The organism is Phytoactinopolyspora mesophila, assembly GCF_010122465.1.
Lineage (GTDB): Bacteria > Actinomycetota > Actinomycetes > Jiangellales > Jiangellaceae > Phytoactinopolyspora > Phytoactinopolyspora mesophila.
Genome location: NZ_WLZY01000006.1, coordinates 287,601 through 338,408, shown reverse-complemented (window position 1 = coordinate 338,408; position 50,808 = coordinate 287,601). Strand labels below are relative to the sequence as shown.

Below are 50,808 nucleotides of genomic sequence, written 5' to 3'. Positions count from 1 at the left end.
AGCATCCACGTCCGCGTCAACATCAGCATCCACGTCCGCGTCAACATCAGCATCCACGTCCGCGTCAACATCAGCATCCACGTCCGCGTCAACATCAGCATCCACGTCCGCGTCAACATCAGCATCCACGTCCGCGTCAACATCAGCATCCACGTCCGCGTCAACATCAGCATCGACATCCGCGTCCTCGTCCTCCTCCTGGAGGACGTTCACGCCTACCTCGGACCAGGCGACGTCGATCGATGCAACGCCGCCTGCCGCGGGCAGCAATTCGAGCTGGAATGCCGCGACACCGAAGGGCCCTCCGGAGTCAAGGTTCTGGGGGGCGAGGTCCAGCAACGGCAGGTCACGCAGAAGCTGGGTCGATACCGAGTTCATCGGCTGGTCAGGCTGGTAGTTGAGTGTGATCGCTAGCAGATCGGCCAACAGCTCACCGATCGGGGTGAGCACGTCGGTGAGGTCGTCGACCAGGTCCGCGAACGTGTCACCGAGGTTGGTGAGTATGCCGGTTCCGGTGTTGAGAACCAGGTTACCGATGGTCGGCAGCAGATCCTCGATCGCACTCACGAGCGTCGGGCACAGCAAGAGAATCGCGGTGCCAGAGCAGTTGTTGTCGACGACCGCATCGCCGGAGAGGAACTCCTCGACAGTACCGCTGGCCTCGATGTCCAGTGTCTCCGTGATGAACAAGACTTCCGCGCTGGCGAACAGCGACAAGTCGATCTGGACGGCGCCGAGGGCGTCGGTCAGAACATCGACCAAGTCTTCGGCGAAACCGTCGAACAGGTTGCCGATGTTCTCTGCCAAGCCGTCGATCACCGCGTTGCTCAGCAGCTGCGTGTTCGGCGGCTGCCCGTTGAGACCGCCTTCGAGCAGCTCATTGAGGTCGATGATGAGCGTGCCCTCGAGCAAGTTCAGCTCGACACCGGTGCCTTCGCCGAGTGGTGTGCTCAGGAATTCGTTCAGAGCTTCCTGGAACGCCGTCTCAACGGACACATCGATATCAATGTCCACGCCGAGCAGATTCAAGATCGGGTTCAGAGCGTCCAGACCCGCAAGCAGATCGGCGATGGCGCCGTCCGGCCCAGCAAGGCCGTTGATGGCGTCGTCGAGTGTCCCGACCGCTTCTTCGAGCGCGTCGACGAAGTCGCCGATGGCCGGAATGGTCAGAATCAGATGCCCGCCGGCGATCTCGTAATCGCGGGTGAGGTCGAACTCGCCGTCGGTGCTGTCAGGCGCCTCGAGGTGGGCCTCGGAGGAGATCGCGCCAAGCTCGAGTTCGATGTCTGCGATCAGATCGGTGAGGGCGTCGCCCAGCACGTCTGACAGGTTGAAGGTGGCGTTGCCCGGGAAGCCGTCGTCTACACCGGTTCCCACGCCACCGTTGTCGGCGACGGCACCAGTTGCGGCTCGCGAGGTAGCGTTCGGCTCCGCAGCCGCCCACTGGTTCACCGCGCCAAGCTCGATGACGTCACTCAGTGGCAACTGGATGCCACCCGGGATGGTGATGTTGATCGTGTCGAGGACGGTGAGATCGAGCGGGTTGGCATCGAATACCGTCTCGTCCAGACCATCGTTGATCGCCTCAACGCCGCCGAGCTCGGCGATCGTATCGAGATCGACGTCGAAGATCTCGCCGGACAGGAAGCGCGCGGCACCACGCGAATAGTCCCCGTCCTGAGCGGCCGCGGGCGTCAACGACGTCCCGACGGCGAATACGGGGACGATGGCACCGGCGACCAGGGTTCTGGTCAGCCTCCGCCTCCGCGCCTGTAGTACTGCCATGTGTTCTCCCCAAAAGATCAGCAGGCTCCCCCTCGCCGCGATTTCCAGCGAGAAAGTGCATTGACGAAATTCAAAGCCAGACAGTACCGGTAAAACCGCCGCGTAATCAGGAAAACGCGATACCCGCCCCGTAGGGATACGCACGGAACTGCTGATCAGCTATCAGAAAGACGACGAGCAGTCACGTATGCCTCATTAAGGAGCGAAACGGTACGCTTCCCCTTGCATAATTCACGTATATTGGGACATTACGGGCCCGTTCGGCGACCAGTGCCACCCTCAGAGATCGCCAAGTGTTACCAATTCTTTACCATTAAATTCCCGCGCCGGAAGGGCGGCAATCCCGTCGGTGAGACAAATGTCCGTTTATGTAGACGTATCAAATCGGTGCAGATCATGACTGACTGTTTATTTGATCATGAATCAATATGTCATGATCATTTACGTACACGGGCCTTGAGGACGCGTGCGGGCGCTCCCCCAGCAACCACCCGAGCGGGCACCACACCTCGAACCACTGCATGAGCCGCAATGACGCTTCCCTGCCCGACAACTGATCCGCGCAACACGGTCGCTTTGACGCCCAGCCAGCAATCAGGCCCGATTCGGACTGGGGACTTCACGATTCCCTGATCCTTGATCGGCGTTTCAAGATCGTCGGTGCGGTGGTCGAAGTCGGCTATGTATATCCAGTCGGCGACGAGCGTGCTAGCACCGATCTCGACATCGAGGTAACAGTTGACCGTCGTGTGCTGGCCGAACACCGTCTTGTCCCCCACCCGAAGTGTCCCCTCATGGGCACGCAACTGAGTACCGTCGCCGATGTGAACCCACCGGCCCAGTATCACTCGCCCATGGCCTCGCCGCGCTTGCACGCTGGCACCGCGGCCGAGGAAAACCAGGCCCTCGGTGACCACGTCCGGTTGAAATAGGCGCAACCGCAGAAGACGCGCATACCGAATCAAGTACCCCGGGGTCCATGCCCGGTGGCGGATGACCCAGCGCACGCCCGCCCAGGTCAGGTAGCGAGCTTGGCGCGGATCTCGTTGTCGGCGGAACACAGCACGACGGTAGCCCACTTGCTGCCGCAGCAGAGTTCAAGAGCGGACCGACAGGCCCGCGCCGGGGAATCAGCGCGGGCCTGCAGGCACACCGGAGGGCATCGGCAATCACTCCGGCGAGAACGAGTCAGCCTCGGATCACCCGTTCGGCATCAGCATCCACGTCCGCGTCCGCATCCACGTCAGCATCCACATCCGCGTCCACGTCAGCATCCACGTCGCCGTCGTCGCCCGCGACGTTCACGCCCACCTCAGACTCCGCCAGAACGACCGCGCCGCCGTCTATAGCTGAGAGTTCGATGCGCAGCGCGGCCACGCTGTGCGGTCCATCCACCCCAGCCGTCCTGAAGCCCAGCAGCGGGATTTCGCGGACAAGGCGATTCAAGACGGTGCCCTCAGGCTGGCCCGCTTGGACATTGAGCTGCACCGAGACCAGGTCACCGACGACGGCGACAACCTCCAGGAGGATGTCTGGGAGCGGCTCCAGCGCCACCTCGATCGTCTCGCCGACCGTAGCGAGTACTCCGGACTCGCCGAAGATCAAGTCATCGACCAGGCCGCCGACCACGTCGACCACGGCATCGACCAGCTCGCCGAGCAAGGGGCTCACTACACCGACGACCACACCGGTGCTCTCGTCGACGAACTCGGCGTCGCCATTGATGAGCGCGTCCAAGGATGTCGACATACTCAAGTCGAGCACGTCCGTTACCAAGAGCGCACTGACCTCGGCGAAGATGCTGATATCAAGCTCGACCTCGCCGAGGCTCTCTGAGATCGAGTCAACGATCTCCTCTGCCAGACCGTCGAGCAGTTCGGTGAGCTTGCCCGCGAGGGTGTCCGTCAACGCCGGACCGAGTAGCTCGGTATTGGGCGCCTGATCGCTGAGTCCACCCTCGAGGAGCTGATCGAGGTCGACGGCGAGCGCGGAGTCAGCGAGATTCAGCTCGACGCCCGTCCCCTCACCGATCGGCGTGCTGAGAATGTCGTCAACCAACTCATCGAGGCTGACGTCGAGATCGACGTCGATATCTGGCCCGGTGACCGTCACGGCCGGCAGACCCTCGAGCGCGTCCAGCAATCCGTCAAGAGCATCGAGGCTTTCCAGCAGCTCGGCAATCTGCGATTCAAGCTCGTCGAGGACTTCGGCCACATTCTCGACGGCAGCAGTGATCTCTCCGGAGACATCGGCAACGGCCGGCACACCGAGCAGAAGATGTCCGCCGGCAATTTCGTAGTCCGTGGTCAGCTCGAATTCCGTCCCCCCGGAATCCGGCGCAATGAGGTGGGCCTCGGAGGATATGGCGCCCAGTTCAAGCTCTAAGTCCTCGAGAACATCAGGAATCACGTCACCCAATATCTCGGCGAGATCAAGCCGGAGATCAGCGGGATATTCACCGTCAACGCCGGATCCGACCCCCTCACCGTCCGCGACCGCCCCCGCTGCCGCAGACGATGTGCCGTGCGGCTCAGCCGTGGCCCATTGGTTCGCCACCCCCAGTTCGATGACGTCGCCCAGCGGCACCTCGGCACCGCCGAGGTCAACGAGCAGCTCGTCGAGCGCCGCGAATTCAAGCGGCGTAGCCTCGGTGACCGGCTCTTCGTTGAGCAGATTCTCCACGGCCACGCCGCTGAGTTCGTCAACGGCGTCCAAGTCGACACCGAGTATCTCGCCGGACACGAAACGTGACGCCGCCCGCGATTCATCTTCGCCAGCAGCTGCCACGGGCTGCAACGCCACGCCCACCGCGAAGACCGGCACAACGACCGTCGCCACTGCCACACGCACGGCTCTTCTTCTCAGAGATTTGGTTCCCGCCATAACGCCCTCTCCTCGACTCATTGCACATTGCCGAAGGTATTCGATCTTGTGCAATTGTTGGCACGTGACTAAGAACTTAACTATTAGTCATTGTCATGGCAATAGCTCTTTTATAATTCTTGATATCAGGTCCGTTCTGTCCAGAACGTGAGTTATGCCCGCGCGTGTGGAGAAGATCGACATCACGGAACGGCCGACCTGAGCCGAGTGTCATGTGGCAAGATACGCCACTGGCCTTCTGGAACCCGCACGGCTTCTTAGGAAATTCAGCTTGAGCCGGCCTGAGTCCGGCGGCACGCGCAACCCCTGACTCAAGTGGTTGGCGGCCTGATCCCGGTAACCGAGACGTTGTAGAAGAGCTCGTCCGGAACCACGTGGCTCAACATCCGGTCCAAGGCCGACAACCGTCGCCAGCCGGCGTAGGCGAAGTTCGCCCAGGCCCATCCGAGCCGCTCCGGATTGATCGCGTATTCCAGAGTCCGTGCAGGCCAGCCGAACCAGGCGGCCGTCAGCTCCTCGGTGACCGTGCGCACCTCACCGGCTCCGGCCCGCCGGACCGTCGCCGCGAGCTGCCGGGGCTGGAATGTGTGCAGGTCAACGACCGCTTCGAGCGCCGCCGCCCTAGATGACTCGTCCAGGTCTTCCTGGGGCCGCGCCCACTTGTTCGCCAGCAGGGGTGTGCGGGTGAGACGCGTCGCCGTCCACCAGGTGGCACGAGACAGCGTTCGCGCGATCCGATCGCCGTATGTGGTCGGCTCCCCACAGATCACGATGCGACCGCCTGGACGTAGCACCCGGAGCATTTCGCGGAATGCCAGCTCCACATTGGGGATGTGGTGGATCACCGCGTGGCCGAGGACCAGGTCGAACGCGGCGTCGTCGTAGGGCAGTTGCTCTGCGTCAGCCACCCGGCCGCCAATCTCGAAGCCGATTCGCGCGGCGTTGAGCTTGGCTGCTCGCACCATGCCGGGCGAGATGTCCGTCACGTGGACCTCGTCGATCACACCAGCCTGGCGCAGGTTGAGCGCGAAGAAGCCGGTTCCGGCTCCGATCTCCAGAGCCGTCCCGTACGGCCATCCGGCCGTTCCAGCTACCGCCGCGAAGCGGTCACGCGCGTAGGAAATGCAGCGCTCATCGAACGAAATCGACCACTTCTCATCGTAGCTGTCCGCCTCCCAGTCGTGGTATAGCACCTGAGCCAGCTTTGTGTCTTGCCACGCACGTTCGACGTCGTCGACCGAAGCTCCCGATTCGCTCATCCCCGGACAGCTTAGTGGTCTCGGCGATTCGGCTGCTCGCGGCACCCGCATCACGCCATTAGGCGACGACGGCAGTTGCTGGCAAAATGCACCGGTGACCGATGCAACTAGCCCGCGGCCGAGCCAGACCATCCCATGGCCGGGCCATTGGAGCCCGCTCGGCGCCACTTACGCCGATGGCGCCACGAACTTCGCGATCTGGGCGCCGGACGCCGAACAAGTCGAGCTGTGCTTCTTCGACGACGATGACAACGAGACCCGGATCCCGTTGCTGAACCGGACCTTCGACGTGTGGCACGGCCGCTTCCCCGGGGTTGGGCCAGGCCAGCACTACGGCTACCGAGTCCACGGGCCGTGGGACCCGGCCACAGGGCGACGGTTCAATCCGGCCAAGCTGCTGGTGGACCCCTATGCCCGGGCAATCGACGGCGAGTTCGTCAATGGCGACGGCCACAGCGATCCGAACGAGCGTGACGATCGCGACTCCGCTCCTTGGGTGCCTCGCTCGGTCGTGGTCGGCGATGACGCATTCGATTGGGGCGACGACGCGCCGCCACAGGTACCGTGGGAGAACTCCGTCATCTACGAGCTTCATGTGCGCGGTTACACGATGCGGCACCCGGATGTGCCGGAGGAACTGCGCGGCACGTACGCAGGCCTGGCTCACCCGGCCGTCATCGACCACCTGGTCGAGCTCGGCGTGACCGCCGTCGAGCTGCTGCCGATCCAGCAGTTTGTCAGTGAGCCGCATCTGCTGCGCCAAGGCAGCGCCAACTACTGGGGTTACAACACGCTCGGCTTCTTCGCACCGCACGCCGACTACAGCGTGAGTGGTGCCCGCGGTGAGCAGGTGGCCGAGTTCAAGGCGATGGTCAAAGCGTTGCATGCTGCTGGGCTCGAGGTGATCCTCGACGTGGTTTACAACCACACCGCCGAGCAGGGGGCCGGGGGGCCGACTTTGTGCTTCCGCGGAATCGACAACCGCGCCTACTACCACCTCGATCCCGACGACCCGTCGAAGTACAGCGACTACACCGGTACCGGCAATACCTTCAAGGTGAGCCACCCCCACGCGCTACGCCTCGTCATGGACTCGCTGCGGTACTGGGTCACCGAGATGCACGTCGACGGCTTCCGCTTCGATCTGGCGTCGGCGTTGGCCCGATCCATGCACGATGTGGACATGCTCGGTTCGTTCATGACCGTCATCGAACAAGACCCTGTGCTCCGTGAGGTCAAGCTCATCGCCGAGCCCTGGGACATCGGCCCGGGCGGCTATCAGGTCGGCGAGTTCCCCCACCTGTGGACCGAGTGGAATGACAAGTTCCGCAACACCGTGCGTGACCATTGGCGTGGTCTCGCTGGGGGTGTCCACGATCTGGCGTTCAGACTGGCGGGCTCTTCTGATCTCTACGCCGACGACGGCCGTCGCCCCTACGCCTCTATCAACTTCGTCACCGCCCACGACGGATTCACTTTGCGTGACCTCGTCTCGTACAACGAGAAGCACAACGACGCCAACGGCGAGGAGAACCGCGACGGCACCGACGACAACCGCTCGTGGAATCACGGCCGCGAGGGAATCGAGGCCGACGCCGACCCCGCCATCCGAGAGCTGCGGCGACGCCAGCTTCGCAACTTCATGACCACGCTGCTGTTGTCCACCGGCGTACCGATGCTGGCAGCGGGCGACGAGATGGGCCGCACGCAGTGGGGCAACAACAACGCCTACTGTCTCGACAACGAGACGACATGGGTGGACTGGTCACTGCGGGAGGAGTTCGCGGATCTCAACCAGCTGGTCCAGAAGTTGCTGGCACTGCGGGCCCAGCATCCGGTGTTCCGGCAGCGGCGCTTCTTCGAAGGCCGTTCGATCATCCCCGGCGGGCGGAAAGACATCGCCTGGTTCGCCCCTACCGGCACCGAGATGGACGACGCTGCCTGGCATGACGAGACACGCCAGACCCTCGGCATGTACCTCAGCGGGGACGGCATCCGGTCCCGCGGAGCCCACGGCGAGCGGATTACCGACGACTCATTCCTGGTCTGGCTGCATTCCGGCGCCGACGACGTGCAGGTGGTCCTACCGGCCGCGCCGTGGGCAACGTCATATGACGTCGTCATCGACACCGCGGATGTGGACCCCCCGGAACGCCACGAGGCGGGAGCCACCGTCACGCTCACGGGCCGCAGCTGCCTGGTGCTGCGCGCAACAACCTGAATCATCCTGGGCCCTGGTTCGTTGAGGGATAGGTGTAGCTATAGCAGCACCTATCCCTCAACCATGCCGGCGTGTCACGGCCGTGGTTATCCACAGATTGGCTGCCGGGGCTGAAAGACACTGGGCTGGTGCGGCAGGTTGTCGTCATGGCCCATGAACGCGCGCTGGCGCTAGCCCGCGTCCAAGACGGATTACTCACCCGCACGCAGGCGCTCGCGACGGGGATGTCCACAGGTGCGATCCGGCACGCTCTGCGGCCTGGAGGCCCTTGGCAACGGGTGGCCGGCGGGGTGTACGCAACCTTCGCCGGCCCACTGGCTGAGGTGCATCGGCTACGTGCGGCCCTGCTCGTATGCGGTGAACCAAGTATGATCACCGGCTCGTGGGGTTGCTGGATGCAAGGCTTGCGGTACGGCCCGCCGCGCAGCCCTGAAATAGACGTGCTCGTGCCTGCGCATGTCGATCGGGGCGCGGCGGCGTTCGTCCGGCCGATACGCACCACTCGCATGCCAGATCCAACGTTCTGGCGCGCTGAGGCCGTAGATCCCGACCACTTCGTCCCGAGCTGGGAGGTGCTGGACGAAATGGCACCAACAACCCATCCGGGACGGCTCCCAATGGCCCCCACGGCCCGTATCGCGATCGACACTCTCACCCGTACCGACCAGTTGCCTACGGACTGGCGGCCAGACTGCGCGCAGCCCGGCGGATGCCCACGGTGCTGGCGCGGCGAATCTCACCGGACGTCAGCGGTGCGAAACGCCCGCGCTTTGATGTGTGAGGTAGTGCAGCGTGGACACGCCGACGTGGCGGAGTTGCGCCGTGAGGTCGAAACGGGGCCACGCCGAGGCAGCGCATTGCCCCGCCGCGTGCTGGCCGAGATAGCGGCCGGATGCCGTTCGGCCCCCGAATGTGAGTTGCGGGATCTGATGCGTACCAGCAGCGTGCTGCCTGAGGCGCGGTTCAACCAGCCGTTGCCGGGCGCGCGGGGAATCTTCCCGGACGCATGCCTTCCGGAGGCGCGGCTGGTACTTGAAGTCGACTCGACATCATTTCACGGATTCGGCGACGCTCCGGCAAGGACGGAGCAGCGGCGTGCGCGTCTCGCCGCCCTTGGCTGGCGGGTGCTGCCGATCTCGCCGGCTCGTCTTCGTCAGGATCCGCGGGGCGTCCTGCGCGAGATCGAGTTTGCGTATCTGGCGGGCGTTCAAGGGCCGGGCGCGGTCCGTGGTTGAGGGATAGGTGTAGCTATAGCAGCACCTATCCCTCAACCATCCGCGGACGGGAGCCCAGCTTCACTCCGCCAGCGCGGCCAACCCCAGTTCGGCACCGCCGGCCAGCAGTTCGTGGCGCGGAACCACCCGGATCGTGTACCCGAAGGCGCCCTTCTGCTCGAGCATGACGTCGCCCTCGAAGCGATGCCGTCCCAGCTCGTAGCTCTCCGTGACGCCGAGCGAGGTCACCTCCGGCTCACGCAACTGGTCGGACTCGTCGACCCGGCCGTGCACCACCTGAACGTCGACATCTTCCGGGCTGAGCGAGCCGAGAGATACGAAGACCCGCAAGCTCAGCCGCTCCCCCATCTCGAAGACCTCGGCAGCGCCGCTGTCGACGTGCTCGATCGCCACGTCGGACCAACCCGCGCGGACCCGCTGTTTCCACTCAGCCAGCTTCATCGCGCCGTCGTAGTCGGCGTTCAGCCGCCGTCCGGCATGCGCGGCAGGACGGTACAGCACGTCGACGTATTCCCGGACCATGCGGGTGGCCTGAACCTTGGGCCCGAGCGAAGTCAGGGTGTGCCGCATCAGCTCGACCCAGCGCTTCGGCACGCCATTCTCGTCGACATCGTAGAAACGCGGCGCGACCTCTTGCTCGATCAGGTCGTACAGAGCCGCGGCCTCCAGGTCGTCGCGATGGTCGGTGTCCGCGACGCCCTCAGCCGAGGGGATAGCCCACCCGTTCTCGCCGTCGAACCACTCGTCCCACCAGCCATCTCGGATCGACAAGTTCAGGGCACCGTTGAGCGCGGCCTTCATCCCGGACGTGCCGCATGCCTCGTAGGGCCGCAGCGGGTTGTTCAGCCACACGTCGCAGCCCGGATAGAGCGGGAACGCCATGGCCATGTCGTAGTTGGGAAGGAAGACGATGCGGTGCCTGACCTCGGGATCGTCGGCAAACCGGACCATCTCCTGGATGAGACGTTTGCCGCCGTCGTCGGCCGGGTGCGCCTTACCAGCGATCACGATCTGGACGGGGCGCTTCGGATGCAGCAGCAGCGCCTTGAGCCGCTCCGGGTCGCGCAACATCAGCGTGAGCCGCTTGTAGGACGGAACTCGCCGGGCGAAGCCGATCGTGAGCACATCGGGGTCGAGCGCGTCGTCGATCCAGCCGAGTTCGGCCTCACTCGCACCGCGTTGCCGCCACGATGTCTGCAGCCGCCGCCGGGCATCGGCGACCAGCCGCTCGCGGAGGATCCGCTTGGTGGTCCAGATCCGCTCGTTCGAGATCGCGGCTACCGCGGCAGCCCAGTCCTCCGGGCCACCTTCCTCGCCGTTGAGGTCTCCGAGGCTCATGACCTCCGGCGGCACCCACGTGGGCGAGTGGACGCCGTTCGTGATCGAGGCGATAGGCACCTCGTTCTCGTCGAAGGCCGGCCACAGGCCGGCGAACATGCCCCGGCTCACCTTGCCGTGCAGCCTGCTGACGCCGTTGGCGCGCTGCGCCAGCCGCAACCCCATGACGGCCATGTTGAACACGCTGGGATCGCCGCCGTCGTAGTCCTCCGACCCGAGGGCAAGGATCCTCTCGACCGGAACACCGGAGCTGGCGTTGTCGCCGCCGAAGTACTGCTGGACCAGATCCCGTGGGAAACGATCAATACCGGCCGGCACCGGCGTGTGTGTGGTGAAGACCGTCCCGGATCGGGTGGCCTCCAACGCCGCCTCGAAGCCGATGCCATTGTCCTCGGTCAGCTCCCGGATGCGCTCAAGACCCAGAAAGCCGGCGTGGCCTTCGTTGGTGTGGAAGACCTCAGGCGCAGGGGCTCCGGTGATCCGGCTGTGCGCCCGGACGGCACGCACGCCACCGATGCCCAGCAGCATTTCCTGCAGAAGGCGATGCTCCCCGGTACCCCCGTAGAGCCGGTCGGTCACCTCGCGCTCGGCAGGGCTGTTCTCCTCGACGTTGGAGTCCAACAGCAACAGCGGTAGCCGACCGACCTGAGCCACCCAGATCGCCGCGGCCAGCGTTCGCCCGCCCGGCAGCCCGATCCGCACGCGTGCCGGTGAGCCATCGGGCTCGCGGAGCAGCGTCAGGGGGAGGTTGTCCGGGTCGACCAGCGGATAGCGCTCCTGCTGCCACCCTTCCCGCGACAGCGACTGAACGAAGTATCCGTGCCGGTAGAGCAAGCCCACGCCGACGATCGGGACGCCGAGGTCACTGGCGGCCTTGAGGTGGTCGCCGGCCAGGATGCCCAGACCGCCGGAGTACTGAGGCAGCACATGGGTCACGCCGAACTCCGGCGAGAAGTAGGCGATGGCCGACGGTGCGTCCCCGTCTGTCTGCTGGTACCAGCGCGGTTCGGAGAGGTATCGCTGCAGATCGTCGTGGGCGGCCCGGATCCGCCCGAGGAACACCTGGTCTTCGGCGAGTTCCACCAGCCGGCCGTTGGGTATCTCGCCGAGAAGCCGCACCGGATCGTGGTGTACTCGCTCCCACACAACCGGGTCGACCGAAGCGAAAAGCTCCTGGGTAGGCGGATGCCAAGACCAACGAAGGTTGGTCACTAGTTCGCCCAGTGGGGCCAACGGTTCGGGGAGAACCGTTCGGACTGTCAGGCGTCGTATCGCTCGCACGACGGGACACGGTATCCCCCTTTGGGGCTTGTGTGCACATGGGGGCCGACACGCGAGAACAAAGATCTCCGATGGCCCAGGTCCATAGGCCAGAATTCACTTCCGTGAAACATGGCCCTGCCGGCGCAACATCATCCCCAAACTGGGTAGCGTTGACACTGATGACTGGACGCATCCCGATCCTCGAGGTCGCCCCCGTAATCGAGTGCGGGCGATATCCCGCAAAAGCGGTCGCCGGTGAGACATTCGCCGTATCGGCGACCGTTTTTCGCGAAGGCCACGACGCCGTGGCCGCTACCGCTGTCTTGCGCGATCCCAAGGGGAAAGCGCGGCAGGTAGTGCACATGGCCCGCAGCGGGCCGCCGCATCTCGACCGCTGGACGGCGGAGCTCAGTCCGGACGCCCCGGGCGACTGGTCGTTCACCGTTGAGGGATGGGCGGATCCGTTCGCCACGTGGCGGCACGCCGCCGAGATCAAAATCGAGGCCGGTATCGACGTGGAGCTCATGCTCACCGAGGGTGCGCTTCTACTCGAGCGCGCGGCGACGTCCCTGCCACGTGGTCGCACCGAGGCTCGCCGCCAACTACGCACGGCCGCTCGCGCGGTGCGCGACGGTGCCCGCCCGGCAGAGGTCCGGCTGGCCGCGGCGCTCGATCCAGCTGTCGAGGCGATCTTGACGGCGGATCCGCTTCGTGACCTGGTGACCGAGGCCGGACCCTATCCGCTGCTCGTGGAGCGCGAGCGAGCACTATACGGCTCCTGGTACGAGTTCTTTCCGCGTTCGGAAGGCGCGGTGCGCCACGAGGACGGCTCCTGGACCTCGGGCACGTTCGCCGAAGCAGCGAAGCGGCTGCCGGCGATTGCCGCCATGGGTTTCGACGTCGTCTACCTGCCTCCTATCCATCCGATCGGCCAGACATTTCGCAAGGGCCCGAACAACACCCTGACCGCGGGCCCCCACGACCCAGGTGTGCCCTGGGCCATTGGCTCGGCCGAAGGCGGGCACGACGCCGTTCACCCGGACCTGGGGGACCTGGAAGACTTCCGGGATTTCGTTCGTGCCGCGCGTGAGCACAACCTCGAGGTGGCGCTCGACCTCGCGCTGCAGGCATCGCCGGACCACCCGTGGGTCACGTCTCATCCTGAGTGGTTCACCCGTCGTGCCGATGGCACCATCGCCTACGCCGAGAACCCGCCGAAGAAGTACCAAGACATCTATCCGCTCAACTTCGACAACGACCCCGAGGGCATCTATGCCGAGGTGCGCCGGGTGGTGCGGCACTGGATGGCGCAGGGCGTGCGTATCTTCCGGGTCGACAACCCGCACACGAAACCGGTGAGCTTCTGGCATCGTCTGCTCGCCGACATCCGGCGCAGCGATCCCGACGTGATCTTCCTGGCCGAGGCGTTCACCCGCCACGACATGATGCACACTCTCGCCAAGGTCGGTTTCCAGCAGTCCTACACGTACTTCACCTGGAAGAATGCGAAGGACGAACTCGCCGAGTACATGGCCGAGCTCCGCGACGCCGGACACTACATGCGGCCCAACCTGTTCGTGAACACCCCGGATATCCTGCACGCGTACCTCCAGTACGGCGGCCCCGCGGCGTTCAAGGTCCGGGCCACGCTGGCGGCGATGCTCGCTCCGACGTGGGGTGTGTACGCCGGATTCGAGCTTTTCGAGCATGTAGCGGTACGGCCGGGCAGCGAGGAATACTTGAACTCCGAGAAGTACCAATTCAGGCCACGCGACTGGGCGGCCTATGAGCCCGGTGGCCAGCTCGAGGGACAGTCTCTGGCGCCGTACCTGACCCGCCTGAACGAGATCCGCCGGGCGCATCCGGCTTTACGCAGGCTACGCAACCTGCGTTTTCACGACATAGACAACCCAGACATGATCTGCTTTTCGAAACGACAGCCCGTCCGGGCCGAAACCGATGCAGAAGAGGACACCGTGGTAACCGTCGTCAACCTCGACCCGCATAGCCCCCGCGAGGCCACGGTATCGCTGGACATGCCCGAGCTCGGGCTCGACTGGCACGAGACATTCGCCGCTCATGACGAGCTCACTGGCAACACTTACAACTGGGGACGGCACAACTATGTCCGCCTCGACCCAGCCATCGAGTCCGCCCACGTTCTCACCGTCCGGCGGTGGCAGCCATGACCGAAGCCCTGCACGACGAGACCAGCGCCCTGCCCGCCCGCGGCACCGATCCCGAGTGGTTCCGGCGCGCCGTCTTCTACGAGGTCCTGGTCCGATCCTTCAAAGACTCCAATGGCGACGGCGTCGGCGACCTACGCGGCTTGATGGAGAAGCTCGACTATCTCGAGTGGCTCGGTGTCGACTGCCTCTGGCTGCCGCCCTTCTTCCCGTCTCCGCTGCGTGACGGCGGGTACGACGTATCGGACTACAAGAACGTTCTTCCCGAGTTCGGGACCCTCGACGATTTCGTCGGCTTCATCGACCACGCACATCAGCGCGGCATGCGAGTCATCATCGACTTCGTCATGAACCACACCAGCGATCAGCACCCGTGGTTCCAGGCCTCCCGGCATGAGCCGGACGGCGAGTACGGCGACTTCTATGTGTGGGCCGACGACGACACAGGGTATTCCGATGCCCGCATCATCTTCGTCGACACCGAGCCGTCGAACTGGACCTTCGACCCGGTTCGCAAGCAGTACTACTGGCACCGGTTCTTCAGTCACCAGCCGGACCTGAACTTCGAGAACCCGGCCGTGCGCGAGGCGATTCTCGACGCGCTCCGGTTCTGGCTCAACCTCGGCGTGGACGGCTTCCGGCTCGACGCCGTGCCTTACTTGTACGAGAAAGAAGGCACCAACTGCGAGAACCTGCCCGAGACACATTCGTTCCTCAAGCAGATCCGCAAGGTCGTCGACGACGAGTACCCCGACACCGTGCTGTTGAGCGAGGCGAATCAGTGGCCCACCGATGTCGTCGAGTATTTCGGCGACCCGAGCGTCGGCGGGGACGAGTGCCACATGAACTTCCACTTCCCGGTGATGCCGCGCATCTTCATGGCGGTGCGGCGCGAGTCGCGGTACCCCATCAGTGAGATCATGGCTCAGACCCCGGACATCCCGTCGGGCTGCCAGTGGGGTGTCTTCCTCCGCAACCACGACGAACTCACTCTCGAGATGGTCAGCGACGAAGATCGCGACTACATGTGGAGTGAGTACGCCAAGGATCCACGGATGAAGGCCAACATCGGAATCCGGCGGCGTCTGGCACCGTTGCTGGACAACGACACGAACCAGATCGAGCTGTTCACCGCGATGCTGTTGTCGCTGCCTGGTTCACCCGTGCTGTACTACGGAGACGAGATCGGGATGGGGGACAACATCTGGCTCGGCGACCGTGACGGCGTGCGGACTCCCATGCAGTGGACCCCGGACCGCAACGCGGGCTTTTCCACGTCCGATCCCGGGCGGCTCACTCTGCCGGTGATTATGGACGCGGTCTATGGGTACCAGGCGACCAACGTGGAAGCACACATGACCAACTCGTCGTCGCTGTTGCATTGGACCCGCCGGATGATCGAAGTCCGCAAACAGAACCCGGCGTTCGGGCTCGGGGACTTCACCGACCTCGGCGGTTCCAACCCGACCGTGCTGTCTTACGTTCGCGAGTTCGGCGACGACATCGTGCTGTGTGTCAACAACCTCTCCCGTTTTCCGCAACCGGTCGAGCTCGACCTGCGGCGTTTCGAGGGGATGCAGCCCGTCGAGTTGCTCGGCGGAGTCCGGTTCCCCACCGTCGGCGAGCTTCCTTACCTGTTGACTATCGGATCACATGGCTTCTATTGGTTCCGGCTCATGCAAGTGCCGGAGGAAGGGATGCCGTGATCAACGACGAGACACTGGCTGAAAACGCACTAGCAGACGAGGCCCTGGCCCAGGCGGTGGCCTTGCTGCCGGAATGGCTCCCGCACCAGCGCTGGCTCAGCGGCCGGTTGCCGGTCAGCCGGGTGCGCGTCGCGTCCGCGACACTCCTACGTGAAGACGAGCCCAGGGTCTGGCATCTGCTCGTCGAGGTGCATCGCAACGACCACTCCGACGTGTACCAAGTCCCTCTCGCGATCCATCGTGAGTTTCAACCTCGGCTCGAGCATGTCCAGCTCGGCCAGGTCGATGCCGGGCACGTCTACGACGCCTTGCATGACAAGATCGCCACTCAGGAGATTCTCCGGCATTTCCTCGACGGTGGCGGCACCATCGGCGATCTCACTTTTCACAGCGATGCCGGCGCGGACATCCCCATCGGCGAGTCCGCACTGGCGATGCCGGTCGAGCAGAGCAACACCTCGCTTGCCTATGGAGACGTCGCGCTGCTCAAGGTCTTTCGCAGACTCCAGCCCGGCTTGAACCCTGATGTCGAGGTACATGCGGCGCTCACCCAGGCCGGCAGCGGGTATATCGCGCCGCTGCTCGGCTGGATCGACGGGCATTGGACCGACACCGAGGGCGGCCGGCAGGAAGCGAGCCTGGCAATGCTCCAGGCGTATCTCACCACCGCATCCGACGGCTGGGCGCTGGCCGCAGCAAGCGTCCGCGATCTCTATGCCGAAGGCGATCTGCACGCCGATGAAGTGGGCGGCGACTTCGCCGCCGAGGCTCATCGTCTCGGCGAGGCAACGGCTCATGTGCACAAAGCCATGGCCGAGGTGCTGCCCACCGGCAGTTTCGGCCGGGCCGACCTGAACGCGAAAGCCGATCTGATGCTCGAACAGCTCGACCGCGCCGTCACTGTCGTGCCTGAGCTCGAGCCCTATCTGCCGGCACTTCGTCAGCAGATGGACATCCTGCGGGAGGTGGAACGCCCGGTATTCACCCAGCGGGTGCACGGCGACTACCACTTGGGCCAGGTGCTGCGCACCGTACTCGGCTGGAAGCTCGTCGACTTCGAGGGCGAACCCGCCCGGCCACTCGCCGAACGTACCGCGCTGGATTCCCCGCTACGAGACGTGGCCGGGATGCTGCGCTCGTTCGACTATGCCGCGCGTTATCTCCTCATCACCGACTACGACTACGACCATCCGGCATACGAACAGATCAGCTATCGGGCCAGCGAATGGGCCGACCGCAACCGGGACGCGTTCTGCGCGGGTTACGCCGACGGAGGCGCCCGGGATCCCCGCGAAGATGCTGTGCTGCTCAATGCCTACGAGATCGACAAGGCTGTCTACGAGGTCGTCTATGAAGCGCGATACCGTCCGTCGTGGCTGCCCATACCGCTGGCCGCCGTCGAACGTCTCGCCCACACCATTTCCAAATGATCATGTTCGGTAGGTTTTCTCGTGCCTCAACAGGTCTGCAGACATTGGGGTGCACGAGAAGACCTGTGTACGCCGGAGCTTGGAGTTCCCAGTGATCGGTGATCTTGACCTGCATCTCATCGGAGAAGGCCGTCACGAACGGCTGTGGGACGTCCTCGGCGCACATCCCGGATCGGTGGACGGCGAACAAGGTACCGAGTTCACCGTCTGGGCGCCAAACGCGCGCGAGGTGCGCGTGGCGGGCGATTTCAACCACTGGGACGGCATCACCACGCCACTTCGCCAGGTTGGTGGCGGGGTCTGGCAGGGGTTCGTTGCCGGCATCGGCGATGGCGCGCTCTACAAGTACCAGGTACTGGGCGCCGACGACGTGTGGCGAGAAAAGGCCGATCCGATGGCCCGCCGCACCGAGAGCCCGCCCGCCCAAGCCTCCGTGGTGTACGAGTCACGGCACACCTGGAACGACGCCTCCTGGATGGAGGCACGCGCCGCGTATTCCGCCCATGACCGTCCGATGTCGGTCTACGAGCTGCATCTCGGCTCCTGGCGACGCGGCCGTTCCTACCGTGATCTCGCCCATGAACTCGTCGACTACGTCACCGACCTCGGATTCACCCACGTAGAGCTCATGCCGGTGGCGGAGCATCCATACGGCGGGTCGTGGGGCTACCAAGTGACGTCCTATTTCGCCCCAACGGCGAGATTCGGCACACCGGACGATTTCAAGTACCTGGTCGACCGCCTGCACCAAGCCGGCATCGGCGTCATCGTCGACTGGGTCCCGGCGCACTTCCCGAAGGACAACTGGGCACTAGCCAACTTCGACGGCACCGCGCTGTACGAGCATCCAGACCCTCGCCGCGGCGAACACCCGGACTGGGGCACCTACGTCTTCGACTACGGACGGCCCGAGGTCCGCAATTTCCTCGTCGCCAACGCGTTGTATTGGTTGTCGGAGTTCCACGTCGACGGGCTGCGAGTCGACGCTGTGGCGTCCATGCTCTACCTCGACTACTCCCGGGGAGAGGGCGCCTGGCTGCCGAACGTCCACGGCGGCCGGGAGAACCTCGACGCCATCACCTTCCTGCAGGAGACCAACGCCACGGCCTACAAGTCCTGCCCCGGCGTCGTCACCATCGCCGAAGAATCCACCTCATGGCCGGGTGTCAGCCAGCCCACCCACGTCGGTGGCCTCGGGTTCGGGATGAAATGGAACATGGGCTGGATGCACGACTCCCTCGACTATCTGTCACACGACCCGATCCACCGGCAGTACCACCATCACCAGATGACGTTCTCGATGATGTACGCCTACAGCGAGAACTTCGTGCTCCCCCTTTCGCACGACGAAGTTGTCCACGGCAAGGGGTCGCTGTTACGCAAGATGCCCGGTGACCGTTGGCAGCAGCTGGCCAACCTGCGTGCCTTCTACGCCTACATGTGGGCGCATCCGGGCAAGCAACTGCTGTTCATGGGTGGCGAGTTCGGCCAGGAGTCGGAGTGGGCCGAATCCGGCGAACTCGACTGGTGGCTCCTCGACTCCCCCGACCATGGTGGTCTACGGCACCTCGTAGCCGACCTGAACCGGGCCTACCACGAGATGCCGGCGATGTGGTCGCTCGATGCCGACCCCGCGGGTTTCCAGTGGATCGACGCCAACGACGCCGAGGGCAACGTCTTCTCGTTCCTGCGCTACGGATCCGACGGCTCGGTGATGGCCTGCATCGCCAACTTCTCGCCCGTTCCGCATGAGTGGTACAAACTAGGGCTCCCGGTGGCCGGCGACTGGGCCGAAGTGATCAACACCGACGCCGAGGCCTACTCCGGGTCCGGGGTGGGCAACCTGGGCCGGGTCCACGCCGCGGAGGAACCGTGGCACGGCCGTCCGGCGTCAACCGTCCTGCGCCTGCCACCGTTGGGCACCGTCTGGCTCGCTCCCGCCTGACAGAGCGATGCTCTCAGCCGCTGTTCGAAGTTCAGCTATCTCCTCTGGCGTGGACAGGCGGGCAACAGCCGCGATGTCGCACATGTACTTCCGCTGCTCGGGCCAAAAGCACTCGGCGATCTTGGCTGGATCTTCCCGTAAGACCCGGTAGATCTCTTTACCCTCGGCGTAAAAGAGATCTACGAGCTTGACCGCGCCGGAGAGGTCCTTCATGACGTTGTGCGGGTTGTGGTCGAGTCCGCCCCAGAACGGAATCGACGTGGCCGCCTCAGCATTGAGGCGTTCGGCCTGACGACGGACCTCCGTGATCGGATCACCCGGCGAAGCGGCAGCCCAGCGCTGATACACCAGGTCAGCCTCGGTCGAATCAGCAAGCAGCAGAAACTCCATCACCGTGAGCCGGCCTCCGCCTTCCAACGGCATGTCGACGTCAACCCTGGGCAACAGAGGGTGCCCGGGGAGGCGGCGGCAGAGATTCACGAAGACTTCATAGGCGGGCTCGAACGGGCTTACCCTGCCTACCTGCGCCCCATCCGGCGAGCGCCACACGGTGGCCCAGTCTCCCACGCCGCACACGTTCCAGCCCTTGGCCAGCAGACGCCCGGCTACCGCGCGATAGGACAGGCCACGCAGGCCCTCGAACGAATCCACGTCCCGCAGCCTAGGCGCCTGACCGACCGGACGACAGCGATTATTCGCGGTGTTGGCGCTGATGCCGGGCTTCCCGGCACCAGCGCCACATCCGTCTACCGGATCAACTACCTCGTCGGGCCCGAATCAGCTGCCGCTACGGTCCACGGTGATCACCGGGGAATCCCAGGTCTCGACATGGTCCGGGTTCTTCGGGTCGCCCAGCGGCTTCAGCACCGTCATCCGGAGGATGTACTGCCCGTCCGGCACGTCCACCGACATCCCGCGACGACCCACCGGCCGGGTGCCGTCCCAGACGTAGGCGTTGAACGCGTTGGCGGCGGCGCTGCGGCCGAGATGATCGATCGAGAACACCAGGTTGTTCCGGCCGGCGAACGGCGGTCCGACGCTGCCATCGGAGCGGGCCCGGAACAGCTCGAGCTTCAGGTTCTCGGCCGGGTACTGGCGGTTCACCAGGATGACCGGCATATCACCGGGCTCGGCCATGCTGAACGTCCCGCCGTCGGGCAACAACTCGTACTCGGCGTTCATCGTGCAATCGAGCTCGACGAAACGGTCGCACGCCACGACCTCGCCGAGTTCGGGGAGGCCCGCGCCTGCGTCGCCGAGCACGTCGACACTCTGGTAGTCACCAACCAGCCCGGCGAACGGGACACGAAGGGTGTCTCCCTCATCCGGGGACAAAACCAGATACCCGCCGTACTGTCCCAGGTCTGGTCCGTCCGGCGCGGTGATCGTCACCTGCAGGTCGACTTCACCCCCGGCCGGCACCGTGACGGTCTCCGTGCCGAAGTCGACGCCGGCCCCGCCCAGGTAGAAGCCGGGGTTGTGCGGCTCGTCAGCCGTGGTGATGGCATCGATCGAGGAAAGCTCGTATGTGACGTCGTCCGAGCTGTCGTTGCGGACAGTGATGTCCGACGTCACCGGACCGTCGGCGCTGTCCCCCAACGAGAGTTTGCCAGGCACCACGGCGGTCTCGGCGAGGATGGACTTGTCGATGGAGAGCATCCCCGCGCCCTGGCGGTGCGCGGGCTCGATGTAGCCGGCGTCGGGAACGAGCGACCAGTCAGCCGGTACGGCGTGGTTCTGCAATATCTCCCGAACCGCCTCCGGCTCAGTGTCCGGCCGGGCCTCGAGCAGCAACGCGATCGCACCGGCCACATGCGGCGCCGACATGGACGTTCCGGAGAGCACGGCATAGCTGTCGAGCTCCAGCGGATAGGTCGAGCGGATGAGCCCACCCGGCGCACCGATGTCCGGCTTGAGTGTCAGGTCAGCCGTCATGCCGTACGAACTGAACGACGAGATCAGCCCACCGGTGACGTTCTCGACGATCGTGCGCTCATCGGTCCAGGTGAGTGTGGTTTCACCGGCGACGATGCGGCTGTCCAGCTCGTGTCCGTCAGCCTGCGAGATCGCGACGACCGGAATGGTGATCGCGGGGTCGTCCGGAGTCGGCGGCGCAACGGTCGGAGCGAAGCTGCCCGCGACGTTGTTGTACAGCACGACGGCGTCGGCACCGGCGTTCTGCGCGTTGATCGCCTTCTCGTAGAACGTGCACTCGCCGCGCCGGACCAGCGCGGCGGTGCCGCTCAGGTCGGGCAACTCCCCAGCCGTGTTGCAGGCGTCGTCAGCCGTCTCGGGGGTTCCGGTCCGGCTCATCACGATGCTGCCCTCTTCAGGCGCCTCCGGTGCCGCCGTGGCGTTGCTGTAGCCGAACAGCTCGTCGTCCGGCGACGCGCGGAACGCCCGCGCGGCGAACTCGGCGTTGTCGAAGGACGCGACGCCGATCACCTTCTCGCCGACACCCGGCGCGCCGGCCGACCACGTTCCAGCCGCACCGCTGTTGCCGATCGACGCCACCACGACGACGCCCTGGTCGACGAGTGTGTCGCTCGCCGCGGCCGTCGGGTACTGCGGCCACGTGGCGAAGGCGGCGCCGAGGCTCATGTTGACCACGTCCATGCCGTCGTCGTAAGCCATCTCCAGCGCGGCCAGAATGATGTCCGCAGTAGTGGACCCACCACAGCCGAAGACCCGGTACGCACCGAGCTCAGCGCCCGGCGCCACACCGCGGACACCACCTTCGGCGGTATCGCCGTCGGCCCCGACAATGCCGGCGACGTGGGTTCCGTGCCCACCACAGTCCATCGGGTCGTCGTTGGGCATCGGCACTGGGTTATAGGCCGGCGACGATGGGTCGGCGTTGAAGTCGTCGCCCACGAAGTCCCATCCGAACGGAATCCGCTCGGTGGGGAAACCCGTTCCGCCAGGTACACCGGCCCCGCCGAAGTCGGGATGGTCATAGTCGATACCGGAGTCGACGACGGCGACCCGCAGCCCGCTGCCGTCGAGGCCCAGCTCGCTCTGCGCGATATCCGCCCCGGTCATGCCGAGGGCGGACTCCATCGCGGGCTCAGCCAACCCTCCTGGCTCCGGGGCTTCGATCGTCAGCACCGGATAGACCGCGGCTACCTCGTCGGACTGACGAATCCGGGCGATCGCGGCCTCAGAGGCGTCCACCGACACACCGTTCCACAACTCCTGGAACGAGTAGCGCACCTCCAGGTCGGCGTCGAGCTCGTCAGCCTCGGCCAACAGCCGCCGCTGCTGCCGGTTGAGCTCAGCCCGCTGCCCACCACGGGCGGCAGGGGCTTCGGTCAGTTCGATGAACCATGCACCGGAAACCTCATGCTCCAACTCGGAACCGGCAGGTGGGAGGTCGGTCAGGTCAGATGCCGATCCGAGGTAGCTGTCGGCGTGCTCCGCGGAGGCGACGTCGCCACCCACCGGGACACCGATCGTCGCTGCCAACATCCCTGCCGTTGCCGCCACACCGAGTCCGGCTCGCCGGATTCCGGCTCGCCGAATCGGTCTGTCTTGTGGACGCGTCATTCTCGCTCCTTGTCGTAGGTCGACGACGCGTGCCTTCGTAAGGCTGCGCGAAACGGGCGTGCGCAGCCTTGCCGCGAAGGTGATCCGCTCGAAAGGCACGTAGGCCGAAAAATATGGCGCTTCTGGTCACAACGGAAGACCTACGGGCATAACTCTTGGTCACGAATCGGCAACATCTGAGCGTGACTAGTCGTCAAATCCACTCCACCGCAGGATACCGGCATCTGTTCTCACGAATCGGCTCAGCCTCCCGTGCTGGTCCGCTCGTGCAGTTCGACGACGCGGCGAGCCTGCTGCACCATTGCCACGTCGAGGAAGCTGCCGTCAGCGAGCACTGAAGTGCCGTCGCCGCGAGATTGGGCATCCTCGACGCTGTCGAGAACATCACGGGCCCGCCGGAGTTCGTCCGCATCCGGTGCGAACGCGGCCACGATCACCGGCAGCTGCCGCGGATGGATGGCGGCCCGGCCGACGAATCCCCAGCGCCGTGCTTGCCGGGTTGTCTCCGCAAGGCCGTCCAGGTCGTGGACATTGGTGTATACGGCCGCCGCGGGCGCGGCCAGCCCGGCCGCGCGGGCGGCCACCACGATGCGCTGCCGGCACCACGACAACGCGGCCTCGTCCGACGTACCGAGATCTGAGGCCAGGTCGGCCTCGCCCAGGCCGATCGAGGCCACGCCGCTGGTCCGGGCGATCTCTCCGGCAGCTTCCACCCCCGCGGCCGTCTCGATCAGTGCATGCACGGGCCGTTCTCCCGTCACGCCGGTTGCCGCTTCGACGTCGGCCGGTGACACGACCATCGGCAGCCGTACCTCGACATGTGCCGGCAGCGCCGCCACCATCGTCAGGTCGGCCGCAGCCCACGGCGAGGCCATGCCGTTGATCCGGACCTGGACCGGACGCCCCGGAACCTCGGCGATCAGCTCGGGGATCGCCGACCGCGCCGTCTCCTTACCCGGCGGCGCCACGGCGTCCTCCAGGTCGATGATCACCACGTCCGCGTCGCCCGCGAGCGCCTTGCGCACCCGGTCCGGCCGGTCAGCCGGGACATACAGCTGGGTCAGCACGATACTCATGTCTACAGCTTCCCGCATTCGCGCCGCAGCCCTGTCACTGGGGACGACGCCGTCGATATCAGGCGGTTCTAGATTTCTTCCTTTCTAGGTAGAATGGATCCATGGCACTGAGCGTCAAGAACCCTGAAGCGGATCAGCTGGCCCGCGAGCTCACGGCGGCAACAGGTGAGTCCATCACCGAGGCCGTCGTCGTAGCGCTGCGTGAACGGCTCGAACGGGTACGTGGTCGCCGGGCGTCTGCCATGACCCGCCGGCTCAACGCGCTGCAGGCCGAAGTCCAGACGTACCCGGTCATCGATTCCCGGCCCCCCGAAGAGATCATCGGTTACGACGAGCACGGCTTACCCACGTGACCGCCGATACGTCCTTAGTAACTGACACTGCGGCGCTGGTGGTCGACACGTCCGCGGTCACGGCCGTCCTGTTCGACGAGCCCGGCTCCGGCTGGCTCATCAACACTCTGGTCGAAGCCTCCCGGTGCTACATGTCGACCGGCACCTACCTCGAGCTCGGTATCGTCCTCGAGTCCAGGTTCGGGCCAACAGGAACCGGCACGGCCGACAGGTTCGTGCGTGATTCAGAGATCACGCTGGTCGACGTGACTCCGGAGATCGCCTTGAGGTCCTTGGAGGGATGGCGCCGCTTCGGCAAGGGTCGCCATCCAGCGGCGCTGAATTACGGCGATTGCTTCACCTACGGCCTGGCCGCTGAACGCGATCTCCCGATCCTGTGCACCGGCGAGGATTTCGCCCAGACCGATATGTTCGTTCTTCGCCCAGGCCATGCCACGTCGGGCTCAGATGATGCCAGTCTCGCGGAGTGAACGGACATCGGCGGCGTTGTACCCGAGCTCGGCCAGGACGTCGTCGGTGTCCGCGCCATGTGCGCGGCCTGCGAAACGAATCCTGCCCGGCGTCTCGGAGAGCCGGAAGAGGACGTTCTGCATGGCCACCGAGCCCAAGTCGGGATCGTCGACACGCACGACCGTCCCCAGCGCGCCGAACTGCGGATCGGCGGCGATGTCGGAGGCGTCGTAGATCGGCGCCACCGCGGCCTCGGCCTTCTCGAACTCCGCAACGACTTCGTCGCGGCTGCGCTCCCCCACCCAGGACGCTACCGCGGCATCGAGTTCATCAGCGTGCGCGACGCGGCCGGCGCCGGTGGCGAACCACGGCTCACCGACCACATCTGGGCGCCCGACCAGCCGCATGACGCGCTCAGCGATGTTCTGTGAGCTCGTGGACACCGCGACCCACCGCCCGTCAGCGCATTGGTAAGTATTACGCGGCGCGTTGTTCACCGAGCGGTTCCCCGTACGTGGCTGCACCGTGCCTAGCTGGTCCCACTGGGTCAGCTGCGGGCCGAGCATCGCCAGGATCGGCTCGACGATGGCTAGGTCCACCACCTGGCCGCGGCCGGTGCTGTGGCGCGCGTGCAACGCGGTCATCACCGCGTATGCGGCGGCCAACGAGGCAATGCCATCCGCCAGCCCGAACGGCGGCAGAGTGGGCGGCCCGTCGGGTTCACCGGTCATCGCCGCGAACCCGCTCATCGCCTCGGCCAAGGTGCCGAAGCCCGGCCGGCGGCGATACGGACCGATCTGACCGAACCCGGTGAGCCGGGCCAGCACCAGCCCGGGGTTGCCGGCGGCCAGCCGCTCGTACCCGAGGTTCCAGCGTTCGAGCGTGTCCGGGCGGAAGTTCTCGACGACGACGTCGGCTTCGGCGGCCAGCTTGACGAACACGTCCTGCCCGGCGGGCTGGGACAGATCGATTGTGATCGCCCGCTTGTTCCGGCCCAGCGTCTTCGACCACAGGTTGTGCCCGGCTTTGGCCGCACCATGTCCTCGCGCGGGATCGGGGCGGCGCGGGTGCTCGACCTTCACGACGTCGGCCCCCATGTCGCCGAGGTGCATCGCCGTCAGCGGACCGGCGAACAGCGTGGACGCGTCCACCACCCGGATACCCTGTAGAGGCCCCATCGGTTCAGTCTCCGTTGCTGGTTGTCATTCGTTGGCGGCGAGGAACTTGTCGATCTCCCGCCGGGTCGGCATTGATGTAGACGCACCGAAGCGTTTGACGGCGAGCGCTGCCGCGGCGGAGGCTCGCCGCAGCGCGACCTCGGCAGGCAGGTCCTCGGCCAGTCCGGCCGCGAGGACACCCACGAACGTGTCGCCGGCGGCGGTCGTGTCCACCGCGTCGACCTCGAAAGCCGGCACATGGACCGGGGCGCCTGCGCCCGAGGCGTACATCGCACCTTGGTCGCCAAGGGTGACGACCACCTCCTTGGTGCGTTTGGCGAGTGTACGTGCCATGGCCTCTGCCTCGTCGATGGCCGAGCCCGTGCCCGGGTGCCCGGCCAGCACCGCGGCCTCATGTTCGTTGGCCACCAGGAGGTCGACGTTGTCGAGCAACGCTTCCGGCAACGGGATAACCGGCGCCGGCGTCAGCACGGTTCGCACGCCTGCCCAGCGGGCGAACGCCGATGCCTCGGTCACCAGTTTCAGCGGCAACTCGAGCTGCAGCAATAATGTGGCCGCCGACGAGATAACGCCCCGGTGCTCGTCGGTGAGCGTCGTGACGGTGCCGTTGGCACCAGGCACCACGATGATGGAGTTGCCACCGCCACCGTCCACGGTGATGTGTGCCGTGCCGGTCGGCTCGTTGCTGGCGGTCATCCCGCTGACGTCGACTCCGTCGGCGGAGAGCAGTCTCTGGATACGGTGCCCGAACTCGTCGTCGCCTACGGCGCCGAGAAATCGGACCGTCCCGCCAGCTCGGGCGGCGGCCAGAGCTTGATTGGCCCCCTTCCCGCCGGGCACGGTGCGGAACGTGCGCCCCGTCACCGTTTCTCCCATGTCAGGGGCCCGTTCAGTACTGACGACTAGATCCATGTTGGCGCTGCCCAGGACCACGATGGTCTTCTCGCTCATGTCTCTCCCATCCACCCGGACACGGCGAGGGTGCGCCGGGCGAGCGTGTCGAAGCCGATGCCGTCGAAACCGGCCAGCGTCGACGTGACTCGATTTCGCAACGGCGCGGCCCAGTATTCCGGCAACGAGGACGATCCCGACAGACCACCCGCCAAAGAACCTACAGTTGCGCCGTTGGAATCGGTATCCCACCCACCGCTGACGGCAAATGTGACCGATCGGGCGAAATCCCCTTGACCGAACACGAGCGCCGCGACCATCAACGCGGTGTTGTTGAGCACATGCACCCAATGTAGACCGGCGAATCGCCGTTCGATCGCGTCCACTGCCGATTCGAAGTCGTCGTATACCCCAGGCAACGAGCGTGCGAACCGGACCGCCTCGGCGTATCGGGACGCCGGGGGCACGACGGACATGCCCGCGTCGAGAGCGTCGTCGACCGTGTCCGAGACCACGGCCGCGGCACCGGCCGCGGCCACGAACATCGCACCGTAGACCCCATTGCGGGTATGGCTCAGAACCGAGTCTCGCCAGGCGAGCTCCGCCGCGGCTGCCGGGTCTGCCGGGTTGACCCAGCCGTACACGTCGCCTCTGATCTGGGCGCCGATCCAGTCGTGGAAGGGGTTGCGCACCCGGGCAGCCCGCTCGGGCGCGATGCCCAGCAGAAGGTTTCGGTACGCGACGCGCTCCGCGGTGAACACCCGGCCGGCGGGGAGCTCGGCCAGCCACCCGGCGGCGACGTCGTCGGTGCTCAGTGCCGCGCCGTGCCGTTCGAGGAGAGACAGATTGAGCATGGGGAAGTTGAGGTCGTCGTCCTCGGGCATGCCGTCGATGTTCTCGGCCAGGCTGGTGGCCGCGCTCCGCCGGTTCCAGGGCCAGCGTGCCGCGACGTCATCGGGAAGGCCCTCAGCAGTGAACCAGCCATTCAGCGGCCAGCGTCCGGTCGACTCGAGGATCTCCCGGATGCCGGCCCGCGGGACCTTCTCCACCGGTTTGCCCAGCAGGCATCCAGCTGCCCGGCCGGTCCAGGCGCCCTGAATCCGGTCGAGAAGTACTCCATGCCCGGGTTCAGGCAAAACTCGTCCGGCCGCGAATCCTGGCGCCACGGCCCGGATCGCATCCAGATCCGTCGGCTCGTCGACGTCGAACGGCGACGGACGCCCATCCACCTCGTCGAGCACATCTAACGCCAATCGGCGCAGAGCTTCACCGACAGCTCGCCCCGACGCACCCGAATGTAACGGTTCCGGGTTCCCTCCGGCAGCCACCCAGCGCTCTCGCAGATCGGCAACGTCGATTCCGTCGTATGCCGCCTGATGCAGCGCATGCCCAACCAGATCCTCTGGCTGTACCCACGTCAAGCGCATCATTCGAGCATCCGCCGGAAGTCCTCGTCCGCGGCGGCCCGTCGGGCCCGATCCGCCGCGCGGATCTCCACCGCTACCTCGGCCAGCCGCTCGCCAGGCTCAAGCAGGTCGGTGCGGCTCGCCTCGGCGACATCCGCCGCCAGATCGGCTGGCACCACGGCCTGCCCGCCGAGGGCCCCGGCGATGGCCCCGGCCATCGACGCGATCGAATCCGAATCACGCCCGTAATTGACCCCGCCCAGTACCGCGTCCCGCCATTCACCACCACTGATCACCAGCATGGCGAGGGCAACGGGAAGTTCCTCGATGCTGTGCGTCCGGCTCGGCCGGCGGGCTCCCAGGCCCTGGTCGCGGTAGTCTTCGCCAACCGTGTCGTAGGCCCGCATCGCCTTGCGCAACTGCCCCGACTCGATCGCGTCCGTCCAGTGCCGCGCTCCCGAAGCCGCCTCGACGACGGCATCGATCGCGGCCCGGGTACCGTCCTTGGCCAGCCGCAGCGCCACCGCGACCACGTCATCGACCGTGGCGCCCGGCCGGGCCGCCTCGGCCACACACGCCGCCATAACCCCAGCCGCCTCACGCCCGTACGACGCCTGATGTGCACCGGTGACGTCGACCGCCTCCGCGTAAGCCGCATCCGGGTCCGCCGCGTTCACAATGCCGACTGGCGCGATGTACATGGCCGCCCCACAGTTCACGGCGTTACCGACACCCGCTTCGCGGGGGTCTGCATGGGCCCAGTGCAGCCGTAACGCCATATATTTCTCCGCTAGGAACACCCGCTGAAGCGGCAGCGCCTCCGTCTCCAGTTCCGGGATCCACACCTGCCGCCCGATCATCAGCGGCACCAGCCGCTCCGCCACGTCGTACGCCGTCAGATGGGCTTTGGCCTGCGTATACACATCTACCAGCAGATGCGTCATGAGGGTGTCGTCGGTGATGTGGCCATCGCCCTTGTGATACGGCGCGATCGGCCGGGCCGTGCGCCAGTTCTCGTAGTACGGGCCGACGATGCCCTCCACCCACCCACCCCAGCGCTCGCGGATCTGGGCAGGCGACCATCCTTCTGTCGCGCCACCCAGCGCATCGCCGACGGCCGCCCCCAGCAGACAGCCGACCGCTCGATCGGTCAGCCGCGAAGAACCCGGGGGCGGGGCATTGCTGATCACAGATATTTCCCTTCGTCATGTGCAAGATCACCGGAGCCTCCGGCAAGATCGAGAATGTCCACGCCGGCCAGCGGCGGAGCACAGCACCCGGCCAGCACCCTGCATCTTTCGACCCAGCTCGCCGGGAACGCATCAACACCCACCACCGCACCGACCAACGCGCCGGTCAAGGCTGGAGCGCTATCGGCGAGCGACGGCAGACAAGCCGCCGCCGTGACCGCCTCGATCGGCAGTGTGCCGTTACGCAGCGCTGCCCCGGCCAGAGCCGCCGCCACCGCGACAGTCTGCGCGGCCGCCGTGCCGTACGAGTACACCCGGTCCACCACGTCGTCGAGCAACGGCACCGCCTCGGCCGGCGACGACGCGTCCCTCGTCAGCTCGAGCGCCCGCCGCGTCGTCCGGCCGATCAGCGTCTCCGGAGGCAGTTCCGCCAGCAGCACTTCGCGCGCCGCCTCGGCAAGGCCGGAGAACGGCGGAGGTCCGTCCCGGCGCTCGCCCCGCACCACCCCCGCAAGGCTGGACGGCGCCGGAGGTCCATCCCGGCGCTCGCCCCGCACCACCCCCGCGAGGCTGGACGGCGCCGGAGGTCCATCCCGGCGCTCGCCCCGCACCACCTCCGCAGGTCTGGAGGGCGGCGGAGGTCCGTCCCCGCCCGCGGACTCGTTCGGAGACGGGCTTCGCCATCGTCCTCGCTCGCCGATGCCCGCCCGAGCCCTGGACGGACCTCCGCCGCTCTCCAGCCCCTCGCCCTCCGTACGCGTCTCACCTTCTGCGGGTGCGGCTACTTCGTGGCCTGGCGTAACGTTTCCGAGCCGCTCAGCCTCGCTACCCGTTACAGGAGGCCATGAAGCTGCCAACGAGACCATCCGCGCGATGGCGCGGGCCGCGTACACGCCGTCGCCGGCGTTGGTGACCTCGGCGTCCCATTCGGCGACGTCCGCGGCGCGATCCGGGTCGGCGATGACCGCTCCGATGGCGACCGCACGCACGGCCGCAGCGTCGTCGAAGTGATGTGGATTATGTTGCCCGGTCTGAGGCGGACGAGATCCCTTGCGCAGAGCGTCGGCCGCCGTTGCCGTACTGATCCGCCCTCGCGGCAGATTCTCCGATGTCGCTGCTTCGCGCCATGTGTCGTGCACGGCTTGGCGGGTGAGCGGATCGGTGGCGCGCAGCCAGGTGAGGGTCCAAGCGGCCCATTCAGCGTCGTCGCTGGGACCGAGGCGCAGCGGACCCGGCTCCTGGTTCAGCGCGAACGGCACCGGGAGCGAGGTGACCTCCTCGGCCTCGGCGAACGTGTCGAGCTCACGCCGCAGCCTCCGAGTCCACGAAGGCAAGAGGTGCGAGCGGTGCTGCCGTGCCGGCCAGCCGGCGGCGTCGCCGATCGCCAGGCCGATCAACGCCCCGCCTCGTCCGTTGCGTCCTGCCGAGCGAGCGTCGTGACCCTCACTTCGCAGGACGCTGGGGTCATCGTTCACGGCGTCGCTCCTACGAGTTGGTCGGCCAGGCCGGCCAGATGTAGTCCCGCGACGACGTCGCCGAGGCAGCGCCCCGTCACCGGGCCGATCGATCCGGACCACTGGCTCGGGATCGCCGCGAGCCCGCCGGATGCACCGGCCAGGGCGCCGGCGATGGCCGCGGTGGTGTCGGCGTCCCGGCCCATCGACACGGCGGCCGGGACTGCCGCTTCGAATACGCCGCGGGCCGCAATGAACGCGCCGAAGGCCAGGCCGGCCGCCTCCGGTGCGAGGTCGGTCCACGGGTAGCGGCGGGTCACCAGTGCATCGAGCAACGCTTCCGGATCAGCGTGCAGCGCCACAGCCGAGTCGAGCGATCGGGCGGTCCATGACGCCGGAGGCGCGGCCGCCTGGGCCGCAGCGACCACCCCATCCACATCAGCACCGGACATCGCGACGGACACCGCGGCTGCCACGGCCTGACCGGCGTAGACACCCTCGCCCGCGTGACTCACCGCGCCGTCGACCGCGGCGAGCCGTGCTGCCTCCACCGGGTCGCCGGCCGCGAACACGCCGTGCACGGCGGCCCGCATCGCCAAGCCGTCGCTCCACGAATGCAGATGCTCCCCGCTGGCCGGCGGCCGGAGACCGGACCGGAGGTTCTCCACCGTGCCCAGCTCGCTGAACCCCGCACCAGGGAAACCGCCGGTGCGACGGACCAGGTGCTTCGTCCACGCATCGGCTACGTGTTCGCTGGTCAGGGCAGAGCCGTGGTCAAGCAGCAGCAGCGCGCTGAAGGCGGCGTACTCCGTGTCGTCCGTGCCGGCCCTGGCATCGGTGAGAAAGCCGGTGACCTGGCCCCAGCGTTCGGCGATCGCCCCGGCGGTCATGTTCTCTGCCGGGGCGCCCATCGCGTCTCCGACCGCGAGACCGACGAGGCAGCCTCGCGCCCGCTCGGTTGGGTTCACCTGTGGTACCGCTCCAGGATGCTGTTGCCCTCGTCGGTCAGCTTACGGCCGAGCTCGTCGAGGGTGATCTCATCGCTGAAAAATTCCTGCAGGGCCGGGTTGGCGACCTTGTCCTTCCACTCCTCGAACCCCTTGACCAACTGGAAGGGAGCGATCTCCAGGTCGTCGGCCGTGGCCACGGCGATGTCCCAGCCGGTCTCGGGGTCGTTGAGCTCCGGCGCGGCGGCGGCTTCCTGACTCGTCGGCAGCAGCCAGTCACCGGCGGCCAACTGGACCTGGTTCTCCGGGTTGAGGAAGTACTCGATGAACTCGACCGCCTGCTCGGGGTACTCCGTGTCGGCGGAGACGGACATGGTCTGTGCGACGGCCCCCTGGGCCTGGCTGTCTCCGGCCAGCGCGGGCAGTGTCACCCACTCGAAGTCGTCAGGAGCCTGTTCGATGAGCTGCTGCCGCAGCCAGATGGCCCCAGGCAGCATCGCGTACTGGCCATCGAAGAATGCCGGCAACGAATCCGACGCGGACATGCCGAGGCCGTCCGGAGCGGCTGATTCGTCGACGTAAAGCATGTCGTGGATCCGGCTCAGCGCCTCGCTCTCGGCATCGCCGAACACCGCCGTCGCCTCTCCCGCCGGGTCGCTGAAGAAGTCCCCGCCGAAGTTGCGCGAGAGGTTGAGGATTCGGTTGGCCGGCGAGCGCAGCGGGTAGACGGCGCCGTATCGGTCGTCGGTGGTGAGCTCCCGGGCCACCTCGGCGAACTCGTCCCACGTCCACGGATCGTCGAGCGTTGGCAGCTCGATGCCCTCGTCCTCCAGGATCGACGCGTTGGCGAAGACCACCTGCGACTCCTGCAGGAATGGCACGCCGTACACGCCCTCGCCGTAAGTGACGGTGTCCCAGGCGCCCTCGCGGATGTCCGCACGGATCTCGTCGGAAAGGTACCCGGCCAGGTCGAGCACATTGCCGCGGTCGGCGAACTCTTGCAGCGTGGTGGACTCGTAGTGGAAAACGTCCGGCGCGGTGCCACCTTCGAAAGCGGTCAGCAACTGGTCGTTGACGTTGTTCCAGTCCCCTTGCAGAAGCTCGACCTGCACGTTGGGGTTCTCGTCGTTCCATGCCTCGACGATCGCCTCGTTGGCCTCGACCGAGGCGGTCTGCCAGGCCAGCGTCTGGAACGTGAGACTGATCGGTTCGTCGGGGGTGCCGGCGTCGTCAGACTGTTCGGAGTCGTTCGACCGCGTCGATCCGTTCGAGTCATCGCTGCCGCACGCGCTCAACAGCAACGCGACGCCGGCGAGCCCGGCCACTGCGCTGGTGCACCGTCTCCTGGTGATCATGCTCATTCTCCTTCGTTGGGGACTCACGACTTGACGGCTCCGCCGAGCAGGCCGCCGGTCAGGCGACGCTGCATGAAGGCGAAGAAGATCAGGCTGGGGATGGTCGCGACCAGCGACGCGGCAGCGAGCGGCCCGAGCCGGGCCACTCCTTCGGCGCCGATGAACTTGACCAGCGTCAGCGACAGGGTCTGCAGATCCGGATCACGGATCAGCACCAAGGCGAACAGGAACTCGTTCCACGCCGAGACGAACGCGAACAGTCCAGCGGCTACGACGCCCGGGGCAAGCAGCGGAGCGATGACCTCGCGCAACGTCCGCGCCTTGGTAGCCCCGTCCATCGCGGCTGCTTCCTCGAGTTCATAAGGGATACCGGCGACGTAGCTGCGCAGCATCCAGAGCGCGAAGGGCATACTCCACACCACGTACACGGTGATCAACCCGAGATGGCTGTCGTAGAGCCCGAAGTCCCGGAGCAGCAGGAACAGCGGAATGATCACCAGCACCCATGGAAAGATCTGGCTGAGCAGGACCCAGACGATGGCGGCTCGGCTCACGACGGAGCGATAACGCGCCATCACGTAGCCCGCCGGGATCGACAGCAGCACGGTCAGGAACGCCGACACGCTGGACACGAAGGCGGTGTTGACGATCGAGCGAGCGATCGGCTGTTCACTGAACGCCGCCCGGAAGTTGTCGAACGTCGGCTCATTCGGGATCATCGTCGGCTCGATCAGCGCGATCTCCTGGGGCGTCTTCAACGCCGTGGAGATGAGCCAGAACAGCGGAAACGCCAGGAAGACCAGATAGGCGAACAGCGCCGCGTATTTCAGCGTGGTGGCGACGGGGCGGGAACGGTCCATCACTTCGCCTCCCTCATACGACGGATGAGGTAGAAGACGACGAACACGGCTATGACCAGGACCATCGCGTTGCCGAGGGCAGCGGCATACCCGTAGTTGCCGTAGCGGAACGCTTCCTCATAGGCGAACAGCAGCGGCAACCGCGTCGCGCCGCCGGGGCCGCCCTCGGTCAGCACGTAGACCAACCCAAACGAGTTGAAGTTCCAGATGAAGTCGAGTGTGGTCATGGCGGTGACCACAGGAGCGATCGCCGGCCAGGTCACGTTCCGGAACCGCTGCCACGTGCTGGCCCCGTCCATGGAGGCGGCTTCGTGCAGTTCTCGTGACACGCTCTGCAACCCGGCCAGCAACACGACGGTGGTCTGCGGCATACCGGCCCAGACACCAACAAGGATCACCGCCGGTAGCGCAAGCGAGAATGACGACAACCAGTCGATGTTCTCGCTGATCAGCCCCACGTCTTTGAGCACACTGTTGGCCAGCCCCGCGTTCGGGTGATAGATCAGCCGCCACATGATGCCGATGACGACGGGTGGCATGGCCCAGGGCACCAGCGCCAGCGTCCGGGCCAGCCAGCGCATCCGGATCTTCTGGTTGAGCAGCAGGGCCAGCCCTAGGCTGGCGAAGAACTGCAGGATCGTGACGGAGAACGCCCAGATCAGCCCGACTCGAAACGACTCCCAGAAGTAGGAGTCCCCCATCAGCCGCTGATAGTTCTCGAACCCGGTGAAGCTCGTTTCGGTGTTCCGCCCGGCCTGGGCATCGGTGAAGCCGAGGTAGATACCCCGCAGCAGCGGGTAGACGCTGAAGATGACGACGGGGATCAGCGCCGGCACGGCCAGCATCAGCCCTTCCCGGTCGAGCCCGAGGAAGTTGCGGCGCGCAGTGGGCTGTGTTCGCGCCTTTCCCCGGCGGGGAGGTGCCTGCACGCTCAACCTGTCACCTCCCGGGTGCTCTCGCGGACTGTCAACGACGGAGCCACCGTGACTCGCTGCGGCACGTTCGCTTCCGCGCGCAGCCGGCCGAGCAGCATGTCCGCGGCGATGCGGCCGCGCTCGCGTGACCCGAGCGACACGCTGGTCAGTGGCGGGAAGCTGGTCTCGGCCAGCGTGGTGTCGTCCATGCCGACAACCTGGACGTCGTCCGGGATCGACCGGCCGGCCGAACGGAGGGCGTGCATGGCGCCAAGGGCGATCAGGTCGTTGGCACCGAAGATGGCATCGAGGTCGCTTCGCGCGAGCAGCCGGGCCGCCGCGTCGCGCCCGGCACCGACCTGGAAGTCGGCGAACTCGACCAAGGTGTCGTCCAGGCCCAGTCCGCAGGTTCGCAGCCCGTCCTGGTATCCGGCGTAACGTGCCTGCCCGGGGATCGTGTCCGCCGGGCCATTGACGAACGCGATGCGGCGCGCACCTCCGGCATGAAGATGTTCCACCGCGAGCCGCGCTCCGAGGCGGGAGTCGGTGCGCACGTTGTCGACGGCAACCTCATCGGGCAGTTGACCGATCACGACCACCGGCACCGCGGGGTCGCGAAGCGCCGCGATATGCCGGCTGGTTACTCGGATCGGGCACAGGATGAGCCCATCGACGTATTTCTGCGCCAGGCTCTCGACTACCTCGATCTCGTCCTGGACGTCGGCGCCGGTGGCGTGCAACAGCAATCGGTACCCGACCTCGCGGAGCCGGGGCTGGATCTCGCGGACCATCGCGAGATACGCCGCGTTGCCGATGTCCTCCATGGCGAAGGCGACCTGCCCGGTCTGCTGCGTCGTCAGCGACTGCGCTACCGCACTGGGGACGTAGCCGACCTGTTCGGCGGCGGCTTTGACTCTGGCCACCATGTCCAGATTCGACGTGTTGCCGTTCAGCGCCCTCGATACCGAGGAGATAGAGACGCCGGCGACCTTGGCGACCGCGTAAATGGTGGGTCGAGACGGTCCGCTCATCAGTTTGGAGTCCTCCTCGGAAGCGCTTCCGAGCCTGGTCGCCATCCCGGCGGAAGCGCTTCCGGGATGGCGACCATTGAAGGCCCTCGGACACGTGGGTGTCAACCCACCGACATCAAGCCGTTACGCGCGAGCGAAGGATCGACGGCGGCAGCGAGCTTGGGTCAGCTCTGCTCGCCGCCACGAAAGAGGCTGGAAAACCCATCAAGATACTGAGCCGGCGTGATGTCTCCCAACAGCTGGCGTTGAAGGACGAATCCGACCATGAGCCCGTACATCAGGCGGGCCACCTCGGCGGGATCGCTGTCCGCGGGCATGTGCCCGGCAGCTCTCCATCGAGCGGCGATGGGCACCCATCTGTCCCTGACTGCCCTGCCCACCTCACGAGCCAGGACTCCGACCTGGGGTTCCCGGAGCGCCTCCGACCAGACATGTACCGCGATCCTGCTCCGATCGACCTCGCCGTCGGCGATGGCGCTGACAATCCGCTCGATGACCAGCCGGAAGGTCGCCGGCGGATCGGGAACTGGCTCGATGGCGTCGATCAGGTCGAATACCTCCGCGATATCTCCGGTCACGGATTCGGCGGTGGCTTGGACGAGATCGATCTTGCCGGGAAAGTAACGGTAGATTGCGCCGGCCGAAAGCCCCGACTCCTCGAAGATGTCTTGCATGGACGTTCCGTGGAACCCGTTGCGGGCGAAACACCGCCAGGCCGCCTCGAGGATCTGCTGACGACGAGCAGCTAGATGGGCTTCAGTGACGCGCGGCATAAGTGCCACCATAGCGAGGCGCCGGCTTGCGCAGGCGGCGGACAGCCACGACGATGCTCTCGATAGACACCACCAGGCCCGCTCAGACGTATCCGCGTAGCTGAATGGCCCGCACCACCCGTTCGAGGGCGATGGCGTATGCCGCCTGCCGATACGTGCATTCGCGCTGTTCCACGTAAGACGCGACCTCGTCAAACACCCGGTCGAGCCGTTCGCGGAGCTCAGCGTTGAAGCGATTCTCCGTCCACGTGAATTGCTGAATGTTCTGGGTCCACTCGAAGTAGGACCCGGTAACGCCACCGCCGTTGGCGAGGATGTCCGGAATGACCGTGATCCCTCGCTCGGCGAGCTCGGCATCGGCTTGTGGTGTCACCGGATGGTTAGCACCTTCCAGCACTACCGATGCTTGAATGTTCCTGGCGTTCGCCGAGGTGATGCAGTCTCCCAGCGCGGCCGGAACAAGCACATCACATTCGAGCGTCAGCAGCTCGTCGTGGGACAGCTTGACGTAGGAGATGTCCGCGTCCGTGACACGGCCGCCGGCATTGACCGTCTGCACCAGCCGGGGTATGTCCAGCCCGTTGTCGTTGAGCATGGCACCGCTCACATCGCTGACCGCGATGACCCGGGCGCCAAGCGCGTCCAGCTCGCGAGCGACCCAGGAGCCGACATTGCCGAACCCCTGGACCACCATCCGTCGGTCGGTGAGATCCCAGCCCCACCGGCGGGCCGCGGCCTCCAGCATGTAGACCAGCCCGCGCCCCGTAGCGGCCTCGCGCCCTGGCGCACCCCCGAGATCCACCGGCTTGCCGGTCACCGAAGCCGGCGAGTATCCGTGGCGACTGCTGAAAGCGTCCATGAACCAGGCCATGACCTGAGCATTCGTCCCCACGTCAGGGGCTGGGATGTCACGGTACACGCCCATCACATGGCTGATCGATATCGCGAAGCGGCGAGTCAGCGCCTGAAGCTCCCGATCGGACAGTTCTCCCGGATCGACCCGCAGCGCTCCCTTCGCACCGCCGAACGGCAAGTCGAGCAGCGCGGCTTTCCAGGTCATCAGCGACGCGAGCGCGCGAACTTCGGTGAGATCCACATCCGGGTGGAAGCGCAGGCCGCCCTTGTACGGTCCGCGCGCACCGTTGTGCTGCACCCGGTATCCCCTGGCAACCAGCAGGCTGCCGTCGTCCCGGCGCAGCGGCACCTGGACGCTGATCTCGCGGTAGCTGGAGTCGAGCACCTCGCCCACGTCGGACTCGAGCCCAATGGCCCTCGCCGCTTCGTCGACGTGTCGGCGGATGGCTTCGTCAGCAGGTAGTTCATCAACCGGGGCGATGAACGGCTCAACAGCGGTCACGAGGAACCTCCACATGATTCCGGTAGCGGACACGGTTCGACTAGCAGAAAAACGAATGTCCGTTCTCCTTTCTTGACGACACTAACACGCACAGGGCGGCATCAGCTCCGCATCCACCCCTCACGGGCCGGCCTACCTGACGCCGGCCGAACCGGCCAGGGCGCCACCGGCATTGCGCGGTGTGGCGTCGATCGCCACCGAGGCAGGAGAGTCTTTGACGGCACGTCCGCGCCCAGGACCTCCACGGCCAACCGCTCAGCAGCTTCGATCGCTTCCCGGCCCCGCTCGCCGAGAACGTTGCCTCCTGCCCCCGCATCCAGAGTCACCTGCACGGCGACGCTCGGATCGCTGAACTCCCCCTGGACGCGGTCCATTGCCCGCACCCCAAAGGCGACTTTGCGCAGGAAGGTTGGATGTGACAAGCTAAGAGAACGGACATTCGTTTTATAGGAGCGTTGACATGACCAAACGAACCGAGGCGCCAGCCGACGTCACATCGGCGCCGGCCGAATCCAGCACTTCCCCGCCCACACCAGCGGCAACGTCGTGGCACACCGCCATCAGGATCGGCATCGGACTCTCGCTTCTCGTGGGCGTCTTGATCACGGCGTTCGCGTGGCCTGCGGCGAACACAGAACCCCGTGACGTTCCACTCGCCGTCGCCGGCCCGCCCGAGGCGGTCGCCCAGGTGGAGCAGCAGCTCAATGCCGCCGTGCCTGATGGCTTCGATCTCGAACCCGTCGCCGATGCCGCTGAAGCGCAGGGGTTGATCGAGGACCGCGAGGTGTACGGTGCCATCGTCCTGACCCCCGACGGCCCGCCGCACGTGCTGACCGCGTCGGCAGCCAGCCCCGCAGTGGCACAGGTCGTGCAGGCGATCGCTGCCCAGATGACCAGTGGCCCAGAGGGAGCGCCTCAAGCACCGATTGAGGACGTGGTCCCGCTGCCCGACGACGATCCGCGAGGTGCCGGTTTCTCCGCTGCCGCACTCCCGATGGTGATGGGCGGCATGATCGTCGGAATCGCCTTGTCTTTCGCCGTCGCCGGCGTGTGGCGCCGGGTGGCCGGCGGGGCGATCGCGGCCATCGGTGGCGGATTGGTCGCGGCGCTCGTCGTCCAACCGTGGCTCGGCACCCTCGAGGGCAACTATCTGGCCAACGCGAGTGTCATCGCGTTGACGATCGCCGCGATAGCGTTCACTCTGATCGGCCTCAACGCGCTCATCGGCCCGGCCGGCATCGGCCTCGGCGCCGCCGTGATTTTCTTGCTCGGCAACCCGCTGTCCGGTGTCACATCGGCGCCGGAAATGCTCCCCACCGGGTGGGGAGCACTGGGCCAGTTGCTCCCACCGGGCGCGGGCGGAAACCTGCTGAGGTCGACGTCATTCTTCGACGGCGCCGCAGCCGGAGGCCCTGTACTGGTACTCAGCACCTGGATCGTGCTCGGTGTGGCGCTGGCCGCGATCGGCCACGCCAGGCGACCGGCGGCACAGGTCGCTCGCATCTGAGACCGCCGCCGCCCAACCGGCCATGAGCGCTGGTGATCAGCGACGGGTCCAGGAGTCGGGCCGGGCCAGCAAAGCCGTCACCTGCGACGGGAACTCCCCGGACAGGATGTCGGCGACGCTGGTGGCCTCCAGCACGTCGCGCAAGCTGGCACGCACCGCTACCCAGACCTGGGTCAGCGGTGCGGCCGGCCCCGGATACAGGGTGTCCTCGGGCGGCAGTCCCCGTACGGCTGCCAACGGCCCTTCGGCCACGCGCACGATCTCGGCCAAGGTGATGTCGCTCGGGTCGCGGCTGAGGCGATAGCCGCCCGACGCCCCGCGTTGCGCCTCGATGATCCCGTTGCGGCGCAGGTCCCCGAGGATCGCCTCGAGGAACTTGCCAGGTATGTCCTGAGCTTCAGCCAGACGTTGCCGGGTAGCGGAGGCCGGCCGGACCGAAGCGAGCTCGATCACGGCGCGGACGGCGTAGTCGGCGCGGGCGGTCACATGCACACGTCAGATCTTGCCACCGATGCACCTGTGCGCGTGGGACCCAAAGCTGTCATAATTAGTAGGACGTCCAACAACTTGACGTCCTAGCAACTCTGCCGCGATCCGACGGAGGAAGCCGTGCAGGCAAACGAGATCGAGGCCGGACGCCAGCGGTGGCGGCAACGGATGCAAACAGCAATCGATGCCGGCCAAGTCCGCGACGCCGACTTCACCACACTTTCCGGGCTTGAGGTCGATCCGGTCTACGGCCCCGAGCCAGGCGTCGACGACCCTCGATTCGAGCGCATCGGGTGGCCGGGCGAGTTCCCCTTCACCCGCGGCCTTTACTCGACGGGTTACCGCGGCCGGGCGTGGACCATTCGCCAGTTCGCCGGGTTCGGCAACGCCCAGCAAACCAATGAGCGCTACAAGATGATCTTGCGCTCGGGCGGTGGTGGGCTCTCGGTCGCCTTCGACATGCCGACACTCATGGGTCGCGACTCCGACGACCCACAAAGCATCGGTGAGGTCGGCCATTGCGGAGTGGCGATCGACTCCGCAGCCGACATGGATATGCTCTTCGACGGCATTCCGATCGGCGATGTCACCACATCGATGACCATCAGCGGCCCCGCCGTGCCCATTTTCTGCATGTACGTCGTCGCCGCCGAACGCCAGGGCGTCGATCCGTCGGTTCTCAACGGGACCCTGCAGACAGACATCTTCAAGGAGTACATCGCCCAGAAGGAGTGGCTCTTCGGCCCCGAGCCGCACCTGCGCCTGATCGGTGACCTCATGCAGTACTGCGTGGAGACCATCCCGGCGTACAAGCCGCTGTCGGTTTCCGGCTACCACATCCGTGAGGCAGGATCCACGGCAGCACAGGAACTCGCCTTCACTCTCGCCGACGGCTTCGGCTACGTCGAGCTCGGCCGTTCGCGCGGACTCGATGTCGACCTGTTCGCGCCCGGACTCTCGTTCTTCTTCGACGCACACATCGACTTCTTCGAAGAAATCGCCAAATTCCGCGCCGCACGCCGGATATGGGCTCGGTGGATGCGCGATGTCTACGGCGCCAAGACGCAGAAGGCGCAATGGCTGCGTTTCCACACCCAGACCGCCGGTGTCTCTCTCACCGGGCAGCAGCCCTACAACAACGTCGTCCGCACCGCCGTCGAGGCGCTTGCCGCGGTACTGGGCGGCACCAACTCGCTGCACACCAATGCCCTGGACGAGGTACTGGCGCTACCAACCGAGCACGCAGCCGAGATCGCACTGCGCACCCAGCAAGTCCTCAACGAAGAGACCGGTGTCGCCAACGTCGCCGACCCGCTCGGTGGCTCGTGGTATGTCGAAGCGCTGACCGACCGCATCGAGGCCGAAGCGGAGTCGATCTTCGCCCAGATTCAGACGATGGGTGAGCGGGACACTCGCTGGCAGCGCGAATACGGACCGATGACGGCCGGGATCTTGCGCGGAATCGAAGACGGCTGGTTCATGTCCGAGATCGCCGACTCCGCCTTCGAATACCAGAAGAAGCTCGAGAAGGGCGAGAAACGGGTGGTCGGCGTGAACGTCCACCACGACACCGTCTCGGGTGATCTCGACATCCTGCGGGTATCTCATGAGGTCGAGCAAGAGCAGCGGCGAGTGCTGACCCAGCGCCGCACCGACCGCGACGATACCGCGGTACGCGCGGCGCTCGCGCACCTGGCCGAGGTGGCCAAGACCACCGACAACATCATCCCCTCGATGCTGGACGCTGCCCGTGCCGAGGCCACCCTGGGCGAGATCTGCCAAGCGCTGCGCGACGAGTGGGGGTCCTACACCGAGCCCGCCCGTTTCTGACCCAACCAACGGACTCGACCCCTGTGGCGAGTCCAGGACCGGGCCATGGAGGATAGGACCATGAACTCGAAGGGATTCAGTCGTCCTGGTGCCGTGGATCTGTCGTCTTTGAAGGGGAATCAGCCAGCCCAGCCGGCAAGCTCGTCCGGCGGCGGCACTTCCGCCGGCAGCGCGGGCGGCGGATTCGTCATCGACGTCACCGAGGCGACGTTCCAGGCCGAAGTGATCAACCGGTCGGCGTCCGTTCCGGTCGTGATCGACTTCTGGGCCACCTGGTGCCAGCCGTGTAAGCAGCTCTCGCCGATTCTCGAGAAGCTTGCCGCCGAATATGCCGGCCGCTTCGTCCTCGCCAAGATCGACGTCGACGCCAACCAGCAGATCGCGGCGTCGGCCCAGGTACAGAGCATCCCCACGGTGCTGGCCGTGATCGGCGGCCAAGCCGTCCCGCTATTCCAGGGGGCGTTGCCCGAAGCAGACGTACGTCGTGTACTCGAAGAGCTACTCAAGGTGGCGGCTCAGAACGGAGTCACGGGGCGGGCCGAGCCTGTTCCGGGCGCCGAGGTGAGTCAGGAAGAGGAAGAAGCATCTGATCCCCGGTACGACGCCGCGTATGAGGCGTTGAACAACGGCGACTTCGATGCCGCCGCGGCCGCGTATCAGCAGGTGCTGGCCGAGTCTCCGGCCGACGCCGATGCGAAAGCAGGCCTGGCCAGGGTCGAGCTCCTGCGGCGCATCACGGGCGTCGACGAGTCCGCTGCCCGCGCAGCGGCGGACGCGAATCCCGCTGACATCGAGGCGCAGCTGGTCGCGGCCGATGTCGAGTTCGCCAAGGGCGACGTGGACGGTGGTTTCAAGCGGCTCATCGACACCGTCCGCCAAGCGGCAGGTGACGACCGCGAGAGGGTACGCACGCGACTGGTGGAGTTGTTCGAGATCATCGGCCCCACTGACCCGCGAGTTGTCAAAGCCCGAGCGTCACTGGCCAGCGCTCTCTTCTGATGATCATGAACACTACGTGACCGTATTGGTCACGTAGTGTTCATGATCATCGGTTGAGTTCCGGTGCTGGGCAATCCGCTGAACAGGGCCTCGGTTCACCTGCCCAAACCTGCGAACGCAAGACGCGCGCGACTTCGGCGGCGATGTCGCAGGGAGAACCGAAGGTGTCAGCGTGGCCGTAACGCAACGTCCACAGACCGTCTGCCATGGATCGGTTGTCCCGGCGACGATCTCGGAACTGCCCCTCCCCCTCGTGGCCGACGCGTCCATCGAGTTCAACCACCGACCGGAACTGTTTGTAGTGAACGTCGGTCCAGACGATACGCGCACCGGATGGTCGGCTCTGCCGGATTCCGCGAGGAAGCCCATGCGCGCGTTCAACCGAACGCAGATACTTGAGTTCCAATGGAGAATGGGCACCCTCGGCAACATCGCCGAGCATCGACTCCATCATCGGCCGCCACTTGATCTTTTTTCGTTCCGCCATGGCTTCTGCGAGGCGTTCCGGAGTGGTCAGTCGCTTCTGACAAGCCTGCGTGACCCATCCTTCGACAGCGCGAGGATGGTGGGACGTGTCGACGAGATCGAGCACCGTATCTTCAATGCGCGTCCGGGGAGGGCGCTTGGATGGATGCCGAGTTTTCGGCAGGCGATGCGCGTAGTGGATCACCACGCCGTCGATCTTCCCACGCACTCGGCGATCAGCGGGAACCGTGACGTGGATCCGGTCATCGATGCGCTCAGTGAGCCCGTAGAGCTCGGCTGCGGTCTGATGGCTGGCAACCGCTCCGGGACCGGCCCTTAGCACGCCCGCCCAAATCTCGGCCTCGCGGCTCAGCGGGCCGCTGAATGTCGCATAAACACCCCGGTGACGCTGCCGCCATCGTCGCGACCGGATGGCCGCGCGGCCGACTCCGGCCGCGCGCAACTGCGCCCAGGAGACCATTCCGGCCTGCTGTTCGATGAGTTCAGCGAGTTCAGGCGGCATCGTATTCTCGGACACGCAATCGATCTTCGACGCGAAGCCGAGCGGGCGGAAGCGTTCCGGCGAGAATGTGGATAACCCGACGCCCTCCCGATGATCATGAACACTACGTGACCGATACGGTCACTTAGTGTTCATGATCATCGGTGTGGAAGTCGCGGGCGGCGACGCGGACCGTGCGCAGCAGCTCGAACACGGCCAGTCGCTGCTCGTCGTCGAGCGCGGTCAGTCCGAATTCGGCGTCCATCAACTCCGACGTCACTTTCTTCACCGCGTCGCGCCCTGAGTCGGTGATCCGGGCCAGGGTGCCGCGGCCGTCACGGGGGTTGGGCTCCCGGGTCACGAAGCCGGCAGTCTCCAGCCGCTGGATCGTGTTGGTGACGCTCGTGGGATGGACCATCAGACGCTCACCGATCTTGGCCATCGGAAGCGCGCCGGTGCGGCTGAAGCTGAGCAGGACGAGCGCTTCGTAGCGCGCGAACGTCAGTCCGTAGGGCCGGCAGATGCGGTCGAACTCACCGAGCAACAGCTGCTGTACGCGCATGATGGAGGTGGCCGCCGCCATGGCTTCCGCCGGACCGAAACGCTCCTGCCAGATGGACCCGGCACGTTCGATCGGGTCAAAGTTCAGATCCAGGGGCTCCGGCACAGTCCCTCCTCACCTCCGGCGAGCCGTCACCGGCCGGTTAGTGGCCGGATGGTCAGGTCGCCGCGGGTTGGGCTTCTTCTTCTCGGGTGGTTTCGGGCCGGCGCCGCTCATCTCCCGGCGCCGTTTGTGAATCACCCGGGCGAGGCCGTGCGGGTGCGGGATATACACGATGTCTCGAAGCCCTTGCTGCTGGGCAGCGTTCTCCAGCACCAGGTGCCCGGACCCGAACAGTCGCAGGTACCACGGGCGGCTCACCGTGATGTCCAGCAACCGGACGATCTCCATCTCGGCCTCGTGCAACGAGAACAGGCCCCAGACGCGAAAGACCCGGGAATCGGTGACGACGAACCTGTCTCGGGCGATGTACAGCGATCTGCCGAAGCTGTATCCGATGAGACCGAGCGACACCAGGATTCCGAACCACGCGACGTTGGCCGATACGAACGGCACCATGACGATGCCGAGAATCAGACCGGCCAGCCCGATCAGGACAGGCACCACGTAGAGGATCGCGCTGTGGCATACCTCGACGATGATCCGTTCCCCGGACACGAGCTTGCGCGCCACCATGCGGTGACCGAACCAGGACTTGACCCGCCACCACAGGAGCCGGATGAGGCCGTCTTCGGCGACCCGGTCCAGCCAACGCACGAACCGGTCGGTCAGACCGTCGAGCAGGTCCCTCGGCGTGCGCACGAGTCCACGCCCTAGAACAGTTCAGTGAAGAACGTGATGATGGCGTTGAACAGATCGGCGAACCACGACCCGATGCTGGTGAATATCGCGGCCATTCCTTCGGGCTCGGCCAGCAGGAAGTACACCACGAATGCGATGAGCAAGATGATCAGCGCTTTCTTCACCGCCGCCCTCCTTTCTGCTGGCCCCTGATGGTCACGATGCGTTGACGGATCTCGAGGTCACAAGACCGCCATCCTGGATTTCTACCGCACAAAGGCTGCCCCTGTCCGGACGCCACGCCGAAATCTACCACTCTCGATCATGACACAGCCGCCACGATCTCCCCGGCAGCAGAGTACGGGTCAAGCTCGCCGAGGAGAACTTTGTCCGCCAACGTGTCGAGCCGTTCGTCGCCGTGAAGATCGGCGAACCGCTGCCGGAGTGTCGCGAGCGCGAGCGCCTCGATCTCGTCTCGCACCCGGGCGCGCCGGCGCCGCTCCAGCTCACCCGACTCGGCCAGCCAGTCGCGATGCTTGCTGATCGCATCGACGAGATCGTCGATCCCCTGGCCGGTCGAGGCGACGGTGGCGACGATGGGCTGGCGCCAGTCGCCGGGATCGCGCTCCACCATCCGCGTCATGTTCTTCAGGTCGCGGACGACGTGGTCGGCGCCGTCGTGATCGGCTTTGTTCACCCCGAAAATGTCGCCCACTTCGAGGATGCCGGCCTTGGCGGCCTGGATACCGTCGCCCATGCCGGGAGCCAGCAACACGATGGTGGTGTCGGCCAGAGCCGCGACCTCGACCTCGGACTGCCCGACCCCGACGGTCTCGACCAAGACGACGTCGCACCCGGCCGCGTCGAGCACTCGTACCGCCTGAGGCGTCGCTGCGGACAGCCCGCCGAGGTGGCCTCGAGTGGCCATGGAACGGATATAGACGCCGGAGTCCATCGCGTGGTCCTGCATCCGCACCCGGTCGCCCAGCAGGGCACCACCAGTGAACGGCGACGACGGGTCGACGGCCAGCACACCGACCCGGCGTTCCTGTGCGCGGAAGGCCTTGACCAGCGCGGAAGTCATAGTTGACTTGCCCACGCCGGGCGAGCCGGTGATGCCGATGACCGCGGCTGTGCCGGCGTGCGCGACGATCGCCGCCATCAGCTCCTGCAACTGCGGAGCGTCGTTTTCAACCAGGGAGATCATCCTGGCCACGGCACGCGGATCGCCGTCGCGGGCCCGCTTGACCAACTCATCGACGTTCACGCGTTCAGCACCAGCGCATCGCCCTGACCGCCACCACCGCACAGCGCCGCGGCACCCGTTCCGCCGCCACGGCGGCGCAGTTCCAGCGCAAGATGCAGCACAAGACGCGCTCCAGACATGCCGATCGGATGGCCCATAGCGATAGCACCACCGTTGACGTTGACCAGGTCAGGATCGATGCCGAGCTCTCTGGTGGATGCGATACCGACGGCCGCGAAGGCTTCGTTGATCTCCACGACGTCCAGCGCGGCCGGGTCGACGCCCTCCCGGGCGCATGCCGCCCGGATGGCCGCGGCCGGCTGGCTCTGCAGGGTGGAGTCAGGACCGGCCACCACGCCATGCGCACCGATCGAGGCGAGCGGTTCCAGTCCGAGCTCGGCCGCCTTGGCCTCGCTCATCACCACCACCGCACAGGCGCCGTCGGAGATCTGCGAAGCCGACCCGGCTGTGATCGTGCCATCGGACTGGAAGGCCGGGCGCAATCGCCCGAGGGACTCCACAGTGGTGTCGGCGCGGATCCCCTCGTCCGAATCGAACACGACCGGTTCGCCTTTACGCTGCGGGATCTCTACCGGTACTACTTCTTCGTCGAAGGTGCCGTCCTTCCACGCCTGGGCGGCGCGCTGGTGAGAACGGGCCGCGAAAGCGTCCTGCTCCTCCCTGGTCAGGCCGAGCCCCGACGTGTTGCACGCTTCGGTCAGCGCACCCATGGCTTGATCGGTGAAAGCGTCATACAGGCCGTCGTAGGCCATGTGGTCGACCAGTGACGCGTCGCCGTACTTGTGGCCGGTCCGGGAACCCGGCAGCAGATGCGGGGCCTGGCTCATCGACTCCATGCCGCCGGCCACCACGACGTCGAACTCGCCGGCCCGGATGAGCTGATCTGCCAATGCGATGGCATCGATACCTGACAGACACACCTTGTTCACCGTCAGCGCCGGCACCGTCATCGGCACACCGGCTTTGACCGCGGCCTGCCGGGCTGGAATCTGCCCGCAGCCTGCCGTGAGCACCTGACCCATGATCACGTATTCGACGGTATCCGGCGCCACCCCGGATCGCTCCAACGCTGCCTTGATCGCGAATCCGCCGAGATCGGTCGCCGAGAACTGCGACAAGGAGCCGAGCAACCTACCGATCGGCGTGCGCGCACCGCCAACTATGACCGCCATACGATCAGGGTAACGCGCTCAGGTCAGTGGGCGCGCGGCTGCTGAACCAGCTCCACGAGGACACCGCCCGCGTCCTTGGGATGGATGAAGTTGACCAGCGATCCACCAGTGCCGCGCCGTGGCTCGTCGTACAACAACCTCAGACCGCGGCCTCGCAGTTCCGCCGCGGCGGCCGCGACATCGGCGACCCGGTAGGCGAGCTGCTGCATCCCGGGGCCGGACCGGTCGAGAAACTTCGCGATCGGCGAGTCGGGGCGCAACGGAGCCAGTAACTGGATCTGAGCGCCGGCATCCTCGCCGGAGACACGCAGCATGGCCTCGCGGACGCCTTGCTCCTCGTTCTCCTCGATATGGACCACTTCCATGCCGAAGGTGTTCTGGTACCAAGAGATCGAATCGTCCAGATCTTGAACAGCTATCCCGACATGATCGATCGTCGTGAAGACAGACATGACCACAATACTCACCGACACGCGGAGATATTTACAGTTCTGCCCCTTGAGGGGTGGTGGGCACGCCTACGGACCACTACCGTAGGCGAGTACTGTTTGTCTGGGCGGCGAGGCGATTGCGACGGGGGATCCCGGAAGCAGCTCAAGTGCGATCATGACACGTTGATCGTGATGACATGATCAACGTCAATATTGATCTAACTGTAGGACCGAGACACGTGCGGCCCCGGGTCGGGCCGCACCCCCGACGAGGGAGACCATGAGCGAGGTACAAGAAGTAGCCATCAGCGAATCGGGTTCGGACGGCCTGTCGATCTTCGACAGCTCACCCACAGGTGGATTCACCATCGCGATGCGTGGCTACGACCGTATTCAAGTCGAGCAGCACGTCCGGCAGCTCGAGGCGACGCTTGCACAGGTACGCAGCCGTGCATCTGATCTCGACAAGCAGGTCGTGCGGCTGCGACAGGAGCTAGCTGAGGCCACGACCGAACTTCGCGAGGTCGAACGGCCGTCGTACTCCGGGCTGGGCGCCCGCATCGAGCAGTTGCTGAGGCTGGCGGAGGAGCAGGCGAGCGAGCTCGTGGCTCAGGCTGACAGCGAGGCCTCCGAGATGCGTGCGGAGGCTCAGGCCGAGGCATCGGAGATGCGCGCGGCTGCCGAGAGCGACGCGTCCGAACTCCGAGTCAATGCCCGCCGGACCGCCGAGGAAATGGTCGACGACGCTCGAGTAGAGGCAGAGGAGTTGCGTTCTTCGGCATCTCGCGAAGCCGAAGAGATGGTCGACAGCGCCAAGCGCGAGGCGGCCAAGATCCGCTCGTCGGTCGAGCACGAGGTCAGCGAGCGCAAGGCCAACGCCGAGCGCGAGCTCAACCGGGTGCGGGCAGCGGGCGAGCGCGAGGTAGCGGAGCTTCGGGCCACCGCCAAGCGCGAGGCCGAGGAGCTGCGCAACAACACCAAGCGTGATGTCGAAGAGCTGCGCAAGTCCACGCAGCAAGAGGTCGAGGAGATGAAGGCCGAAGCGCAGAGCAGGCTGGACGACGCCCGCGCCCGCGCCGACAAGGAACTCACCGACCTGGAGCTGACGCTGGTCGCCAAGCGCGAACAGCTGGAGCGCGAGATCAGCGAGCGGCACGAGTCCGCGGTTGCCGAGACACAGAAGATGGTGGCCGAGGCCGAGACCCGCGCCGGCGATGCCGACGCCCGCGCCAAGTCTGCGCAGGAACGCGCCGAGAAGGTCCGCCGCGACGCCGACGAACAAGCCAAGGCGCTCTTGGCCAGTGCCCGCCGCAACGCGGACAACCTCATCAGCGATGCCAAGCAGCAGGCTGAGAAGCAACTGTCCGAGGCCAAGGCCGAGGCACACCAGAGCGTGACTGCCGCAAAGCGCGAGGTCGCCGAGCTGACTCGGCAGCGCGATGGCATCAGCTCGCACCTCAACCAGCTGCGCAGCCTGCTCGGTGGGGTCGGTGCACCGGGCTTGGAGGCCGCTCCTGGCGCCGGATCCGGCGACGACAACGTGGTTGAAGCAGAAGTGATCGACGACAAGTAGGTCGTAGTTAGCTCACCACCTCAGCTGCGTCCGCGGCGGTCGCGTGCCCGGTGAACACTCACCTGGGTCGGCGGCGGTCGCGCGCCCTGTTGAACACTCAGCTGCGTCGGCGGCGATGGCGGGCTCGCCAGCAGCCCGTGTGCCAGTGGCGACGTTCGTCGATGCCGGCACCGGTGAACGACGTGCTCTCGGCCGGCCAGGCCACGACGTGTGGTGTTGCCGGCCGGATGAGCTGGTCACACCCCGGGCAGCGGTACGGTTTCGTTGACGCGCTCCCGGTGATACTGCGGACCACCCAGTCTCCGTCCGGCCACGTCTCAATCGCCTCGTTCACCCCGATATCGTCTCTCATATGTTCGCGCGGTGGGGATCGTTCGTAGCCCGGCGCCGGTCGATCGTGCTCGCGACCATGATCGTCGTGGCGACGCTCGGCGGCACGTATGGGATCGGCGTTTTCGACGCCATGAGCCAGGGCGGTTACGAAGACCCAGGCAGCGAGGCTGTCCACGCACATCGCGCCATGCAGTCAGACCCGGCTACCGCCACCGCGGATGTCGTCGCCGTGTACACCGCGCCCGAAGGAGAGCGGGCAGACTCGCAGACGTTTGCCGCCACCGTCGGCACCGCGCTGGCTGATCTTCCCGAACATGCCGTGGCCAGTGTCACCACGTACTGGCAGACCGAGGCGCCATTCCTGATCAGCGAGGACGGGCGAAGCGCGCTGGCACTGGTCACGCTCTCCGGCGAAGACACAGCCGCGAAGCAGGCGATTCTCGCCGATGTCGAGGACGCGCTCTATGTCGACGGTGTCGGGACAACGCTCACCGGCTCGGCCCCGGTCGAGGCAGCGATCTCGGACCAGACCAAGCGTGACCTCTTCCTGGCCGAGGGCATTGCCTTGCCCGTCGTCATGTTCTTGCTGATCGTGATCTTCGGCGGTGTCGTCGCCGCGTCGTTGCCGGTGCTCATCGGGGTGCTGACGGTCTCGATCGCGCTGGGCATTCTGCGGCTGGTCGCGAACGTCACCGAGGTCAACGAGTTCGCCGTCAATGTCGCCGGGCTGCTCGGTCTCGGGATGGCGATCGACTACGGCTTGTTCATCGTCAGCCGGTTCCGCGAAGAACGAGACGCCGGCGTTCCGGCCCAGGACGCGGTCCGCAACACTATGGCGACCGCCGGGCGCACCGTCGCGTTCTCAG

43 protein-coding genes (1 of these 43 cut by a window edge) are annotated in these 50,808 nt (G+C 66.0%); 13 read left to right on the top strand and 30 right to left on the bottom strand.

Annotation, left to right across the window (positions count from 1 at the left end):
- From F7O44_RS29440 to F7O44_RS18635, 4 genes are all read right to left on the bottom strand, one after another.
- The coding region (locus tag F7O44_RS29440) for a choice-of-anchor G family protein (protein ID WP_162451764.1) at nucleotides 1–1,785 on the bottom strand (1,785 nt) is incomplete at its 3' end.
- Between the two features lie 437 nt (nucleotides 1,786–2,222).
- Entirely contained in the window at nucleotides 2,223–2,846 is a 624-nt protein-coding gene (locus F7O44_RS18645; RefSeq protein WP_343073892.1) for an acyltransferase, read from the bottom strand.
- A 127-nt stretch (nucleotides 2,847–2,973) separates the two neighbouring features.
- Entirely contained in the window at nucleotides 2,974–4,635 is a 1,662-nt protein-coding gene (locus tag F7O44_RS18640) for a choice-of-anchor G family protein (RefSeq protein ID WP_162451762.1), read from the bottom strand.
- Nucleotides 4,636–4,979: 344 nt separating this feature from the next.
- Complete coding sequence (locus tag F7O44_RS18635; RefSeq protein ID WP_222851488.1) at nucleotides 4,980–5,927, bottom strand: class I SAM-dependent methyltransferase; 948 nt, start codon at nucleotides 5,925–5,927, stop codon at nucleotides 4,980–4,982.
- Nucleotides 5,928–6,021: 94 nt separating this feature from the next.
- On the opposite strand from F7O44_RS18635, the gene glgX reads away from it, so the two are divergent.
- Together glgX and F7O44_RS18625 are read left to right on the top strand one after the other, a co-directional pair.
- Entirely contained in the window at nucleotides 6,022–8,148 is a 2,127-nt protein-coding gene (glgX, locus tag F7O44_RS18630) for a glycogen debranching protein GlgX (protein ID WP_222851487.1), read from the top strand.
- 128 nt (nucleotides 8,149–8,276) lie between these two features.
- Nucleotides 8,277–9,383, top strand: coding sequence for an endonuclease domain-containing protein (locus F7O44_RS18625; RefSeq protein WP_162451760.1), 1,107 nt, complete (start codon nucleotides 8,277–8,279; stop codon nucleotides 9,381–9,383).
- Between the two features lie 60 nt (nucleotides 9,384–9,443).
- Here the strand turns inward: F7O44_RS18625 and glgP are convergent, their stop codons facing one another.
- A complete protein-coding gene (gene glgP / locus F7O44_RS18620; RefSeq protein ID WP_162451759.1) occupies nucleotides 9,444–12,002 on the bottom strand; it encodes an alpha-glucan family phosphorylase in 2,559 nt (852 codons plus the stop codon).
- Between the two features lie 161 nt (nucleotides 12,003–12,163).
- Here glgP and F7O44_RS18615 point away from each other — a divergent pair, with 161 nt between their 5' ends.
- The 4 genes from F7O44_RS18615 (at nucleotide 12,164) to glgB (ending at nucleotide 19,251) form a co-directional block, all read left to right on the top strand.
- Nucleotides 12,164–14,173: an alpha-1,4-glucan--maltose-1-phosphate maltosyltransferase gene (locus tag F7O44_RS18615; RefSeq protein ID WP_174255957.1), complete on the top strand. Its 2,010-nt coding sequence runs from the start codon at nucleotides 12,164–12,166 to the stop codon at nucleotides 14,171–14,173.
- On the top strand, nucleotides 14,170–15,876 hold the full coding sequence (gene treS / locus F7O44_RS18610) for a maltose alpha-D-glucosyltransferase (RefSeq protein WP_162451876.1): 1,707 nt from the start codon (nucleotides 14,170–14,172) through the stop codon (nucleotides 15,874–15,876). Before F7O44_RS18615 ends, treS begins: the two co-directional genes overlap by 4 nt.
- Nucleotides 15,873–17,306 carry a maltokinase N-terminal cap-like domain-containing protein gene (locus F7O44_RS18605; protein WP_222851485.1) on the top strand — a complete coding sequence of 478 codons (1,434 nt, stop codon included), beginning with the start codon at nucleotides 15,873–15,875 and terminating at the stop codon, nucleotides 17,304–17,306. Before treS ends, F7O44_RS18605 begins: the two co-directional genes overlap by 4 nt.
- Nucleotides 17,307–17,397: 91 nt before the next feature.
- Nucleotides 17,398–19,251: a 1,4-alpha-glucan branching protein GlgB gene (glgB, locus tag F7O44_RS18600; RefSeq protein ID WP_222851484.1), complete on the top strand. Its 1,854-nt coding sequence runs from the start codon at nucleotides 17,398–17,400 to the stop codon at nucleotides 19,249–19,251.
- On the opposite strand, the gene F7O44_RS18595 is transcribed toward glgB, so the two are convergent.
- From F7O44_RS18595 to F7O44_RS18585, 3 genes are all read right to left on the bottom strand, one after another.
- Entirely contained in the window at nucleotides 19,198–19,902 is a 705-nt protein-coding gene (locus F7O44_RS18595) for a hypothetical protein (protein ID WP_162451758.1), read from the bottom strand. The two genes, glgB and F7O44_RS18595, sit on opposite strands and share 54 nt — an antisense overlap.
- A 126-nt stretch (nucleotides 19,903–20,028) precedes the next feature.
- Complete coding sequence (locus F7O44_RS31230; RefSeq protein ID WP_222851483.1) at nucleotides 20,029–22,797, bottom strand: S8 family serine peptidase; 2,769 nt, start codon at nucleotides 22,795–22,797, stop codon at nucleotides 20,029–20,031.
- A gap of 242 nt (nucleotides 22,798–23,039) precedes the next feature.
- Nucleotides 23,040–23,873 (bottom strand): HpcH/HpaI aldolase/citrate lyase family protein, encoded by an 834-nt coding sequence (locus F7O44_RS18585; RefSeq protein WP_162451757.1) that lies wholly within the window; start codon nucleotides 23,871–23,873, stop codon nucleotides 23,040–23,042.
- Nucleotides 23,874–23,974: 101 nt separating this feature from the next.
- Between F7O44_RS18585 and F7O44_RS18580 the strand changes: the two genes are divergently transcribed.
- Nucleotides 23,975–24,226 (top strand): type II toxin-antitoxin system VapB family antitoxin, encoded by a 252-nt coding sequence (locus tag F7O44_RS18580; RefSeq protein WP_162451756.1) that lies wholly within the window; start codon nucleotides 23,975–23,977, stop codon nucleotides 24,224–24,226.
- Nucleotides 24,223–24,696, top strand: coding sequence for a PIN domain-containing protein (locus tag F7O44_RS18575; RefSeq protein WP_162451755.1), 474 nt, complete (start codon nucleotides 24,223–24,225; stop codon nucleotides 24,694–24,696). The genes F7O44_RS18580 and F7O44_RS18575 overlap by 4 nt, the downstream gene beginning before the upstream one ends.
- Here F7O44_RS18575 and F7O44_RS18570 read toward each other — a convergent pair.
- From F7O44_RS18570 to F7O44_RS18510, 13 genes are all read right to left on the bottom strand, one after another.
- A complete protein-coding gene (locus tag F7O44_RS18570; protein WP_162451754.1) occupies nucleotides 24,670–25,854 on the bottom strand; it encodes a CaiB/BaiF CoA transferase family protein in 1,185 nt (394 codons plus the stop codon). The genes F7O44_RS18575 and F7O44_RS18570 overlap by 27 nt on opposite strands.
- Nucleotides 25,855–25,878: 24 nt before the next feature.
- Nucleotides 25,879–26,805: a ribokinase gene (gene rbsK / locus F7O44_RS18565; protein WP_162451753.1), complete on the bottom strand. Its 927-nt coding sequence runs from the start codon at nucleotides 26,803–26,805 to the stop codon at nucleotides 25,879–25,881.
- Complete coding sequence (locus tag F7O44_RS18560) at nucleotides 26,802–28,175, bottom strand: ADP-ribosylglycohydrolase family protein (RefSeq protein ID WP_162451752.1); 1,374 nt, start codon at nucleotides 28,173–28,175, stop codon at nucleotides 26,802–26,804. The genes rbsK and F7O44_RS18560 overlap by 4 nt, the downstream gene beginning before the upstream one ends.
- Complete coding sequence (locus tag F7O44_RS18555; protein ID WP_222851481.1) at nucleotides 28,172–29,341, bottom strand: ADP-ribosylglycohydrolase family protein; 1,170 nt, start codon at nucleotides 29,339–29,341, stop codon at nucleotides 28,172–28,174. The genes F7O44_RS18560 and F7O44_RS18555 overlap by 4 nt, the downstream gene beginning before the upstream one ends.
- On the bottom strand, nucleotides 29,338–30,795 hold the full coding sequence (locus F7O44_RS31225; RefSeq protein ID WP_425501397.1) for an ADP-ribosylglycohydrolase family protein: 1,458 nt from the start codon (nucleotides 30,793–30,795) through the stop codon (nucleotides 29,338–29,340). Before F7O44_RS31225 ends, F7O44_RS18555 begins: the two co-directional genes overlap by 4 nt.
- A gap of 17 nt (nucleotides 30,796–30,812) precedes the next feature.
- The gene (locus tag F7O44_RS18545) at nucleotides 30,813–31,763 is read right to left on the bottom strand and encodes an ADP-ribosylglycohydrolase family protein (RefSeq protein ID WP_222851480.1); all 951 of its coding nucleotides are present in this window, start codon (nucleotides 31,761–31,763) and stop codon (nucleotides 30,813–30,815) included.
- On the bottom strand, nucleotides 31,760–33,097 hold the full coding sequence (locus F7O44_RS18540) for an ABC transporter substrate-binding protein (protein ID WP_162451750.1): 1,338 nt from the start codon (nucleotides 33,095–33,097) through the stop codon (nucleotides 31,760–31,762). Before F7O44_RS18540 ends, F7O44_RS18545 begins: the two co-directional genes overlap by 4 nt.
- A gap of 23 nt (nucleotides 33,098–33,120) precedes the next feature.
- Nucleotides 33,121–33,957, bottom strand: coding sequence for a carbohydrate ABC transporter permease (locus F7O44_RS18535; RefSeq protein WP_162451749.1), 837 nt, complete (start codon nucleotides 33,955–33,957; stop codon nucleotides 33,121–33,123).
- Nucleotides 33,957–34,892, bottom strand: coding sequence for a carbohydrate ABC transporter permease (locus tag F7O44_RS18530; protein ID WP_222851479.1), 936 nt, complete (start codon nucleotides 34,890–34,892; stop codon nucleotides 33,957–33,959). Before F7O44_RS18530 ends, F7O44_RS18535 begins: the two co-directional genes overlap by 1 nt.
- The gene (locus tag F7O44_RS18525; protein ID WP_162451748.1) at nucleotides 34,889–35,902 is read right to left on the bottom strand and encodes a LacI family DNA-binding transcriptional regulator; all 1,014 of its coding nucleotides are present in this window, start codon (nucleotides 35,900–35,902) and stop codon (nucleotides 34,889–34,891) included. The genes F7O44_RS18530 and F7O44_RS18525 overlap by 4 nt, the downstream gene beginning before the upstream one ends.
- Nucleotides 35,903–36,066: 164 nt before the next feature.
- Entirely contained in the window at nucleotides 36,067–36,675 is a 609-nt protein-coding gene (locus F7O44_RS18520; protein WP_162451747.1) for a TetR/AcrR family transcriptional regulator, read from the bottom strand.
- Between the two features lie 82 nt (nucleotides 36,676–36,757).
- Nucleotides 36,758–38,032 (bottom strand): Glu/Leu/Phe/Val family dehydrogenase, encoded by a 1,275-nt coding sequence (locus tag F7O44_RS18515; protein WP_222851478.1) that lies wholly within the window; start codon nucleotides 38,030–38,032, stop codon nucleotides 36,758–36,760.
- A 101-nt stretch (nucleotides 38,033–38,133) separates the two neighbouring features.
- Entirely contained in the window at nucleotides 38,134–38,406 is a 273-nt protein-coding gene (locus F7O44_RS18510; protein WP_162451746.1) for a hypothetical protein, read from the bottom strand.
- Between the two features lie 86 nt (nucleotides 38,407–38,492).
- On the opposite strand from F7O44_RS18510, the gene F7O44_RS18505 reads away from it, so the two are divergent.
- Nucleotides 38,493–39,539 (top strand): ABC transporter permease, encoded by a 1,047-nt coding sequence (locus tag F7O44_RS18505; RefSeq protein WP_187361432.1) that lies wholly within the window; start codon nucleotides 38,493–38,495, stop codon nucleotides 39,537–39,539.
- Nucleotides 39,540–39,575: 36 nt separating this feature from the next.
- On the opposite strand, the gene F7O44_RS18500 is transcribed toward F7O44_RS18505, so the two are convergent.
- Nucleotides 39,576–40,031 carry an Rrf2 family transcriptional regulator gene (locus tag F7O44_RS18500; RefSeq protein WP_162451745.1) on the bottom strand — a complete coding sequence of 152 codons (456 nt, stop codon included), beginning with the start codon at nucleotides 40,029–40,031 and terminating at the stop codon, nucleotides 39,576–39,578.
- 117 nt (nucleotides 40,032–40,148) lie between these two features.
- Between F7O44_RS18500 and icmA the strand changes: the two genes are divergently transcribed.
- Together icmA and F7O44_RS18490 are read left to right on the top strand one after the other, a co-directional pair.
- A complete protein-coding gene (gene icmA, locus F7O44_RS18495; RefSeq protein ID WP_162451744.1) occupies nucleotides 40,149–41,858 on the top strand; it encodes a coenzyme B12-dependent isobutyryl-CoA mutase large subunit in 1,710 nt (569 codons plus the stop codon).
- Nucleotides 41,859–41,918: 60 nt separating this feature from the next.
- Nucleotides 41,919–42,857: a tetratricopeptide repeat protein gene (locus tag F7O44_RS18490; RefSeq protein WP_162451743.1), complete on the top strand. Its 939-nt coding sequence runs from the start codon at nucleotides 41,919–41,921 to the stop codon at nucleotides 42,855–42,857.
- Nucleotides 42,858–42,903: 46 nt separating this feature from the next.
- Here F7O44_RS18490 and F7O44_RS18485 read toward each other — a convergent pair whose 3' ends face one another.
- From F7O44_RS18485 to mce, 7 genes are all read right to left on the bottom strand, one after another.
- On the bottom strand, nucleotides 42,904–43,860 hold the full coding sequence (locus F7O44_RS18485) for a hypothetical protein (protein ID WP_222851477.1): 957 nt from the start codon (nucleotides 43,858–43,860) through the stop codon (nucleotides 42,904–42,906).
- 109 nt (nucleotides 43,861–43,969) lie between these two features.
- Complete coding sequence (locus F7O44_RS18480) at nucleotides 43,970–44,491, bottom strand: MarR family winged helix-turn-helix transcriptional regulator (RefSeq protein ID WP_222851476.1); 522 nt, start codon at nucleotides 44,489–44,491, stop codon at nucleotides 43,970–43,972.
- A 9-nt stretch (nucleotides 44,492–44,500) separates the two neighbouring features.
- Entirely contained in the window at nucleotides 44,501–45,187 is a 687-nt protein-coding gene (locus F7O44_RS31985) for a PH domain-containing protein (RefSeq protein WP_162451742.1), read from the bottom strand.
- An 11-nt stretch (nucleotides 45,188–45,198) separates the two neighbouring features.
- Complete coding sequence (locus tag F7O44_RS18470) at nucleotides 45,199–45,351, bottom strand: hypothetical protein (RefSeq protein WP_162451741.1); 153 nt, start codon at nucleotides 45,349–45,351, stop codon at nucleotides 45,199–45,201.
- Nucleotides 45,352–45,488: 137 nt separating this feature from the next.
- Entirely contained in the window at nucleotides 45,489–46,433 is a 945-nt protein-coding gene (gene meaB, locus F7O44_RS18465; protein ID WP_222851475.1) for a methylmalonyl Co-A mutase-associated GTPase MeaB, read from the bottom strand.
- Nucleotides 46,430–47,605 carry an acetyl-CoA C-acetyltransferase gene (locus F7O44_RS18460; RefSeq protein ID WP_162451740.1) on the bottom strand — a complete coding sequence of 392 codons (1,176 nt, stop codon included), beginning with the start codon at nucleotides 47,603–47,605 and terminating at the stop codon, nucleotides 46,430–46,432. Before F7O44_RS18460 ends, meaB begins: the two co-directional genes overlap by 4 nt.
- Before the next feature lie 23 nt (nucleotides 47,606–47,628).
- The gene (gene mce / locus F7O44_RS18455) at nucleotides 47,629–48,057 is read right to left on the bottom strand and encodes a methylmalonyl-CoA epimerase (RefSeq protein ID WP_162451739.1); all 429 of its coding nucleotides are present in this window, start codon (nucleotides 48,055–48,057) and stop codon (nucleotides 47,629–47,631) included.
- Between the two features lie 259 nt (nucleotides 48,058–48,316).
- On the opposite strand from mce, the gene F7O44_RS18450 reads away from it, so the two are divergent.
- Nucleotides 48,317–49,609 carry a coiled-coil domain-containing protein gene (locus tag F7O44_RS18450; protein ID WP_162451738.1) on the top strand — a complete coding sequence of 431 codons (1,293 nt, stop codon included), beginning with the start codon at nucleotides 48,317–48,319 and terminating at the stop codon, nucleotides 49,607–49,609.
- Nucleotides 49,610–49,706: 97 nt separating this feature from the next.
- Here F7O44_RS18450 and F7O44_RS18445 read toward each other — a convergent pair whose 3' ends face one another.
- On the bottom strand, nucleotides 49,707–49,961 hold the full coding sequence (locus F7O44_RS18445; protein WP_162451737.1) for a hypothetical protein: 255 nt from the start codon (nucleotides 49,959–49,961) through the stop codon (nucleotides 49,707–49,709).
- Here F7O44_RS18445 and F7O44_RS18440 point away from each other — a divergent pair, their 5' ends adjacent.
- A protein-coding gene (locus F7O44_RS18440) for an MMPL family transporter (protein WP_162451736.1) crosses the window boundary here: on the top strand, nucleotides 49,962–50,808 show its beginning. It continues 1,277 nt past the right edge of the window; 847 of the gene's 2,124 nt are visible here — the first part of the coding sequence; it begins with the start codon at nucleotides 49,962–49,964; the stop codon falls past the right edge of the window.

What these genes read in the sequence shown, in the direction of transcription:
- F7O44_RS18635 (WP_222851488.1), bottom strand. Translation starts at nt 5,927, where the DNA reads ATGAGCGAATCGGGAGCTTCGGTCGACGACGTCGAACGTGCGTGGCAA.
- F7O44_RS18615 (WP_174255957.1), top strand. Translation starts at nt 12,164, where the DNA reads ATGACTGGACGCATCCCGATCCTCGAGGTCGCCCCCGTAATCGAGTGC.
- treS (WP_162451876.1), top strand. Translation starts at nt 14,170, where the DNA reads ATGACCGAAGCCCTGCACGACGAGACCAGCGCCCTGCCCGCCCGCGGC.
- F7O44_RS31230 (WP_222851483.1), bottom strand. Translation starts at nt 22,797, where the DNA reads ATGACGCGTCCACAAGACAGACCGATTCGGCGAGCCGGAATCCGGCGA.
- F7O44_RS18585 (WP_162451757.1), bottom strand. Translation starts at nt 23,873, where the DNA reads ATGAGTATCGTGCTGACCCAGCTGTATGTCCCGGCTGACCGGCCGGAC.
- F7O44_RS18580 (WP_162451756.1), top strand. Translation starts at nt 23,975, where the DNA reads ATGGCACTGAGCGTCAAGAACCCTGAAGCGGATCAGCTGGCCCGCGAG.
- F7O44_RS18570 (WP_162451754.1), bottom strand. Translation starts at nt 25,854, where the DNA reads ATGGGGCCTCTACAGGGTATCCGGGTGGTGGACGCGTCCACGCTGTTC.
- rbsK (WP_162451753.1), bottom strand. Translation starts at nt 26,805, where the DNA reads ATGAGCGAGAAGACCATCGTGGTCCTGGGCAGCGCCAACATGGATCTA.
- F7O44_RS18560 (WP_162451752.1), bottom strand. Translation starts at nt 28,175, where the DNA reads ATGATGCGCTTGACGTGGGTACAGCCAGAGGATCTGGTTGGGCATGCG.
- F7O44_RS18540 (WP_162451750.1), bottom strand. Translation starts at nt 33,097, where the DNA reads ATGATCACCAGGAGACGGTGCACCAGCGCAGTGGCCGGGCTCGCCGGC.
- F7O44_RS18535 (WP_162451749.1), bottom strand. Translation starts at nt 33,957, where the DNA reads ATGGACCGTTCCCGCCCCGTCGCCACCACGCTGAAATACGCGGCGCTG.
- F7O44_RS18525 (WP_162451748.1), bottom strand. Translation starts at nt 35,902, where the DNA reads ATGAGCGGACCGTCTCGACCCACCATTTACGCGGTCGCCAAGGTCGCC.
- F7O44_RS18520 (WP_162451747.1), bottom strand. Translation starts at nt 36,675, where the DNA reads ATGCCGCGCGTCACTGAAGCCCATCTAGCTGCTCGTCGTCAGCAGATC.
- F7O44_RS18510 (WP_162451746.1), bottom strand. Translation starts at nt 38,406, where the DNA reads ATGGACCGCGTCCAGGGGGAGTTCAGCGATCCGAGCGTCGCCGTGCAG.
- F7O44_RS18505 (WP_187361432.1), top strand. Translation starts at nt 38,493, where the DNA reads ATGACCAAACGAACCGAGGCGCCAGCCGACGTCACATCGGCGCCGGCC.
- F7O44_RS18490 (WP_162451743.1), top strand. Translation starts at nt 41,919, where the DNA reads ATGAACTCGAAGGGATTCAGTCGTCCTGGTGCCGTGGATCTGTCGTCT.
- F7O44_RS18460 (WP_162451740.1), bottom strand. Translation starts at nt 47,605, where the DNA reads ATGGCGGTCATAGTTGGCGGTGCGCGCACGCCGATCGGTAGGTTGCTC.
- mce (WP_162451739.1), bottom strand. Translation starts at nt 48,057, where the DNA reads ATGTCTGTCTTCACGACGATCGATCATGTCGGGATAGCTGTTCAAGAT.
- F7O44_RS18450 (WP_162451738.1), top strand. Translation starts at nt 48,317, where the DNA reads ATGAGCGAGGTACAAGAAGTAGCCATCAGCGAATCGGGTTCGGACGGC.
- F7O44_RS18445 (WP_162451737.1), bottom strand. Translation starts at nt 49,961, where the DNA reads ATGAGAGACGATATCGGGGTGAACGAGGCGATTGAGACGTGGCCGGAC.